This is a genomic window from Wolbachia endosymbiont (group A) of Andrena hattorfiana (assembly GCF_947179565.1).
Taxonomy (GTDB): domain Bacteria; phylum Pseudomonadota; class Alphaproteobacteria; order Rickettsiales; family Anaplasmataceae; genus Wolbachia.
In genome coordinates, this window is sequence record NZ_CAMXBT010000003.1 from 401,982 (window position 1) to 446,737 (window position 44,756).

At 35.7% G+C, this 44,756-nt stretch carries 35 protein-coding genes, 2 tRNA genes and 1 pseudogene (1 of these 38 only partly in view); 26 read left to right on the forward strand and 12 right to left on the reverse strand.

Annotated features, from left to right (window positions below; translation table 11 throughout):
- From gatB to OM966_RS07045, 4 genes are all read left to right on the forward strand, one after another.
- Positions 1-996, forward strand: the 3' portion of a protein-coding gene (gene gatB, locus OM966_RS07030) for an Asp-tRNA(Asn)/Glu-tRNA(Gln) amidotransferase subunit GatB (protein WP_264329357.1). The gene continues 429 nt to the left of window position 1, outside the view; 996 of the gene's 1,425 nt are visible here — the last part of the coding sequence; the start codon falls outside the window, past its left edge; it ends in the stop codon at positions 994-996.
- Between the two features lie 132 nt (positions 997-1,128).
- Positions 1,129-1,779 carry a hypothetical protein gene (locus tag OM966_RS07035; RefSeq protein ID WP_264329358.1) on the forward strand — a complete coding sequence of 217 codons (651 nt, stop codon included), beginning with the start codon at positions 1,129-1,131 and terminating at the stop codon, positions 1,777-1,779.
- 9 nt (positions 1,780-1,788) lie between these two features.
- Complete coding sequence (locus tag OM966_RS07040; protein WP_264329359.1) at positions 1,789-2,859, forward strand: NB-ARC domain-containing protein; 1,071 nt, start codon at positions 1,789-1,791, stop codon at positions 2,857-2,859.
- Complete coding sequence (locus OM966_RS07045; RefSeq protein WP_264329360.1) at positions 2,860-4,350, forward strand: ankyrin repeat domain-containing protein; 1,491 nt, start codon at positions 2,860-2,862, stop codon at positions 4,348-4,350.
- A gap of 84 nt (positions 4,351-4,434) precedes the next feature.
- On the opposite strand, the gene OM966_RS07050 is transcribed toward OM966_RS07045, so the two are convergent.
- The 6 genes from OM966_RS07050 to OM966_RS07075 all read right to left on the reverse strand — a co-directional run bounded on the left by OM966_RS07050 (position 4,435) and on the right by OM966_RS07075 (position 8,866).
- Positions 4,435-4,854 (reverse strand): DedA family protein, encoded by a 420-nt coding sequence (locus tag OM966_RS07050; protein ID WP_319605028.1) that lies wholly within the window; start codon positions 4,852-4,854, stop codon positions 4,435-4,437.
- A 6-nt stretch (positions 4,855-4,860) separates the two neighbouring features.
- On the reverse strand, positions 4,861-6,234 hold the full coding sequence (gene cysS / locus OM966_RS07055) for a cysteine--tRNA ligase (protein ID WP_264329362.1): 1,374 nt from the start codon (positions 6,232-6,234) through the stop codon (positions 4,861-4,863).
- Positions 6,227-6,883, reverse strand: a complete 657-nt coding sequence (locus OM966_RS07060) for an exopolysaccharide biosynthesis protein (protein ID WP_264329363.1) — start codon at positions 6,881-6,883, stop codon at positions 6,227-6,229. The genes cysS and OM966_RS07060 overlap by 8 nt, the downstream gene beginning before the upstream one ends.
- Before the next feature lie 90 nt (positions 6,884-6,973).
- A complete protein-coding gene (locus tag OM966_RS07065) occupies positions 6,974-7,630 on the reverse strand; it encodes an exopolysaccharide biosynthesis protein (protein WP_264329364.1) in 657 nt (218 codons plus the stop codon).
- Between the two features lie 166 nt (positions 7,631-7,796).
- Positions 7,797-7,964, reverse strand: a complete 168-nt coding sequence (tatA, locus tag OM966_RS07070; RefSeq protein ID WP_006013840.1) for a twin-arginine translocase TatA — start codon at positions 7,962-7,964, stop codon at positions 7,797-7,799.
- 173 nt (positions 7,965-8,137) lie between these two features.
- A complete protein-coding gene (locus OM966_RS07075; protein WP_264329365.1) occupies positions 8,138-8,866 on the reverse strand; it encodes an ABC transporter ATP-binding protein in 729 nt (242 codons plus the stop codon).
- A 148-nt stretch (positions 8,867-9,014) separates the two neighbouring features.
- Here OM966_RS07075 and OM966_RS07080 point away from each other — a divergent pair.
- The 13 genes from OM966_RS07080 (at position 9,015) to OM966_RS07140 (ending at position 25,665) form a co-directional block, all read left to right on the forward strand.
- Positions 9,015-9,091 (forward strand) — tRNA-Arg (locus OM966_RS07080).
- 672 nt (positions 9,092-9,763) lie between these two features.
- The gene (rpsL, locus tag OM966_RS07085; RefSeq protein ID WP_006279787.1) at positions 9,764-10,138 is read left to right on the forward strand and encodes a 30S ribosomal protein S12; all 375 of its coding nucleotides are present in this window, start codon (positions 9,764-9,766) and stop codon (positions 10,136-10,138) included.
- A gap of 5 nt (positions 10,139-10,143) precedes the next feature.
- On the forward strand, positions 10,144-10,623 hold the full coding sequence (gene rpsG, locus OM966_RS07090; protein WP_253307294.1) for a 30S ribosomal protein S7: 480 nt from the start codon (positions 10,144-10,146) through the stop codon (positions 10,621-10,623).
- 21 nt (positions 10,624-10,644) lie between these two features.
- Positions 10,645-12,717 (forward strand): elongation factor G, encoded by a 2,073-nt coding sequence (gene fusA / locus OM966_RS07095; protein WP_264329366.1) that lies wholly within the window; start codon positions 10,645-10,647, stop codon positions 12,715-12,717.
- An 11-nt stretch (positions 12,718-12,728) separates the two neighbouring features.
- Complete coding sequence (gene tuf / locus OM966_RS07100; protein ID WP_264329094.1) at positions 12,729-13,901, forward strand: elongation factor Tu; 1,173 nt, start codon at positions 12,729-12,731, stop codon at positions 13,899-13,901.
- Positions 13,902-13,914: 13 nt separating this feature from the next.
- Positions 13,915-13,987 (forward strand) — tRNA-Trp (locus tag OM966_RS07105).
- A gap of 19 nt (positions 13,988-14,006) precedes the next feature.
- The gene (gene secE / locus OM966_RS07110) at positions 14,007-14,207 is read left to right on the forward strand and encodes a preprotein translocase subunit SecE (protein WP_205517846.1); all 201 of its coding nucleotides are present in this window, start codon (positions 14,007-14,009) and stop codon (positions 14,205-14,207) included.
- Positions 14,197-15,033, forward strand: coding sequence for a transcription termination/antitermination protein NusG (nusG, locus tag OM966_RS07115; protein ID WP_264329367.1), 837 nt, complete (start codon positions 14,197-14,199; stop codon positions 15,031-15,033). Before secE ends, nusG begins: the two co-directional genes overlap by 11 nt.
- A 2-nt stretch (positions 15,034-15,035) precedes the next feature.
- On the forward strand, positions 15,036-15,476 hold the full coding sequence (locus OM966_RS07120; RefSeq protein WP_264329368.1) for a 50S ribosomal protein L11: 441 nt from the start codon (positions 15,036-15,038) through the stop codon (positions 15,474-15,476).
- 4 nt (positions 15,477-15,480) lie between these two features.
- Entirely contained in the window at positions 15,481-16,134 is a 654-nt protein-coding gene (gene rplA / locus OM966_RS07125) for a 50S ribosomal protein L1 (RefSeq protein ID WP_264329369.1), read from the forward strand.
- A 12-nt stretch (positions 16,135-16,146) separates the two neighbouring features.
- Positions 16,147-16,665: a 50S ribosomal protein L10 gene (gene rplJ / locus OM966_RS07130; RefSeq protein ID WP_264329370.1), complete on the forward strand. Its 519-nt coding sequence runs from the start codon at positions 16,147-16,149 to the stop codon at positions 16,663-16,665.
- 26 nt (positions 16,666-16,691) lie between these two features.
- On the forward strand, positions 16,692-17,093 hold the full coding sequence (gene rplL / locus OM966_RS07135; protein WP_253307301.1) for a 50S ribosomal protein L7/L12: 402 nt from the start codon (positions 16,692-16,694) through the stop codon (positions 17,091-17,093).
- A 58-nt stretch (positions 17,094-17,151) separates the two neighbouring features.
- Positions 17,152-25,665, forward strand: a complete 8,514-nt coding sequence (locus OM966_RS07140) for a DNA-directed RNA polymerase subunit beta/beta' (protein WP_264329371.1) — start codon at positions 17,152-17,154, stop codon at positions 25,663-25,665.
- Between the two features lie 6 nt (positions 25,666-25,671).
- Here the strand turns inward: OM966_RS07140 and dusB are convergent, their stop codons facing one another.
- Entirely contained in the window at positions 25,672-26,634 is a 963-nt protein-coding gene (dusB, locus tag OM966_RS07145; protein ID WP_264329372.1) for a tRNA dihydrouridine synthase DusB, read from the reverse strand.
- A gap of 4 nt (positions 26,635-26,638) precedes the next feature.
- Entirely contained in the window at positions 26,639-27,946 is a 1,308-nt protein-coding gene (locus OM966_RS07150; protein ID WP_264329373.1) for a hypothetical protein, read from the reverse strand.
- A 143-nt stretch (positions 27,947-28,089) separates the two neighbouring features.
- Between OM966_RS07150 and serS the strand changes: the two genes are divergently transcribed.
- From serS to OM966_RS07175, 5 genes are all read left to right on the forward strand, one after another.
- On the forward strand, positions 28,090-29,367 hold the full coding sequence (gene serS / locus OM966_RS07155; RefSeq protein ID WP_264329406.1) for a serine--tRNA ligase: 1,278 nt from the start codon (positions 28,090-28,092) through the stop codon (positions 29,365-29,367).
- 34 nt (positions 29,368-29,401) lie between these two features.
- Entirely contained in the window at positions 29,402-30,673 is a 1,272-nt protein-coding gene (purD, locus tag OM966_RS07160; protein WP_264329374.1) for a phosphoribosylamine--glycine ligase, read from the forward strand.
- Between the two features lie 736 nt (positions 30,674-31,409).
- Positions 31,410-32,009: a peroxiredoxin gene (locus tag OM966_RS07165; RefSeq protein WP_264329375.1), complete on the forward strand. Its 600-nt coding sequence runs from the start codon at positions 31,410-31,412 to the stop codon at positions 32,007-32,009.
- Positions 31,996-32,949 carry a thioredoxin-disulfide reductase gene (gene trxB, locus OM966_RS07170; protein WP_264329376.1) on the forward strand — a complete coding sequence of 318 codons (954 nt, stop codon included), beginning with the start codon at positions 31,996-31,998 and terminating at the stop codon, positions 32,947-32,949. Before OM966_RS07165 ends, trxB begins: the two co-directional genes overlap by 14 nt.
- Positions 32,950-33,043: 94 nt before the next feature.
- Positions 33,044-34,636 carry an ankyrin repeat domain-containing protein gene (locus OM966_RS07175; RefSeq protein WP_264329377.1) on the forward strand — a complete coding sequence of 531 codons (1,593 nt, stop codon included), beginning with the start codon at positions 33,044-33,046 and terminating at the stop codon, positions 34,634-34,636.
- Here OM966_RS07175 and OM966_RS07180 read toward each other — a convergent pair.
- From OM966_RS07180 to OM966_RS07625, 4 genes and pseudogenes are all read right to left on the reverse strand, one after another.
- Positions 34,581-35,513, reverse strand: coding sequence for a tyrosine recombinase XerC (locus OM966_RS07180; RefSeq protein WP_264329378.1), 933 nt, complete (start codon positions 35,511-35,513; stop codon positions 34,581-34,583). The two genes, OM966_RS07175 and OM966_RS07180, sit on opposite strands and share 56 nt — an antisense overlap.
- 2 nt (positions 35,514-35,515) lie before the next feature.
- Positions 35,516-36,904 (reverse strand): dihydrolipoyl dehydrogenase, encoded by a 1,389-nt coding sequence (gene lpdA, locus OM966_RS07185; RefSeq protein ID WP_264329407.1) that lies wholly within the window; start codon positions 36,902-36,904, stop codon positions 35,516-35,518.
- Entirely contained in the window at positions 36,897-38,006 is a 1,110-nt protein-coding gene (locus OM966_RS07190; protein WP_264329379.1) for an outer membrane protein assembly factor BamB family protein, read from the reverse strand. Before OM966_RS07190 ends, lpdA begins: the two co-directional genes overlap by 8 nt.
- 233 nt (positions 38,007-38,239) lie before the next feature.
- Positions 38,240-39,167 (reverse strand): annotated as a pseudogene (locus tag OM966_RS07625) (IS110 family RNA-guided transposase).
- 413 nt (positions 39,168-39,580) lie between these two features.
- Here OM966_RS07625 and OM966_RS07270 point away from each other — a divergent pair.
- The 4 genes from OM966_RS07270 (at position 39,581) to OM966_RS07210 (ending at position 44,487) form a co-directional block, all read left to right on the forward strand.
- The gene (locus OM966_RS07270; protein WP_319604294.1) at positions 39,581-39,781 is read left to right on the forward strand and encodes a hypothetical protein; all 201 of its coding nucleotides are present in this window, start codon (positions 39,581-39,583) and stop codon (positions 39,779-39,781) included.
- Positions 39,782-39,867: 86 nt separating this feature from the next.
- The gene (locus OM966_RS07205; RefSeq protein WP_319604183.1) at positions 39,868-41,025 is read left to right on the forward strand and encodes a cytoplasmic incompatibility factor CifA; all 1,158 of its coding nucleotides are present in this window, start codon (positions 39,868-39,870) and stop codon (positions 41,023-41,025) included.
- A 159-nt stretch (positions 41,026-41,184) separates the two neighbouring features.
- On the forward strand, positions 41,185-41,643 hold the full coding sequence (locus OM966_RS07275; protein ID WP_319604185.1) for a hypothetical protein: 459 nt from the start codon (positions 41,185-41,187) through the stop codon (positions 41,641-41,643).
- Positions 41,644-41,691: 48 nt separating this feature from the next.
- Positions 41,692-44,487, forward strand: a complete 2,796-nt coding sequence (locus OM966_RS07210; protein WP_319604187.1) for a cytoplasmic incompatibility factor CifB — start codon at positions 41,692-41,694, stop codon at positions 44,485-44,487.
- The last annotated feature ends 269 nt before the right edge of the window (positions 44,488-44,756 follow it).

The window sequence follows — 44,756 nt, forward strand, 5'->3', positions numbered from 1 at the left end:
CGTGCAGGGGTTGCTTTAATGGAAATTGTTTCAGAACCAGATCTCCGTTCATCTGCGGAAGCTGCAGAATGCATGAAAAAATTGAGGCAGATTTTGTGTTACATTGGTTCATGTGATGGTGATATGGAAAAGGGATCACTTCGTTGTGATGCAAATGTTTCTGTCCGCCTAAAAGGCAGTAGCACATTTGGCACTCGTTGTGAGATAAAAAATCTGAACTCGATACGTTATATTGTGCAAGCTATAGACTATGAAATACAAAGACAAATTGAAATTTTAGAAGGTGGGGAAGAAATAAGTCAAGATACCTTATTGTTTGACGTTGCTTCGGGAAAAACAAAAGTGATGCGAAACAAAGAAGATGCAAGCGACTATAGATACTTCCCTGAGCCTGATTTATTACCTGTTGAGGTAAGCCAGGAGAAAATTGATTTAATTCAATCATCTTTGCCTGAGTTGCCAGAGCAGAAAAAGCAGCGATACATTGAAAAATTAGGTATCAATGAATACGATGCAAACGTCATTACTTCCGATAAGGCGATTGCTGATTACTTTGAGGAACTGATAAAAAAACATGATTCAAAGCTCGCGGTCACCTGGTTAACTGTAGAGCTTTTCGGTCGTTTAAATAAAGCAAATATTGATATTGCTGACTCTCCAATCAAAGCAAATGCTTTGTCCGAACTCTTAGATTTTATTGTTGATGGAACAATCTCTGCTAAACTTGGCAAACAAGTATTCGATAGTATGTTTGAAACTGGCAAACCTGCATCTCTCATCATAGAAGAGCAGGACCTAAAGCAAATAACCGATAGAGGTCAAATATCGGAAATTATCGACACAATCATCAATAGCAACCAAGATAAAGTTCAAGAATACAAAAGCGGTAAAACAAGATTATATGGATTCTTTGTCGGTGAAGTCATGAAATCCACTAAGGGAAAAGCCAGCCCTGATGTTGTGAATTCAATTTTGAGTGAAAGATTAAGTAATTAGTCACATTTTTTTATTTACATAACAGCACATCTCGTAGATATTCCAAGGTCTTTGTTACGATATCTGTATATCATGACATATAACTTTTTTACCATTTATGGGTACTATTTATAAAATTATGTGAGGTTGAGGATGCCTGAAACTTATCCTGCTGGAGGGAGAAAACGCTCTTTTCATGGTGATATTTACCAATTGAAGTGGCTAATGCTGTTTCTCAAACGTGCAGTAGATAGAGAATATTCTTTCCGCTTAGCCACAGAAATGGAATCAGCTGCAGGTTTTGATGATATTGTTTTTCGATATAGGCAAAATGGAACAACAGTACATAGGTTTGTACAAATCAAACACAAGCAAGATAAATGCGAAAAAATCGGTGTAGGCAAATTGCTTTCAAAAGATAAAAGTGGTGAATTTAGCTTGGCAAAATATTTTGTTCCCTACCTAAAGATTAAAAATAATCAAGATTTTGCAGATGGTGACCTAGAGGACTTTATTATCTGTACTAATATCGGTTTCGATCTAGCTCAAAGTACAACACAAAACACAATAAAAAAGTTGAAAGTAAAAACTTCGGGACCAAACAAGGGAATAGAAATTGCAGTTAAAGTAATAAGCACTAGTGATATTTTTTTTAAATACGGCGGTACGAGATACAAGTTCTCTTGTACTCACGATAACATGATTTCAATAGTGCAACCGGCATTTAAGAGTGCTGTAAAAGAAGCAATAGAAGAATTGGAAAAGGAGATAAAAGAACTTCAAGGTAAATCAGATCAAAACTAAAAAAGAAAATTGGAAAGAAATCAGGTATGGCAACGTGAGTTTGAGCAAATGACAAATGAAGGCAGGTTAGAAGAGAATATAAGGGAATTTTTTGATAAATTAGTATTTGCAGTAAATCAACCTAACGAGATAAAACTAGCGGAAATCATTGAGAATGAGTTAGGCAAAGAATTTAATAATATCGATAAAAAGAACGTTTTTGGTCGCTTTCTGGTAGAAGTTCTGGATTGGATGAAAGCAAGAGAGGGAAAGTTTCTATCACATGAAGAAATAAATGAGTTTTTTGAAAAAATAAGAGAGGAAATTTTAGGAGCGATTTGGTTTGGCATAATAGAGCCAGTGGCATCTTTTACTGGTAGAAGTATTGAATTAAAAGCCTTACATGACGCACTACAAAGGAGCACGGGCAGGCAAGCGGTGATATCGCAGGTTGCTACTATTAGTGGTCTTGGAGGAGTGGGAAAAAGTGAGTTAGCTAGGAAATATGCTTACAAGTATGGAAAGTATTATGGTGGCAATGTTATATGGATAAGTGCTGAAAACTCTCAGACTATGGAAAGTTCTTTTCTGGACTTAGCTAAAGATGATAAACTAGGCATTTCTCCCCAGGATAAGTACGGAAATGACAAGATGATAGAAACTATTGTTAAAGAAACATATGCTTTTTTTGCAAGAAGGGGAAGGAGAAGCCTGTTCATTTTTGATAATGCTGAGGGATATAAAGGTATTAAAAGGTTTTTACCTTCATCTTTACATCCTAGGCATAAAAAACCTTATGTTTTAATTACTTCTCGTGACTGTAAGTGGAATGTGAGAGGAGAAGGTGATATAAAAGTAATACAATTAGATGAGTTTGGTGAAGTAGAAGCTTTAGAATTTGTTAGAAAAGCTTTGAACATAGAGAACAATTTACAGGATAGGGAAATAGAAGAGCTAACAAGAGAATTACAATATTTTCCATTAGCTTTAGGACAAGCAGTTGTATATATTCAAGATCGAAATGAGGAATCAAGATTAAGGGGTGATAAGAGATTTAAAATAAGTGATTACTTAAAAGAGTATCAACAAAATGCAGGTTAATTGCTTAAGAAAGGAGTTTATGAAAATGAAGATCGTTATACTAAAACAGTTTTAACAACTTGGAACATTACGATGACATATATATGCAAGGAATATGGCTTTGAAGCATTAAGCATTCTTGAAATAATGGCCTATCTTGCTCCTGACAATATCCGCATCAAAGAAATTTTTTCAAAATTAATAACAAATGATAAGGCAAAGCTTTGGAATGCTGTTGAGTTACTTAATCGATATTCAATGATTAAATTAAGGGAAGGAGTAGTAAATATCCACAGGCTAGTACAGGAAGTAACAAGATTAAAATTACAAGAGAACCGACAAGAAGAGAAAACCCTCAGAAAGGCTCTAGAATTGATAAACAGTGGTGATTTAGCGAAAGATAGTAAAATTCATGTTGCATCTATTTGGGGATATGCAAGTAAACACGGTAGGTTGATTGATGACTTTTACAAAGATACTAATTTACATTTGCTTGTTGAAAATGATGATTATAAAGCGATTAAAAACTTATTAGCATATATAAAGAAAAAACATCAAGATAAGCTTAGTGAGATTGTTAATGCTAAAGATGGGTGTGATATTGCTCCATTGCATTTAGCTGCTGGAAATGGGAAATTGGACATAGTAAAATACCTGATCAATAAAGGTGCTAGTATTGATTCTAGGGACTGTTTTTACCAAACGCCATTATACTGGGCTGCTAAGAGTGGAGAGTTAGACATGGTAAAATATCTTGTAAATAAAGGCGCTAGTGTTGATATTGAAGATAGTTATGGCCGGACTGCGTTATACTGGGCTGTTGAGAATGAAAATTTTTATATAGCAGAATACCTTATAAAAGAAAAAGGTATTGATGTTAGTGCTAGGTACAGCAATGGCAAAACTATGTTACATGAGGCTATTAGGTTTGCGAAACTGGATGCGGTGAGGTACCTAATTGGTAAAGGAATTGATATTGATATCAAAGACGGATATGGCGGTGCTCCATTGCATTGGGCTGCTATCAGAGGAAAGATTGATATGGTAAGATATTTTATAGAGCAAGGTGCTGACGTTAATGCTAAAGATAATGATGATCTAACGTCGTTACACTGGGCAGTTTTATACGCGAACTTGAAGGTAGTAAGATGTCTTGTTGAAGATGGTAGTGATGTTGATGCTAAAGACAAACGTGGCTGGACACCATTGCACTTGATTGCCAAGAATAACCGTCTATTATGGGGGGATGATTTGAATGAAATGTTGGGAACAACAGAATACTTCATTCAAAAAGGTGCTGATGTTAACGCTAAGGATAAAGACGGCAACACACCACTACACCTCGCTGCTATGAAGGGAAAGATTGATGTAGTTAAGATACTATTAGAGTACAATGCAGACGTTAACACTAAAAATAATGAAGGAAGAACAGCATTGTATTATGCAGCTAATAATAATCACCAAGAGCTTGTGGAATTGCTTTTAGCTCATGGTGCATCCCGTGACTATTGAAATTTTGCATTTAATTTATAGCTCAGCCTCTGTCAGGCCATAGGATGACAGAAGTGGGCTTTAATAGCTGTAGTACTATAGCTGTTATACTCCAAAAGTAAGTATTAGATATAACAAATAGAAGAAATTAGATAGAATGATTAAAGGGGCAAGGATATAAAGGTTTAACTTGAAATAACCTGATAAAATTTGAATCACACTTCCAAGTGCTGGCACCCATGAAAGTAATAAAGTTGCAAAAATTAGCAAATTTTTTGTAACTTTTGGCATTGTATATTCGTTTTCTAATTTGTGGTATGATTTTCGTATAGAGATTGTTATTCTACCTAAGTACCAATTAACTATTCCACCAAGGCTTGATCCTAGTACTCCAAAAAATAACATAAGTAGTGGAGTGTAATACGACCTGAAATAAAGCATGGTATTGAACACAAAACCTTGATGTATGGGTAAGACTAATGATGATACTAGACTATCTGTGAATAACAGGAAGTAGTTTTCCATATGAATTTACCAGGTTGTTGTACCATCTTCATTGTCAGAAATTGTAATCCCCTTTTGTTTCAACTGATCCCTTATTTTGTCTGCAGTATCGTAATTTTTATTTTTTTTTGCAATTTTTCTTAAGTCTATCAACCTTTCTATTTCTTGATGATTTACATCCACAGCAAACCACTCTTGATAACTTGACTCAAGAAGACCAATAAATCTGGCACTCTTAACAAAACTCTCAGTTAATTTAAGCTTTTCACTTTCATTACTCATTTTGTTGATTTTTGCAGCCATTTCATGCAGTATAGCTAGAGCTTCAGGAATGTTTAAGTCGTTTTTTAAAGCGTCTATAAAATCTTTAGAAATCTCTGCGTTACTTTCATCAATATTCGTTGTATCTAAGCCACGTAATAACCGATAAAATTTATTTAAGGTTTCCTGTGCATCAGAAATAACGTTTTCTGTCCAATCAAGTGGTTTTCTGTAGTGAGTTTTGAGCAGTGCATAGCGTATTACTTCACCCTTTATTCCACTATCTAGCAAATCTCTTACTTTGACTATATTAAATAAGGACTTGCTCATTTTTTCTTCATTTACTGTAAGAAAGCCGTTATGTATCCAGTATTTTGCAAACATTGATCCAGCAAATGCAGACTTACTCTGTGCAATTTCATTTTCATGGTGAGGAAATTGTAAATCTATGCCGCCACCATGAATATCAAAATCTTTGCCAAGATAAGCATATGACATTGCTGAGCATTCTATATGCCATCCAGGCCTGCCCTCTCCCCATGGGCTATCCCAATAACTTGAAAGTTTGTAGTCAATATCACTTGCAGGCTTCCACAGTACAAAATCTCCAGGGTGCTTTTTATTTTCATTAACTTCAACTCTGCTACCTGGAACCAATTCATCAGTTTTTTTTCCTGATAAAGCACCATATTCATGGTAAGATTCTATATTAAAATACACGTGTTTGTCAGATTCGTAAGCGTGGCCTGATTGCAGTAAATGTTCAATTAATTCTATAATATAATCTACGTTTTCCGTTGCTTTTGGCTCGTGTGTTGGCTCTTTACAATTTATGCTTTCCATATCATCATGAAAAGCTTTAATGTAATATGTGGTTATACTTTCTATGTTGCTATTTTTCTCGCTTGCTGCATTAATTATCTTATCATCAATGTCGGTTATGTTACGCACATAGGTAACTTTGCCATAACAAAACTTAAGTAGCTGAAATAACACATCATACACAACAACAGAACGTGCATTGCCTATATGTGCTGTGTCATATACTGTTGGTCCGCAAACATACATTTTCACATGATCTTTATCGATTGGTGTAAAAAGTTCCTTTTTTTTTGTTAAGGTGTTGTAAAGCCTAACCATATACGAAGCTTTTGAGAAAAGAAAATGCCCCAATGATAAGTTGTGGCCCTTTGACTACTACAACAAGAGTAAGCAATAGTCCGCACAATGATATTAAAACTCCCAATATGGATAGAAACCCATCTTTACTCATAATACCAAGTGAAATAAGAGTCGTACCAATTGCAGGAATAAAGTTGGTAAGAGGTAATGGAAGAGCTATTGATAATGCACAAAGCAACATTACAAAAGCTAAAATTTTTTCGCCAGGCCCATAGAAAATAAAAGACATTCTTGGTTTCATGAACTTTTCTATTTTTTTTAATGCTGGAGAAGTTTTTTCCACCACAAGAGCTAGTGTTGAACGCTGAAAAGACCTTCTTTCCAACCAATGCGGCATCCAAGGAGAATCAAATCCAAATAGAAGCTGCAGTGAGAATAAGATTAAAGGCATAGAAAGAATAGTTGTATAACCAGGTGGAACCGGTATAGGCACCGATAGTGGCAAGGAGAAGATGATTATTAAAATACCAAAACCGCGCTCATGCAAAGCTGTTTTAATATCGAACAAAGTTACTTTATCGCTATCATTGTTATTGGTATCTGCAACCTCTTTTAGAATATCAGAAGCTAGTTTATCACTTTTAGTCAACTTATCATTTTTTGACACGAAAAACCCTTGATAAAAATAATTCTTAACACAATTATTGTTTTATTTCAATATGCATTACTCATTTCGCGCTAGTACTTCATTCTTTTGTTAAAGTGTTGTAAAGCTTTTAAGAAGAGAAAGTGCTCCGGTTATAAGTTGTGGTCCTTTGACTATTACAACAAGAGTAAGCAACAACGCACACAATGACACTAAAACTCCCAATATGGATAGAAACCCGTCTTTACTCATAATACCAAGTGAAATAAGAGTTGTGCCAATTGCAGGAAGGAAGTGAGTAAAAGGTAATGGAAGAGCTATTATTATTGCACAAAGCAACATCATAAAATCCAGAATCTTCTCACCAGGCCCATAGAAAATGAAAGACAGTCTTGGCTTCATGAATTTTTCTATTTTTTCTAATACAGGGGAAGTTTTCTCTACCACAAGAGCTAGTGTTGAACGCTGAAAAGACCTTCTTTCCAACCAATGCGGCATCCAAGGAGAATCAAATCCAAATAGAAGCTGCAGTGAGAATAAGATTAAAGGTATAGAAAGAATAGTTGTATAACCAGGTGGAACCGGTATAGGCACCGATAGCGGCAAGGAGAAGATGATTATTAAAATACCAAAACCGCGCTCATGCAAAGCTGTTTTAATGTCAAACAAAGTTACTTTATCGCTATCATTGTTATTGGTATCTGCAACCTCTTTTAGAATATCAGAAGCTAGTTTTTTATCTTTAGTTAGTTTCTCACTTTTTTGCACAATTATCCTTTAATAAAATATTCCTCCTAAGCTAACATAGTTGTTGCTGTATTTCAATATTTGTTATTTATTTCATACCAACACTTTATCTCTTTCATTTTTTAACCTGACTAAGTTTTTAAACAGATGACATGCACTAAGGTGCATGTCACGAAGTATGAGGACGCTAACGATCTGGCTCATTAGACGATAATTTTTCTGAGTCCTTAAGCTCCTGTTTAAGGTTTTTGATGCCTTTTCCTAAATCACCCATAACTTGCGGTAATCTACCTGCACCAAACAGAACTAAAATTATTATCAAGACTAGAAACAATTGCCATGGTCCTAAACTCATTTTCACCTCCATTTAAAATATTGACCTTTAAATATTAAAACTTGACTGAAGTCAAGTAACACATAGATTATATCACCTTTATTTAATTATAAATCAAGGTTTTTTAATTATTTTATAACAATTCCAAACTAGATTGTTTTCTTGCAGCGAATAAGTGGAAACTTTTCGCTTAACTATAGAGGAGAGGAGAGCTCACTAAAAAACTTTGCTAGCGTACCATCTTTAGGCCTATGGTATATATCGCTAGAAACTCCTGATTGAATAATTTTACCATTTTTCATTACGTAGATAAAATCTGCAACTTTCAATGCTTCTTGCGGGTCATGAGTTACCATTAGCACAGGGATATTTTTACTTCTAAAAAGGGACAATATATGTTGTCTTATTCGGCACTTGAGCAGTATATCCAAATTAGAAAATGGTTCATCTAACAACACAACATCAGGGTTTTGTGCCATCACTCTTGCTATTGCAACTAATTGTTGCTGTCCTCCAGATAAGGCGTTAGGGTACATATTTTCATATTTTTCTATATTGAGTAACTTCAAGATTTCCAATGCAATTAGGTGCTTTTCTCTCTTGGAAGAGCTGCGGATAGCAAAGGTTATATTTTCTACTACTGTTTTGTGAGGAAATAATGCAGAATGCTGAAAAATCAATCCGATATTTCTATGCTCTATAGCGACTGATGCCTTATTGCTTGCAACTAACCTATCATTTATAAAAATAGTTCCAGATTTTGGATTTTCTATCCCTGCAATTAATTTCAAAATTGTTGACTTGCCACAGCCAGAATGCCCCAATAAACATGCAACACTTCCTTTTTTTACTTTAATGTTTATATTGCTTAAAGCAAAGTCGTCTTGATTGTTATAGAAATAACCAATGTTGTTAACTAGCATTAATCTTACTTAAACCATGTTATTAAATATAATAGCATTATACTCAAGAAGTACAGAAATGTTTCTTGTCGTCATAAATTGGTTATGCAAGAAATCTAGAAAAGAGAAGGATTTTTTGCTATAACTTTACATAAATGGTAGGAAACACGGGACTATAGCTCAGCAGGATAGAGCGTTGGACTCCTAATCCGAAGGTCGTGCGTTCGAATCGCACTAGTCCCACCACATTGCTTCACAAATTTCATGGAGATTTTTTTCACAAATACACACACCTATTCCAGTGTCAAGCACTGGAATGACAAGTTCTTGGCAACCCCTACGTCATACCGCCGCAGTATCTCTTAGCATAGATCCCGCTAACACGTAGCGGGATACTTGACCTTTACAGGGATGACGGTTGTCGTTTAGTTATAAATATTTAAGAAATTTACTAAACGAAAAAAAGGCAAAAGAAGCCCCATGGTGCGAGTTTTGACCCTATAATAATTTAAACTGGCGCTGTAATAATGTGCTAACGCTTAAAATAAGCGCGATTTGGCTGAATGTAGAAAAAATTTAAAAGACATGCAGCCGCTATAATTTTATGTAATCCGCCAAAAAATACCCTAAGTTTTTTACTGAATTTTGTCATTGAGCCTGCAGGTCAAAAACAAGTTTTGAGTCATAAATACCCTTATTGTCATAATAAGGGGGCTGGCGGAGTTTGTCAAGCAAGTTTTTCGTTTCTACTTAATGACAATTGTGGCTTGGGAGGTAGTGCAAGAAGTCTACTGATGGCTTTCAAAGCAGTTGAGCTTAATTATTAGAGTAGTAATGTTTATTTTTATATTGACTATTGAGGTTTATTATTTTATAACTAAAAACTTAGTTATTTTAATGAGCTTGAGTTTATAACATATGCCTACGATAAATCAATTAATACGTAAGGGTAGATTAGGATTGACCCATAAGAAAAAGGTACCAGCTTTGGGGGAAAGCAACCCTCAAAGGAGGGGTGTTTGCACTAAGGTGTATACTACAACTCCTAGGAAGCCTAACTCAGCACTCCGTAAAGTAGCCAGAGTAAAAATTAGTGGGTATGGTGAAGTGACAGCTTATATACCTGGTGAAGGTCATAATTTACAAGAGCATTCTGTTGTTTTGATACGTGGTGGGCGGGTTAAAGATTTGCCAGGTGTGCGTTATCACATAATAAGAGGTGCCCTTGATCTGCGTGGCGTGCAAAATCGAAAGAAAGCTCGTTCAAAATATGGTGTAAAGAAATCTGGTTAAAGTTTATGGCTCGTAGGAATAAAGCAAAAAAAAGAGAAATAAGTCCTGATTCGCGTTATGGCAGTGTTTTGCTGATGCGTTTCATTAATACAATCATGAAATGTGGTAAAAAATCTACTGCAGAAAAGATTATCTATGACGCTTTGTCTTTAGCTGAAAAGAAAATAGGCGAAGGTGGGTTATCAATTTTTGAAACAGCGGTAGGAAATGTTACTCCTTCTATAGAAGTGCGTTCTCGACGCATTGGTGGTGCAACTTATCAAGTGCCTGTTGAAGTTCGACAAGATAGGGCGATTTCTTTAGCGTTAAGGTGGATTGCTAAAGCAACTTCTGCTGCTCGAAAAAAGAGTGGAAAAACCACTGTTGATTGTTTGCAATCTGAAATACTGGATGCTTATAATAAACGCGGTGGTGCGTTTAAGATGTGCGAAGAAAAATATAAAATGGCTGAGGCTAATAAGGCATTTTCTCATCTTCGTTTTTAATGTTAGCTAATTAATTGTGATATGGAAATTGGGATATCTAAATACAGAAATATAGGAATAATGGCTCATATAGATGCTGGTAAGACTACCACAACAGAGCGTATTTTATTTTATACTGGTAAGCAAAATAGAATTGGTGAAGTGCACGATGGGGCAGCTTCTATGGATTGGATGGAGCAGGAAAAAGAGCGTGGTATTACAATTACATCTGCTGCAACAACATGTTTTTGGAATGATCATAGGGTCAATATAATAGACACTCCAGGTCACGTTGATTTCACTATTGAAGTTGAGAGATCTTTAAGGGTTTTGGATGGTGCAGTTGCTGTATTTGATGGAGTTGCTGGAGTTGAACCTCAATCTGAAACAGTTTGGCGTCAAGCTGATAAATATAGCGTTCCTCGTATCTGCTTTGTTAATAAGATGGATAGAATAGGGGCAAATTTTTATCGATGTGTTGATATGATAAAGACGAAGCTTGGTGCAGCACCTTTAGTCATTCAGTTGCCAATAGGAAGTGAGAAAGATTTCAAAGGTATAATTGACCTTATTTCTATGAAAGCCATTATATGGCAAGAAGAAACGTTGGGTGCTAAATTTTCTTATGAAGATATTCCTTCTGATTTGCTTGACAAGGTTCAAGAATATCGAAATCTTTTATTAGATGCTGCAGCTGAGATGGATGATGAAGCGATGAATACTTACTTTGAGTCTAATGATCTGCCAGTAGATTTACTGAAAAAATGCGTGAGAAATGGAACCATCAAAGGAAAATTTGTTCCTGTATTATGTGGATCAGCTTTTAAAAATAAAGGCGTACAACCACTTTTAGATGGTGTGGTTGACTTTTTACCTTCTCCTATTGATGTTGATGTAATTGTTGGAACTGATCCTAAAGATTCAGAAAAGAAAATTGAGATCAAACCTTCAGAAAAAGAGAAATTCGTTGCTCTTGCGTTTAAAGTGATGACGGATAAGTTTGTAGGCAGCTTGACGTTTATTCGTATTTATTCCGGTAAGTTAAAATCCAAATCCGCTGTGTTAAATGCGGGAAAAAATGAGACTGAAGGAATTGGCAGAATGCTGCTTATGCATGCAAATAACAGAGAAGATATAAACGAAGCTAAAGTTGGCGATATAGTTGCCTTAGTTGGATTAAAGAGAACAATTACTGGTGACACTTTATGTTCACCTGATTTTTCTATATTATTAGAGCGTATGGAATTTCCTGAGCCTGTTATTGAAATTGCTGTGGAACCTAAAACTACTTCAGATCAGGAGAAATTAGGTGTTGCTTTAAATAGATTGGTTGCAGAAGATCCTTCTTTAAGAATGTCAGTAAATGCGGAGAGTGGACAGACTATATTGAAAGGCATGGGTGAGCTGCATCTTGAGATTATTGTTGATAGAATGAAGCGCGAGTTTAACGTTGAAGCTAACGTTGGTGCGCCTCAAGTTGCATATCGTGAAACTATCACTAAATCTGTTGAAATTGATTATACTCATAAAAAACAGTCCGGCGGTGCTGGCCAATTTGCAAAAATAAAGATTATATTTGAACCTCTTGAGCCTGGTTCTGGTTTTCAATTTGAAAGTAAAATTGTAGGTGGTGCAATTCCAAAAGAATATATTCCTGGTGTACAAAATGGTTTAGAGTTGATAAAAGAAGGAGGCATGATCTCTGGTTTTCCGGTTATTGATTTTAAGGCTACCCTTATTGATGGTGCTTTCCATGAAGTTGATTCTAGTCCTTTAGCTTTTGAACTTGCTGCTAAAGGTGCTTTTAAAGAGATGGCAAATAAAGCTGGTCCAAAAATGTTAGAACCTATAATGAAAGTTGAAATCATTACGCCTGAAGAGTATATGGGCGATATCATGGGCAATGTAAATAGCAGAAGGGGGCAAGTTTCAAGTATGGAAACGCATAATAGTAGCACTATAATTCTTGCTTTCGTACCTCTTGCGAATATGTTTGGTTATATAAATGTTTTGCGTTCTATATCTCAGGGAAGAGCTCAGTATAGTATGCATTTTTCTTATTATGAACAAGTACCACAATATGTGGTTGATGAGTTAAAGTTAAAGTATAATTAAGGGTAATAATTATGACAGCAGTAGTGGAAGCATTTGGAAAGCCGCATGTAAATGTGGGAACAATAGGACATGTGGATCATGGGAAGACAACGTTAACAGCGGCGATAACAAAGCATTATGGAAATTTTGTAGCGTACGATCAGATAGATAAGGCGCCAGAAGAAAGGAAAAGGGGGATAACGATAGCAACAGCGCATGTTGAGTATCAGACGGAAAAAAGGCATTATGCACACGTTGATTGTCCTGGACATGCTGACTATGTAAAGAACATGATAGTAGGTGCAGCACAGATGGATGCGGCGATATTGGTAGTGTCGGGGGTTGATGGGCCAATGCCACAAACGAGAGAGCATATATTGCTAGCGAAGCAGGTAGGTGTTGGATATATCGTGGTGTATATAAATAAAGCTGATGTTGCTGATGCTGATATGATAGATTTGGTAGAAATGGAAGTGAGGGAATTGCTGAATAAATATGGATTTCCAGGGGATGAAGTGCCTGTGGTAGTGGGGTCTGCATTGAAAGCGCTGGAGGATGACAGTAGCGAATATGGAAAGAAATCAATAGATAAATTGATGGAAAAGTTAGATGAGTATGTGGCGGTTCCACCAAGGCCTGTGGATTTACCATTTTTATTGCCAATCGAGGATGTATTTTCGATATCGGGGCGAGGAACGGTGGTAACAGGAAGGATAGAGAAGGGAGAGATAAAGACGGGAGAAGAGATAGAGATAATAGGTCTGAAAGCGACGCAAAAGACGATATGCACAGGTGTAGAAATGTTTAAGAAGTTGCTGGATAAGGGGAGTGCAGGACTCAATGTAGGAATATTGTTAAGAGGAACAAAAAGAGAAGAAGTGGAGAGAGGGCAAGTATTAGCAAAACCGGGGACGATAACGCCGCATAGAAAGTTTAGGGCGGAGGTTTATATATTAAAGAAAGAGGAAGGAGGAAGGCATACACCATTTTTTGCGAATTACCAGCCACAGTTTTATTTAAGGACAACGGATGTAACTGGGAGCATAAAATTGCTAGATGGGAAGGAGATGGTAATGCCAGGAGATAATGTGAGTGTAGAAGTAGAATTGCAAGTACCGATAGCAATGGATAAGGGATTGCGTTTTGCGATAAGAGAAGGCGGTAGAACTGTTGGTTCTGGTGTTGTTTCTGAAATTTTGGAGTGAGAGTTTGAGTTATAGGAGTGTAGCTCAATTGGTAGAGCGCTGGTCTCCAAAACCAGAGGTTGTAGGTTCAATTCCTATCGCTCCTGCATTAATGTTGTGGTGAAAATGTTAAAAAGTTTGTGTGTTTTTTTCTATGATATAAAGCAAGAAATACGAAGAATTGCTTGGGTAAAGAAACAGGAGGTGTTGTCATCTCTATTTGTTGTGATGATTGTGATATTATGCTTTTCGATTTTCTTCTGTTTTGTGGATTTTATGTCTCTTTACGTAATTAAGGCTTTATTTGGAATTATTTATGGAATGTGAATATAAATGGTATATCATTAGAGTTGATTATGGATATGAGCAAAATATACGCGAATTGGTAAGTAATGCTGTTTATTTTAAGGAAGTGTTTATTCCTTATCAAACGGTATGTAATTCAAAGTCTGATATAAAAGAGTTATGTGAAGTGTATGTATATATGCATCTATGTGATGAAAGCAAAAATATTTTGAATCAAACGCCTGGATTCTGCAGTGGCGAATCTGGTGATTTTGAGATGATTTCAGATGATGAGATAAGTTTAAAGTGTAAAGAATTTAATAGATATAAATGGTATATCTTGAGAGTTGCTTCCAATTGTGAAGAGAAAGTGCGCCAACATATATTGGAAAATTCTATAAGATTGAGTGTTAATGGTTACTTTAAGGAAGTTTTTATTCCATATGAAGAGCTAAGTGGAGTAGAGTTGAAATCTAAGAAAATTGCTACACGAAGGAAATGCTTTCCTGGTTATGTCTTTTTATACGTGAATTTATGCGATGAAGTATTGAATTTTATCAATAATATACCAAAATCTCTTAAGGTTTATGGGTTTTTGAAAAATGGTAATATTCCAAAGGTGATTTTGGACGATGAGATTCACTCAATGTGTAATGCACTTTATAATGCTCAAGAGACAAAGAAGTTAGGTTATGGTTATGAAAAAGGTGAAAAAGTGAAAATTAATGATGGTCTTTTTCAAAATTTTACTGGTAAGGTAAATATGGTAAACGATGAGAAAAAAATTATTAATGTGGAAGTATCAATTTTAGGTAAGCCGACAATAATAGAGCTTGATCTGGCTCAAGTAGAGAAAATAGAGGATTAATTATGAGTGTTATAGTTGCTAAGATTAACTTACTTATGGAAGCTGGGAAAGCAATTCCAGGACCGAAAATTGCTTCAGTACTTGGTCCACGTGGTATACCTGTTCCTAAGTTTTGTGAAGCTTTTAATAAAGTTACTAGCGCTGCTAACGCTAATTATAAAGTAGGCGGTTTAGTAACAGTGCGAATTTCCATAAAGGATGATCGCTCTCATGATTTTACTGTCAGCGGTCCACCTGTGGCTTATTTACTTAAGCAGGAGGCTAAATTAAGTAAAAGTTCTGGTAATCCTGGTAAAGAATTAGTGGCTAAGTTACCTATGTCTGCTATAATTAAAGTGGCAAAGTGCAAGATGGTTGATATGAAAGTGGATAATGAAGATTCAGCAGTGAAAATGGTTGTAGGCACTGCAAAATCTATGGGTATAGAAGTTGTGGAAGGTTAGGTAAATGAATACATATAATGATAATCCTAAGCAGTGTTTGAAGAAGATTATTGAGTCTGCTTCAGCAAAATTTAATGAATCAGTTGATATTGCAGTCAATTTAGGCGTAGGTTCACGTAAATCTGAAGAGCAGGTGCGTGGTACAGTAGTTTTGCCTAAAGGTATCGGGAAGAATATTAAAGTAGCTGTTTTCGCTCAAGATAAACATTTATTAGAAGCTGAAAAAGCTGGTTCTGATATTGCAGGAGGAGAGGATTTAGTTGAAGAAATAAAAAAGGGTAGAAAATTAGATGTTGATTGGTGCATTACTACTCCTGATTTTATGGCAAAAATCACTCCTATTGCAAAAGTATTGGGTGCTAAAGGGCTGATGCCTAACCCTAAATTTGGTACTGTGACTTCTAACATTGCAGAAGCTATTAAAACCATTAAGTCTGGTCAGATAAAATTTAGAACAGATAAAAATGGTGTTATTCATGGTAAATTAGGAAATATTAAATTTGATATTGATGACTTGCTAGAAAATTTAAAAGCCTTTCTTAAAGTAATTAAAGATAATAAACCTATTTCTGCGAAAGGAATTTACTTTAAGGGTGTTTTTTTAAATTCAACTATGGGTGAAGCTTATAAGATAAGCAAAGTGGAAGATATAATTTAAGGGAGTGATACCGTGAAGCATAAAAATAAGGATGAATTTATACAGAGCATAATAAATGTATTTGTAAATAATGATTTCTTGATATTAGTAAATTTTAAATCTATAAATGCTAATGATTCATTAACTCTGAGGAATAGCCTGAAGTCTATAGCAGGTGGGGTATTAGTAGTTAAAAACACTCTAGCGCGCTTGGCTTTGGAAAGGACTGGTAAATTTTCTTATTTATCAGGTAAATTTTCTGGTTCTGTTGCTATTATATACTCTAGTGGCATAGTAGAAGCTGCAAAGTTAATAGTTGATTTTATTAATGCTAACAAAGAAAAAATGTCTGTGATTTGCGCGGCTCATATAAATGAATTGTTAACAGTGGAAGATGTTAATAAACTGGCTAAGTTGTCTTCTTTGGATGAGTTGCGTGTTAAAATTATGCGTTTAATATCTTATGATATTCCTGCTCGATTGGCGTTGTCTATTAATTCATCTTCTATGAGGCTTATGAGAGTTTTGGATTATTATAGTTCTAAAAAATAAATTTGTTGTTAAGTAAGGTGGTAATTATGAGTAATGTAACAAGTGATTTGGTTGATAAAATATTATCTTTAAACCTATTAGAGGCTTCTGAACTTGTAAAAGTTCTAGAAGAGAAAATAGGGTTGCCTGCTGGTTCTTTTCTTGGTGGGGCTGTTGGTGCTGGGGCGCCTATTAGTGATAATGCTGCTGCTCCTGCTGCTCAAGAAAAAGCTGAGTATAAAGTTGTGATTAAAGAAATTGATGCGAGTAAAAAAATAGGAGTTATTAAAGCTGTGAGAGAAGTTAATTCTACATTGGGTTTAAAAGAAGCAAAAGAGTTGGTTGAATCTTTACCTAAAGATTTAACTGCTAATGTTCCTAAAGACGAAGCAGAAAAAATCAAGCAAAAACTTATTGAAGCAGGAGCAACTAAAGTGGAGCTTGAATAATATTTAATGTATTAATTTTATATTGATATAGCTCTTTTAATTAGTTTGGGGTATTTTAATGGTTGATTTTTCTTATATGTACGCTTCTGGTGCTTTTGTTCCTAGAGTTTCTTATTCTAGGTCGATTGATTTAAAAAATTCTTTATTGGATTTGGTTAAGGTTCAAAAAGAATCGTATGATTCATTTGCTCCTAAGAATAAGGGTAATGAAAGACTTGAAGTTATCTTTCATACAATCTTTCCAATAAATGATCCTTTGCGTAGGGCTACTATTGAGTTTATAAGTTGTAGGGTAGATGATCCTAAGTATAATGAATCTGAGTGCATAAAGCGTGGTGTAACTTTTTCTGCTCAGGTTATTGCTTCTATACGTCTTGTTGTTATGCAGGATGGTATTTCTCTTGATGAATATAAATCGATTAAAGAGAGTGGAGATCATTCTAAACTTGCAACCGTTGTAAAATCTATAGAAGAGCAGGAAGTCCACTTTTGTGGGTTGCCTATGATGACTGATAAGGGCACTTTCATCATTAATGGTGTAGAAAAAGTTATTGTCTCACAAATGCATAGGTCTCCTGGTGTATTTTTTGATAGCGATAAGGGAAAAACTTACAATTCTGGTAAATTGATCTATTCTGCTAGAATTATTCCTTATAGGGGTTCTTGGCTTGATATTGAATTTGATGTTAAAGACCATTTGTATTTTCGTGTTGATAGAAAAAGAAAATTGCCAATCTCAGTTTTGTTAAAGGCGTTAGGTCTATCAAATAATGATATACTCGATAGATTTTATGAGAAAATAAAGTATGTAAAACATAAAGATGGTTGGAAAGTGCCTTTTGTTCCTGATAAATTTAAAGGAGTGAGGTTGCCTTTCGACTTAATGGATATTGAAGGTAATGTGCTGCTTAAAGCTAACGTTCGTATCACCTCAAGACTAGCTAAAAAGCTATATGATAATGAATTGAAAGAATATCTGGTTCCTTTTAATTCTATATGTGGTTTATTCCTCGCAGAAGATTTAATGGATAGTGCTAGCTCTACGAAAATTTTATCTGCTGGTGAATCTATAAAGCTGGAAGACATAAAGAAGCTTGAGTTATTGTCTGTGGATGAAATATCAGTATTGAACATAGATAATGTATCTGTTGGACCTTATATATTAAATACGCTTTTCTTAGACGAAAATATGTCTTATCAGGATGCGCTATATGAAATATATAGAGTTTTGCGTCCTGGTGAAGTTCCTGTTTTAGAGATAGTAGAGGAGTTTTTCCGTAATCTTTTCTTCAGTCCGGAATATTATGATTTGTCTAACATTGGTAGGTTGAAGCTTAACTCTTACCTTGGATTAAATTATGATGAGGATTTAACTGTTTTAACGTATGAAGATATTATTGAAATTGTAAAAAAAATAGTATTGTTACGTGACGGTCAAGGATCTGTGGATGATATTGATCATTTAGGAAACAGAAGAGTAAGATCAGTTGGAGAGTTTATAGAAAATCAATTTAGAACTGGGTTGTTGAAATTGGAACGCGCAATAGTTGATTCTATGTCCACTTCTAGTTTAGATAAAGTTTCTCCATCTGATTTTATTAATCCAAAAGTGTTAACTAATGTCTTAAGAGATTTCTTCAATTCTTCTCAATTATCTCAATTTATGGATCAGACTAATCCGTTATCTGAAATAACACATAAAAGAAGGTTGTCCGCGTTAGGTCCTGGCGGTTTAACAAGAGAACGGGCAGGATTTGAAGTGCGTGATGTTCATCCAACTCATTATGGAAGAATTTGCCCTATTGAGACTCCTGAAGGGCAAAATATAGGGTTAATCAACAGTTTAGCTATATACGCGCGTATTAATAAATATGGTTTCATTGAAAGTCCTTATAGAAAAGTAGTTAATAGGGTTGTTACTGATCAAATTGAGTATCTGTCTGCCATAGATGAAGGTTTATATTATATAGCTGATACCAGCGCAAAGCTCGATGAAAATAATTGCTTTGTTGATGATATGCTATACTGTAGATATTCTAGTAGTTTCATTATGGTAAGTAGTGATCAGGTGAGTTACATTGACGTATCTCCTAAGCAGGTAATATCAGTTGCGGCTTCCTTGATTCCATTTTTAGAAAATGATGATGCTAATAGAGCATTAATGGGCTCAAATATGCAACGTCAGGCCGTACCTTTATTGAAGCCTACCGCTCCTCTGGTTGCTACTGGTATGGAGTTTTTTGTAGCTTCTGGCTCTGGTGCTGTAGTTTTAGCAAAACGCGATGGCATAGTTGATAGTTCTGATAGTAACTCTATAGTTATACGTGCTTTTGATAAAGAAAGGGTTAACTACTTGGACGTAGATATTTATCATCTAAGGAAATTTCAGCGTTCTAACCATAATACTTGTATTAATCAAAAACCGCTAGTGTGCGTAGGTGATTATGTTAAAAAGGGTGATGTAATAGCTGATGGTCCTGCAATTAACAGTGGTGAGTTGGCGCTTGGTAAAAATTTGCTAGTCGCTTTTATGTCTTGGCAAGGTTATAATTTTGAAGACTCTATTATTATTTCTAGTGAAGTTGTTAAAAAAGATCTCTTTACTTCTATTCATATAGAAGAATTTGACTGTGTTGTACATGATACCCCTTTAGGATCAGAAAAAATAACTCGTGCTATACCTGGTGTTAATGAAGAAAATCTATATCACTTAGATGATAGTGGTATAGTGAAAATTGGTACAAGAGTTGGTCCAGGCTATATTCTGGTAGGTAAAGTTACACCTAAACCTTCTCTTTCATTGCCTCCTGAAACGAAGTTATTAATGACAATTTTTGGTGAAAAGTCATTCGATTGTGCGGATTCCTCTTTATATACATCTCCAGATGTTGAAGGGACAGTAATTGATGTACAAGTCTTTACACGCAGAGGGGTTGAAGAAAATGAAAGGGCATTACTCATCAAACAAAAAGAGGTAAATGACTTTGAGGAAGAGCGAGATTATATAATCAATGTTACTAGTGAATATTTCTATGATGAACTGAAGAAACTTCTTATTAATTCTGGTTCTCAAGATCGAGAAAAATTTGACTCTATTGAACGTGAGCAATGGTGGGGTATAGGATTAAAAAACCAATCCATTTCTGAGCAAGTTAAGAGCTTAAAAAAAGATTTTGATGAAAAAGTATCACATGCAATAGCACAGTTTAAGCGAAAAGTAGAAAAATTACATGAAGGTTATGACCTGCCTCAAGGTGTGTCGATGTCAGTAAAAGTTTTCATTGCTGTGAAACATAGTCTGCAACCAGGGGATAAAATGGCTGGTAGACATGGGAATAAAGGTGTGATCTCTCGAGTTGTGCCAGTGGAAGATATGCCTTATTTGGAAGATGGTACTCCTGTTGATATTATTCTTAACCCTCTTGGTGTTCCTTCACGAATGAATGTAGGGCAAATACTGGAAACGCATGTAGGTTGGACTTGTAGAAAATTAGGGGAAAGGGTAAGTAATATTCTCGATGAGATCAATAAAATCAAAAGTGCTTTTTGCAAGGGAATTAGGTCCCTTAACGATGATAATTTTACACAATTTGCAGTAGCATACCTTGACAATAAAAAAATTGAAAATATTGATGATGATGAAATAATGGCTTCTGTTTTAAATACACCTAATAAAAATGCACTAAATGACGAGTTGAATGCGTTAGTAGAGAACTATTTGAACTCTTGTAAAAGTTCATACAGCAATTTACGTAATTTCCTGATTGAGGTTTATAGCTATGGTAGTAACGTGTCTATCTGTAATGATATTCGTAATATTAGTGATAATAATCTCATTGAATTTGCACGTAAATTACGTGATGGTGTTCCTGTTGCTGCACCTGTATTTGAGGGTCCAAAAGATGAACAAATAGCAAAATTATTTGAACTTGCTGGTTTGGATAACTCTGGACAAGCTGTATTATATGACGGTTGCAGTGGTGAAAAATTCGACCGCAAGGTTACAGTTGGTTACATGTACATGCTTAAGTTGCACCACTTGGTTGATGGTAAAATTCATGCGCGTTCAGTAGGGCCTTATAGTTTGGTTACTCAACAACCTCTAGGAGGAAAATCTCATTTTGGTGGTCAGCGTTTTGGTGAAATGGAATGTTGGGCATTACAAGCCTATGGTGCTGCTTATACTTTGCAGGAAATGTTAACTGTGAAGTCTGATGATATTAATGGTAGAGTTAAGATTTACGAATCGATAATAAAAGGTGACAGTAATTTTGAATGTGGAATTCCTGAATCCTTTAATGTGATGATAAAAGAACTACGTTCTTTATGTTTAAATGTAGATTTAAAGCAAAATGATGTAGTGATTGAAGATATATCTCACACTAACATTGCACAACCTTTTAATGAGGTTAGCATATCGATTGCTAGTCCTGAAAGTATTAAGCGTATATCTTGTGGTGAGATAGAAGATGTTTCAACTGCAAATTATCGTACGTTCAAAGTTGAGAAAGGTGGATTATTTTGCCCTAAGGTTTTTGGCCCTGTCAATGACGATGAATGTTTATGTGGAAAATACAAAAAAAGAAGACACAGAGGTCGCATATGTGAAAAATGCGGAGTAGAAGTTACATCTTCTAAAGTAAGAAGAGAAAGGATGGGTCATATAGAGCTTGCATCTCCTGTTGCTCATATATGGTTTTTGAAATCGCTTCCTTCAAGAATTGGAGCATTATTGGATATGTCTCTCAGAGATATTGAGAATATTTTATATAGCGATAATTATATCGTGATAGATCCTCTTGTTTCGCCTTTTAAAAAAGGTGAGATTATTAGTGAAAAAGCTTATAATGAAGCTAAAGATAGCTATGGGATCGGTAGTTTTGTAGCTATGCAAGGTGTTGAAGCTATAAGAGAGTTGCTAACGCGCCTTGATTTACATGAAATTAGGAAGGATTTAAGACTAGAATTAGAGTCTGTTGCTTCTGAGATAAGAAGAAAGAAAATTATAAAGAGATTGCGTATTATTGAAAACTTCATTAAATCTGGAAATAGGCCTGAGTGGATGATACTTACAACTATACCTATTTTACCACCTGACTTGCGTCCTTTGGTATCGCTTGAAAGTGGTCGTCCTGCAGTTTCTGATCTGAATCATCATTATAGGACTATTATTAATAGAAATAACAGGTTGAGGAAATTGTTGAGCTTAAATCCTCCTGAGATTATGATTCGTAATGAAAAAAGGATGTTACAAGAAGCAGTTGATTCTCTTTTTGATAATAATCGTCGTAATACTTTGGTAAACAAAGCTGGTGCTGTTGGATATAAAAAGTCCATTAGTGATATGTTAAAAGGAAAACAGGGTCGTTTTCGCCAGAACCTCTTAGGAAAAAGGGTAGACTACTCTGGACGTTCTGTAATAGTTGTTGGTCCAACTTTGAAACTAAATCAGTGTGGATTACCAAAAAGAATGGCTCTTGAACTATTCAAACCTTTTGTTTACTCAAAGCTTAAGATGTATGGTATGGCTCCAACTATTAAGTTTGCTAGTAAGTTGATAAGAGCAGAAAAACCAGAAGTTTGGGATATGCTTGAAGAGGTAATAAAAGAGCATCCTGTTTTGTTGAATAGAGCGCCTACGCTACATAGACTTGGTATTCAGGCTTTTGAGCCAATCCTTATTGAAGGCAAAGCAATACAGCTTCATCCGCTTGTCTGTACGGCGTTTAATGCTGATTTTGATGGTGACCAAATGGCAGTGCATGTGCCAATTTCATTGGAAGCTCAGCTTGAAGCTAGGGTGTTGATGATGTCCACTAATAACGTTTTAAGTCCTTCTAATGGCAGACCGATTATAGTTCCTAGTAAAGATATAGTGCTTGGTATATATTATCTGACTTTACAAGAACCTAAGGAAGATAATTTACCATCTTTTGGTGCTTTTTGTGAAGTTGAGCATTCTTTGAGTGATGGTACTTTACATATTCATTCTAGTATAAAGTATAGGATGGAGTATATTAATAGCAGCGGTGAAACTCACTATAAAACTGTTTGTACAACTCCTGGCCGTTTAATATTATGGCAAATTTTTCCTAAGCATGAGAATCTAGGCTTCGATCTAATAAATCAGATATTAACAGTCAAGGAAATAACTGGTATAGTTGATTTAGTATATCGTAACTGTGGTCAAAGTGCTACAGTGGCATTTTCTGATAAATTAATGGTACTTGGCTTTGAGTATGCCACATTTTCTGGTGTTTCTTTTGGTCGTTGTGATCTGGTTATACCTGAAACTAAAGCTACACATGTTGATCACGCGAGGGGTGAAATTAAGAAATTCTCTATGCAATATCAAGATGGGCTAATAACTAGAAGTGAGAGGTATAACAAGGTTATAGATGAATGGTCTAAGTGTACGGATATGATAGCTAATGATATGTTAAAAGCAATATCTATATATGATGGAAATAGTAAGTACAACTCAGTGTATATGATGGTTAACTCTGGTGCAAGGGGTTCTACTTCACAGATGAAACAGCTAGCAGGAATGCGAGGGCTCATGACCAAACCTTCTGGTGAGATTATAGAAACACCTATAATTTCTAATTTCCGTGAAGGATTGAACGTATTTGAATACTTTAATTCTACTCACGGTGCACGTAAAGGTTTAGCTGACACTGCGCTTAAAACTGCAAACTCTGGATACTTAACTCGTCGTTTAGTTGATGTGTCTCAAAATTGCATAGTTACAAAGCATGACTGTAAAACAAAAAATGGTCTTGTTGTGAGAGCTATAGTTGAAGGAAGTACTATAGTTGCATCTCTAGAGAGTGTTGTGCTGGGTAGAACATCTGCAAATGGTATATATAACCCAGTGACAAAAGAATTATTAGTAAAAGCAGGGGAATTAATTGATGAGGATAAAGTAAAGCAAATCAGCATTGCAGGTCTTGATGCTGTAAAAATTAGATCTCCTTTAACTTGTGAAATAAGTCCTGGTGTGTGTTCTTTGTGTTATGGAAGAGACCTTGCAACTGGTAAAATTGTTTCAATAGGTGAAGCAGTTGGTGTTATAGCTGCTCAATCTGTTGGAGAGCCAGGTACTCAGTTAACGATGCGTACTTTCCATATAGGTGGGGTAATGACTAGAGGCGTTGAATCCTCAAATATTATAGCTTCTATTAGTGCTAAAATAAAGTTAAACAATAGTAATATAATTATAGATAGAAACGGAAATAAAATTGTGATAAGCCGTTCCTGTGAAGTCGTGTTGGTTGATAGCCTTGGTAGTGAGAAGTTGAAGCATAGTGTACCTTACGGTGCTAAACTTTATGTGGATGAGAGTGGATCAGTAAAAATTGGCGATAAAGTTGCGGAATGGGATCCTTATACATTGCCTATTATCACGGAGAAGACTGGTACAGTGTCTTATCAGGACTTAAAAGATGGAATTTCGATCACTGAAGTGATGGATGAATCTACAGGAATATCAAGCAAAGTAGTAAAAGACTGGAAATTGCATTCTGGTGGAGCTAGTTTACGTCCTCGTATTGTGCTGCTTGACGATAATGGTGAAGTAATGACACTCGCAAGTGGCGTTGAAGCATGTTATTTTATACCAATTGGTGCAGTGCTCAATGTACAAAATGGCCAGAAGGTTCATGCAGGTGATGTTATTACAAGAACACCAAGAGAGTCAGTTAAAACTCGTGATATTACTGGTGGTTTACCGAGGGTTATAGAGTTATTTGAAGCACGTCGTCCTAAAGAGCATGCTATTGTTAGTGAGATAGATGGCTATGTAGCGTTTTCTGAAAAAGACCGTAGAGGAAAACGCAGTATATTAATTAAACCTGTAGATGAACAAATTTCTCCAGTTGAATATTTGGTATCAAGAAGTAAGCATGTAATAGTCAATGAAGGTGATTTTGTACGTAAAGGTAATCTATTGATGGATGGTGACCCTGATCTCCATGATATTTTACGTGTGCTTGGGTTAGAAGCTTTAGCGCACTATATGATTTCTGAAATACAGCAAGTTTATAGATTGCAGGGTGTTCGTATAGACAACAAGCATTTAGAGGTGATCTTAAAACAAATGCTACAAAAAGTGGAAATTACTGATCCTGGTGATACTATGTACTTGGTTGGCGAAAGCATTGACAAGCTGGAAGTTGATAGGGAAAATGATGCTATGAGTAACTCTGGCAAACGGCCTGCTCATTATCTTCCTATTCTGCAGGGGATTACTAGGGCAAGTCTTGAAACTAGCTCCTTTATTTCTGCTGCTTCTTTCCAAGAGACAACAAAAGTACTTACAGAAGCAGCATTTTGCGGAAAGAGTGATCCTTTAAGTGGATTAAAAGAAAATGTTATAGTAGGAAGATTAATTCCTGCTGGTACAGGTTTGATTATGAATAAGATCAGAGCACTTTCACTTTGTGATAATATAGATAAATATGAAAAATATTTTGATATTGAAACTTATGACGAGAAATGGTTTATGGATAATAATTGTCATTTACACTCTGGTGAGGAAGAGAGCGTAGTGGCATATGATCAGTCGAATTGAGTACAGCTAGTGTGTCTCTTGACCAAAAAAGCCAATAATATTTTCTTTCACTTCTGTGCTATCTGTCATGTTATTTACTCTCATGCGAAATTCAGATGAGCTTTGAAGCCCGCTACTGTACCAACCTATGTGTTTGCGGGCCATCTTTATTCCTGTGTCATTTCCATAGTACTCAAGAATATTGTCGTAATGCTCGAGTATGATGCTTAATCTCTCTGAAGCTGTTAGCTCAGAAGTTTCACTTCCACTGAGAAAGTTCATTGCTTGATTAATCAGCCAAGGTTTACCGTAGGCACCACGACCTATCATCACTCCGTCTGCTCCAGATTCTTTGAGAGCATTCTGAATATCATTTAAATTTTTAATATCGCCATTTACTATAACTGGAATTTTCACTTGCTCTTTAACATTTCTAACGAATTTCCAATCTGCTTGGCCGTTATAGAGCTGTGCCCTCGTTCTTCCATGCACAGTGATCATTTTTGCTCCTAAGTCTTCGGCAATTTTCGCAAGCCTCGGTGCATTGCGATTTTCATCGTTCCATCCAGTGCGCATTTTCACCGTAACTGGCACATCCACTGCTTTGACCACGGCCTCAATTATCTCAGCGGCTTTTTTCTCATCGCGCATTAGTGCTGATCCTGCATAACTGTTTACAACTTTTTTAACAGGACAACCGAAATTTATATCTATTATTTTTGCACCCATATCCTTGTTGAGCTTTGCAGCCTCTGCCATTACATCCGGCTCGCATCCAGCAAGCTGCACAGCAGTTAATTCATCGACTTTTGCTTTTTGCAGACTCTGGCGAGTTTGCATAATCATGGCTCTGCTTGCAATCATTTCTGAAACTAACAAACTTGCACCTAGCTTCTTTACAATACTTCTAAACGGATAATCAGTTACCCCTGACATTGGAGCTAAAATAACTGAAGAATCAATCGTCAAACTTCCTATTTGGAGGGGCATAAGGTTAATGGTAATCCTTCATTGTAAAGTATATAGCAACCTGAGCTGTATTCTGCACCCTTGAGGTAAGAGAGGTGTCCGTTCCTGGTGGAAGATCGCATAAAAGCCCTTTTTCTAGATCTTCCTTCCATTTTTCATCTTCCATAAGCGCTTTTGTAAACTCTCTTCTTTTCTTTTGCAATTGTTCTGGATTAGGCTTGTATTCCAATAACTCTGCGTCAATTGCATCAAATGATTTACCTTCGTTGAGCATTTGCGTAATCCTATGAGCGTTTTCCAATGCAAATATTCCACAATTATGTCCATCGCTTTGTTGTTTGGCTCCGGAGCTTCTTATATTACAGTTCTCTATTTCCAAAACTGCTTCCAGTGCGCTCACTATATTATCAGTATTTATTGGGACATTAATTAATTCATTTTTCTTGTTCCGACACGTTTGTGCTGTCTCTTTGACATCTTTACTCATTTCTTTTTTTCCTTGCGCATTCAACTCACTAGCTTGATCAGTAAGAGGTGTAACCAATTCTTTAATTGCATTTGCAAGTTCTATTTTCTTACGTTGACTACCAGAACTTGGTAAATCAGCACTAAAAGAATCACAATAATAAGCTCTAAATTGTTTATTATCTAAGCTGTATGCAACAACTAGCGTTACCCAATGATTACCACCCAAATTAATAACTGAAGTAAATATCCTTTTCGAACTCTCTCGTTCTGCTTTATTTTTATATTCTCTCAACCTTTCACTCAAGGTTTCAAGATTACCAGGAATACAGAAGAATACACCATCCGTAAAACCTTCTGAATACTTATATTTAATTCTTGCAATATGAGCAATATCATGTTGCTGCAACCAGTAAGCGTAATTCGCTCTATTTGTCTGATGCACAAGAGTGTCCAAATTTTCATGAAACTCTTTACCACCCAAACCACTATCCAAAGAGCTTCTACGACTACTGTTCCTTGAATCGGGTTCACTGCCTGGTACAATACCACTATCTCCATCTTGAGTTTTTTGCTCACCTTGACCTGCTCCTTTTCCATTAATATAGTTCTTTGCTAAGTAAAATAAAGGTTCAACAACCATTTTGTATGCTACTGTAAGAATTATTCCCATTAAAACCCAAACTACGGGGTTAGAGATGAGCATAGCAAGTGGAAAGGTCAATAGAGGGAATCCTATTATCAACCCCAAATAGCCAACAGCAAATGTGGCTGCTAGGCATACACAAGTAGCGTAGATAACGAATTTTCCACCAGCAAAGTAAGTGCTCTCTTTAAATTGATTATATTTTTTTATGATGCCCGACATACTATATCCTATGAACGCTAAGTTAATTAAATTTTAACAAATTCTAACAAAAAAATCAACCATAATAATTTTAGTAGTATGAGAAAATATTGAATATTAAGAGCTTTTGAAGTACAGTAATAATGTTAGTAATAGCACAATATATGCACGATATAGAATATATACGCAAAAACCCTGAAGGATTTGAAAAGGCAATGAAAAGCAGGGGGATAAGAGAGTTTACTGCAAAAGAGGTATTAGAAATTGATCACGAGAAAAGGTCATTAACCACTAAATTGCAAGATTTAAATAGGCAGCGCAATGAAATCACAGAGGAAATAAAGAAGCTTAAAATGAGCAAGAGCCCTTGTGAAGGGCAAATAGAGTTGTCAAAAGACATCACGAATGAGATAGAGGCAATTAGCTTAAAGGAACAAGCAGAAAAGGATAAGTTAGTGAATGTTTTATCTAACTTGCCGAATATTCCTGCGCAAGATGTGCCAATAGGCGCAGATGAGAACTCTAATTTAGAGGTGAGAAGATATGGAGGAAAAAGACAGTTTGATTTTGTACCAGAATCTCATTATGAACTCGGAGAAAAATTAGGTTTAATGGACTTCGAACAAGCGGCGAAAATTTCCGGATCAAGATTTGCGATATTAAAAGGACAGTTAGCTAAGCTTGGACGAGCGCTAATAAATTTTATGCTTGAAATGCATGTTAATGAATTTGGCTATACTGAGGTGTACCACCCAGCTTTAGTGAAAAACGAAGCTATGTATAATGTTGGTCAGCTACCGAAATTTTCTGACGATTCGTATTTAACTACCGACGAATTGAGGTTGATTCCCACAAGTGAAGTGTTTTTAACAAATTTGTTTGCTGATAAAATAGTGGAGGAAAAAGAACTGCCTATTCGTTTTACTGCGTATTCAGAGTGTTTTCGTAAAGAAGCAGGCAGCGCAGGACGAGATACGAGAGGCATGATAAGGCAACACCAATTTGGTAAAGTGGAATTGGTGAGTATTACAACTGAAGACCAATCAAATGATGAACTTGAGCGCATGACGAGTGTTGTTGAAGAGATATTAAAAAAACTAGAATTACCGTATAGAGTAATGCTACTGTGTAGTGGTGATATGGGCTTTGCTGCGCAAAAGACTTATGACATAGAGGTGTGGTTACATGAGCAAAAGAAATATAGAGAAATATCAAGCTGCTCAAATTGTGGTGCATTTCAAGCAAGAAGGATGAACGCTAAATACTCTTCAGAAACTGATAAAAAGATAAAAAAATATGTTCACACTTTAAACGGCTCAGCTTTAGCTATAGGAAGAACGATTATTGCCATAATGGAGAATTATCAAAATTCTGACGGGTCGATTGCAATACCAAACGTGTTGCAAAAATACATGAGTAATGATACTGTTATAAGCAAATAATAATTTTGACATATAGAAAAGCGAGGAAATAAAGATGAAGGTTCTGGTTATAGGTTCTGGTGGACGTGAGCACGCTCTACTTTGGGCTCTAAAAAAATCTCCTATCTTGACTGAGTTATATGTAACTCCTGGTCGCCAAGCTATGAAAGATCTTGGGACTCTTGTGGATGTAAATATTCAAAATTCAGTGGATGTTACACAATTTTGCAAGAGAGAAAATATAGAGTTGGTTGTTATTGGTCCAGAACAACCAATAATTGATGGGCTTGCTGATGATTTAGTTGCAGAGGGAATAAATGTTTTTGCTCCGAGTCAAGCAACTGCAAAACTTGAGGGATCAAAGTCTTTCACCAAAGGACTATGCAAGCGATATGGCATACCAACTGCCAAGTACGAGTGTTTTGTTGATGAAGGATTAGCTAAAGATTTTGTACGTAGCAATAAAATAAAGTTTCCACTTGTAGTGAAAGCAAATGGAATTGCGGCAGGGAAAGGCGTGATGATATGTTGCGCAGAAAACGAAGCTTTTTCAGCAATAGATTCAATGCTAGTGGAGAAAGAATTTGGTGAATCAGGTGAAGAAATAATCATAGAAGAATTTTTAATTGGAGAAGAAGTAAGCTTTTTTGCTCTTGTTGATGGGTTGAAAGTAGTAACTCTTGGGTGCGCAAAAGATTATAAGAGAGTGAATGAAAATAATGAAGGCCAAAATACTGGGGGTATGGGATCGTACTCATCACCTTCAATTATAAGTAAGGACATGGAGCAAAAAATCATCCAAAAAATAATATACCCTACAGCTCAAGCATTGGTTAACATGGATACGCCTTATAAGGGAGTACTCTTTGCTGGTTTAATGATTTGCAGAGATGGCCCAAAACTTCTCGAGTATAACGTTAGATTCGGTGATCCAGAAACGCAATCTATATTACCTAGATTTGATTCAAATTGCGATTTGTTAAAATTGATGTTGTCAGCTGCAGAAGGAAAGTTAAATGTCAAAATGGTGGAACTTAACAACAAATCTACAGTTTGTGTAGTTGTTGCAAGTAAAGGCTATCCGGGTGATTATCAAAAGGGAGAAGTAATTAAGGGATTAGATAAAATTGAAAGCATTCCTGGTATATTGGTATTTCACGCTGGTACTAAATTAGATGAGAGTGGTAATTGGGTTTCAGATGGCGGAAGAGTGCTAAATATAGTAGCAGAAGGGAGCACTATAGAGGAAGCCAAAAGTAAGGTGTACTCAGCATTAAATTTTTTAGAATGGTCAGGGGGCTTCTTCAGATACGATATTGGTAGTTAATGTTAGCTGTCGGTTAGCAGGTAGCTCACAGAAATGCAAAACTTACTTGACAAACTCCGCTAGTCCCCTTATTGTAGTACTAAGGGTATTTATGACTCATTGTTTTTGACCTGCAGGCTCAATGACAAAATTCAGGGTATTTATTGGCGGGTTACATAAAATTATAGCGGCTGCATGTCTTTTTTATTTTTTCTACATTCAGCCAAATCGCGCTTATTTTAAGCGTTAGCACATTATTACAGCGCCAGTTTAAATTATTATAGGGTCAAAACTCGTACCACGGGGCTTCTTTTGCCTTTTTTTTTATTTGGTAAATTTCTTAAATATTTATAACTAAACGACAACCGTCATCCCTGTAAAGGTCAAATATCCCGCTACGTGTTAGCGGGATCTATGCTAAGAGATACCGAGAATGAATCGCGGTATGACGGTTAAGTAGGGTGTCATTCCCGTCTGGAATCCAGTTTTCCATATAATCCATCGGAAATGTTGTAACCACTTTCTATGCTAGTTTGCTTGTGAGCAAGCAAACTTTCCTGGATCCCAGTGTCTGGGCACTGGAATGACATCATAGGGGCGCTGGGATGACACCGTCATAAAGTGAAACTAGATTGTATCTTATCGGTAAAAAAGAAGAGCTATTTTAGGAAGTTTTTATAGGGCTAAAACTAAAGAAAACTTGCATACAAGTTCATCAAGTGTAAAATTAGAGTTGTTTTAAAAGAATAGGTCAATTATGAATCTTGTAACAAAATCTGCTATCGATTTTACTGCTTCAGCTGTTCTCTCTGACGGAGAAATTGTTGATGATTTCTGTCTGAGTAAGCACATAAAAAATAAGTATGCTGTCCTTTTTTTCTATCCACTTGATTTTACTTTTGTTTGCCCAACTGAATTGATATCGCTCAATAATAGAATAAATGAGTTTGCAAAGCGTGGTATTGAAGTGATAGGAATAAGTGTAGATTCAAAATTTTCACATTATAAATGGCGAAACACTCCAGTTAATAATGGTGGTATTGGAGAGGTTAGCTACACTTTAGTGTCTGATATCAAAAAGTCTATATCAAGAGACTATGGGGTCTTATATGATGACTCAATTGCGCTGAGAGCAACTTTCGTTATTGATGATAAATTTATTGTACGTCATCAATCGATAAATGATTTGCCTTTAGGGCGTAATATTGATGAGTTTATTAGAATTGTTGATGCAATTAAACATAATGAGGAGCATGGTGAAGTATGTCCAGCAGGGTGGAAGAAAGGTAAGCCAGCAATGCAGGCAAGCGATGAAGGAGTAGCTGATTATCTAAACTCATACAGTGAAGAATTATAGATTTAGTACAAAAGTTCTTATTATTGGATCTGGGGCAGCAGGGCATGCTGCTGCTGTATATGCAGCACGTGCAAACTTAGAGCCAATTGTAGTAACGGGAATGCAGCCTGGTGGTCAGCTTACAATTACTACAGATGTTGAAAACTATCCTGGTTTTGTTTCAATACAGGGTCCAGAACTAATGGAGCAAATGAGGTTGCATGCAGAACAGGTTGGAGCAAAAATAATAGATGATGAGATAAAAAGCGTTGAACAACTTGAGAATTCTAATAAGTATAGATTTAGATCTTCTGGTAATATCAATGACTACTACTCGGATGCAATTATAATTGCATCCGGTGCGCAAGCAAAATGGCTTGGTTTGGAGAGTGAAAAGGAATTTCAAGGTTACGGAGTTTCAGCTTGTGCAACTTGTGATGGTGCGTTTTTTAGAAATAAAGTTGTAGTTGTAATTGGTGGTGGAAATACCGCAGTTGAGGAGGCAATATTTTTAACTCGATTTGCCAAAGAAGTGATATTAATACACAGGCGTGATAAATTGAGAGCGGAAAAAGTAATGCAAGATAGGCTCTTTAAAAATGATAAAATAAAAGTAATGTGGAACCATACCGTAGAGCAGATTCTTGGAGAAGAAAATCCGAAGAAAGTTACTGGTATTATAATTAAATCAACGGAAGCTCAAGAATTAAAAGTCGATGGAGTGTTTATTGCAATTGGGCATGCACCAAATACAGGTATTTTTAAAGGCTTTGTTGAAATGGATGAACAGGGTTACATAATTACAAAACCTGGAACAACTTTAACTAGTAAAGCAGGAGTATTTGCTGCAGGTGATGTTCAAGATAAGGTGTATCGCCAGGCAGTAGTTGCAGCAGGAACAGGGTGCATGGCTGCACTTGATGCAGAGAAGTTTCTAGAGTTGTCTGAGGTTTTTAAATAAATTGCTTGCAATTTTCCTTTTTTTTATATAATTATATTAGTAAATCATTAATAAAGAGGGTTTAGTATGCTTTATAGAAACGGTGTAACATATTATGGAGCTTATGGAGGTGGTGATAACACAGCATCGCAAGCTCGAAATCCGACAACTTCAAGAACAGCTAAGTGAATCAACAAAACAGTTATTTAAAGCTATTGATAATGAAAACCTAGAAGCTTTTAAACAAGCTATAGCAGAAGGTGCGAATGTTAATGCGTTTGATGCGGGATATACACCACTAATGACTATTATCATGAATGGTGATGACAGCCCTATATGTTTGAAAATGATGATGTTGCTTTTACAACATCAAAATTTAAATATTAATGCTCAAGAAACTAAAGAACGCAATACAGCTCTACATCTAGCTTTTCATATGGGAAATAGGAATTTTGTACAGATGTTACTTAGACATCCTAAATTAAATATAGATGTTAAAAATAGTTATTTAGTTATTAAACCTGAATACCAACAATTCCCTGAAGAATATCTTCATGATTCTCATAAAGAGCGTTGCTTTCATACTCCTGAAGAATATATTAGAAAAATTGGAGAAGCACAGGATAAAGACTTTTCACACCTTACGGTAGAAATACAAAAAGCCCAAAGAGGAGAACAATTATTAAACGCTCTTTCCGATGGAAATATTAACCAGGCGAAGGCGCTGCTTGAGAAAAAGTTTACTAGGCAAGACCTCATTCACATGGGTATTTCACGAGAGTTTGTTGAACAAATGCTTAACCCTAATATCCAAAGTGAAGAAATAGAAACACCACTTAGCTTAATTATCAAATCATGTTTACAAGAAATAACACAAGATAACGAAGAAGTATTGATTAAACTTTTAAAACATAAAGACCTAGATTTTAGTCAAATAAAGCCAATACAAGCTATAGAGCAAAATCCATGGGTGAAGCAAATAATTGAACAAGCTATTACAGCGCGATTAGCTGATGCTATTAATAGAAAAGATTTAGATGATGTAGAAAAGTTAGTAGAGGATAATTGTTTCATAAATCGTGCAATTGTTACTGCTGCATTTGGAAGTATTGAACGTATCAGAAATTATCTAAATGAAAAATTCCCTACAAGTGCAGAGCAACCTGTAGCAAATACACATAATGTTCAACCAGAAATAAACGACGAATTCATTGCTAAAGAGTTGCAGCAGCTCGAAAACCTTAGAGATGAACTTGAAAGAACAAAAGCTCAACTTGTAGAGAAAGAGCAAGAGCTAGCAAATAAAACTAGCAAAATTTCACAATTAGAAAGAGATTTGAAACAAGTAAGGGAGGAAAGAGATAGGCTTTCATCAGAAAATAGACTGCTCCGTACTAAAAGTCTGAGTAATAAAAACGAAAAATCCTCACAAGCAATTTCTCCTGGTAAAAAACAAAGCAACTATGCTTATGCATTTTTTATATTATCTGGAGCATTGACTGGTTGTGTAGGTTTAGCAATTTTATACGATTATCTAGTAATAGGTGCTTGTCTTACAGCAGTTGCACTGGTTCTTTTTTTAGTAGGATATTATTTATGTAAAGCGGATGAACGAGATATAGGACCTGGTGGTACCACCGACAATCCTCAAGTTACAAGGGTTTTGATTTCTTCTCCAAGCCCTGCTGAAAATCTTTGTACATGTTAAAAACATCTTGATAATTGAGGTGAGTGTAAACCTGGGTGGTTTCCAGGCTTGAGTGGCCAAGCAGTTGTTGTATTGATCTTATGTCAATATCTTCCTGAAGCAAATGAGTAGCAAAACTATGACGAAATGCATGTGGAGATAAGATTTCTGGCAGATTTAATATTCTCCTTATTTTCTGCAAACGATTAGCTACATAAGTTCTTCCCAATTTTTTTCCTCTTACTCCCAAAAAAAGATATTGTGTTTCATTATTAATGCCAAAATAAGGACAGGCTTTTACATATTCCTGTATACACTTTTTTACTACCGGAAGAATGAATACCTGCCTTTGTTTATCTCCCTTACCTGTTACTATTAAACTTTCATTGTTAATATCACTAACCCCAAGGTTCAACGCTTCACTGATTCTTAAGCCTGTACCATATAGCAGGACGATAATTGCAATTTCTCTTTTTACCACCCAAGGTTCGCTCAAGTCAGATAACTTCATTTCTTTCACCAAAGTTTTTATATCAGGTATTGATAATGCTTTGGGCAGAGTTCTTCTCTGAATTGGCCTTGATAAGGAAAATACAGCTTCATTGTCTATATTGTAGTTGTTTTTTATGTACTTGAAGAAATTTCTGATTACTGACAATGCACGAGCGTTAGATCTTGCATTCACACCTCTTGCATACCGAGAGGTAAGCCAACTTCTTAACTCAGGTACGCTCAATTTTTCCAAAGTGCCGACATTTACTTCTCCACCAATGTGAGTATTTAGGAAACTTATAAGATCCTTCAAGTCCCTCATGTATGACTCTAAAGTGTTTGGTGAATAAGATCTTTTGCATCTCAGCCACTCATACCATTTTTCAATGATTGAACCGAGGTCCACAATTATTTTTTAAAGAAAGCATCGATGCACGCATCTCGAAAGGCTTCATTTATATCAGGATGAGAGTGACAAATTCTGTATATATCCTCTGCTGCTGCACCATATGCCATTGCAACCGCTGCTTCGTTGATTAGCGTATCAGCGTATGCTCCTATGATATGCACACCTAGTATTGTATCTGCTCTGCTACAAGTCAGCACTTTCACGAATCCTTCAGCATCATCAGTGATTTTTGCTCTGCCGTTTGCAGCAAATTGACATTTACCAACTTTGTACTTATAGCCAGCATTTTTGAGTTCCTCTTCGGCTTTACCGATCGAAGAAACAGCAGGGTGAGTGTAAATGACAGATGGTATAATTTCATAATCAACGTGAGGTGACTGTCCTGCTATTATCTCTGCAACTGCCACTCCTTCTTCCTCTGCTTTATGAGCAAGCATTGCTCCACCAATCACATCACCAATAGCAAATATTCCTTTCACATTAGTTTTATATCTGTTGTTAACTTGAACGAAACCGCGATTATCTTTTTCTATTTTTTCATCAATACCAAGACCATCAGTACATGGTTTGCGTCCTGCTGCAACCAATACCTTATCCGCCTCTATAGTGTTTGTTTGATTATCTTTTACAGAGCAAACCTTCACACTCAAAGAGTTACTACTTTGTTTTATTCCCTCAACTTTAGTGCTAAGTAAAAATTTTATTCCTTGTTTTTGTAGACTAGAAAGTAGAGACTTACTTAATTCTCCATCCATTGCTGCAGCGATTCTGTCAAAAAATTCTACTACAGTGACTTCAGACCCTAGCCTCCTCCATACAGAAGACATTTCAAGCCCTATTGCCCCGGCTCCGATTACGACAAGTTTTTTTGGTACTTCAGTTAAAGACAATGCACCAGTTGATGAAATAATACTTTTCTCATTGATATTAATTCCTGGCAAAGAAATAACGTCAGAACCGGTTGCAATTACTATATTTTTTGTCTTCAGCACCTTATCTTCAACTGAAACTTCAAGATTACCTTGGTCAAAAGAAGTAATTTTCCCAAGTCCATTGATTTTAGTGATTTTGTGAAGGTTAAACAGATACTCTATACCTTTTCCAAGTTCCTGAACTCTGGCGTCCTTATAGCCTAGCATTTCTTTTAAATCGAAACTTGCATCCTTAATTTTTATGCCAAGCTTCGACAGATCATTTTTCGTGTGAGCATACTGATAGGAAGAATGAAGTAGTGCTTTGGAAGGTATGCACCCAACTCGCAAGCATGTACCACCAAAAATGCTATTTTTATCTATGCAGGCAACTTTCAATCCAAGTTTTGCAGCAGCGATAGCACACTTATAACCGCCTGGACCACCACCTATAACAATCAGGTCATAATCAATCATAAAGAACAAACCTATTTTCTAAAGAATAAACACCATTTCCCTCAGTTGTTACATATATTTTATCGTGAGTAAACACTGGAGTGTGAAACACATTACCAGGTACTTTGACTACCTTTCCTGCACTTTCAGATCCAGGAAAAGCAAGCATTGAACCTTTATTGCTTGTCACCCACAGTGTATGGGCATGCACAATTGGAGCAAACAATTGCGTATTTTCTATTAAATCAGATGCCCAGACTGTTTCTCCATTTTTTATATCCAGGCCGATTATTTTATTATCTTCAGTTACTATAAAAATTCTTCCGCCTTCTTTTTGTTTCTCTGCAGGAATAAGAGGACTATAATATGACTCAATGTCTGATACACTTTTTACTTGCAGTGACTTTGACCACAAAATATTTCCTGATTTCACGTCAATACCATAAATATAAGAATTGTTTGTAGCTATTAAAGTATCGCCAAGCACTCCCGGTGTAGTAGTTACATCTGTGAGCTGTGTATCCAAAAGGTTTGTAGCCAATTTTTGGCTCCACAATTTTTTACCGTCTTCATTAAAAGCTATTAACTCACCATTTGAAAATGGTGCTATTATTTTATCGTTAGAAATTGTTGGCGATATGGAATACAAACCTCGAACCTCATTGATACCGTTTTGATAAGCCCAAACGGAGCTGCCATCTTTTATATCAAACACGTACAGATAATTATCAATAGTCAATACTACCAATTTATTATTTATTACTGCTGCTTTCCCTCTTACTGGAGCTCTCAATTCTTTTTCCCACTCAATCTTGCCAGTTTTTGCATCTATTGCGTGTAAAGTGTTATCCACTATAAAGAAAACATTTTTTTTATAATGCGATAGGCTCATGTTACCAATTTTTTTCCTATGTGAGAGGTGTAATTTCCAATTCATAGCCTTTGAGTTATCAATATCAAAGGAATATAAAGCGCCGTGCTTGTCTGATAAAATAACGCTATCTTCTGTAAGCACTGGAGCTACATATCCTTGAGATAGTTTTTTATCCACTAGACTTATTCGCTCGCTTGCCATTGTGTAACTGCTACACAATAACATTATTATAACAATTATTACTTTCATTACTTAGTTGAGAACAAGATTTATTAATATACATACTAGAAATCTTAATCACAATGAAAATGTTCTTGTTGTACGTTGAAACATTGATTTATGGACAGAATATTATATTATTATGTAAAAACCATACTCTTAGAGGTAATACACCTCATCCACTATGCGGCAACGTGCATAGCTGTATGAACATTGAGATATAAAAATAATTTATACCAAGAAGAAAGATGTCATCTACCGTCTTAAACATCAAGATAAAAATTATTGTTTTTTATCATAGCATTTAAACAAATGATGATTTTTCTCATTACAGCAACTAAAGCGACTTTGCCAGAGTCAACTAAACGCTGGTAAAATACTTTCATTTTTTTATTATGACGCATTGCAACCACAGCAGACATGTATAATGCTTTTCGAGCATAAAATCTGCCACCTATGACTTGGGCCTTGCTCACTTTCCTTCCGCTTTCACTAGTTTTTGGTGCAACTCCAACTAGACAAGCTATTTCCTTATTATCTAACCTACCAAGTTCAGGTACCTCTATGAGTAGGATACTTGCGGTTTTCCGTCCAACACCTTTATAGCTAGTTAGCAGTTTGCTTTTTTCCTTCAAATCAGGATCAGAGTTTATTATATCTTCTATGTCTTGCCTAATTTGCTCTAATTGTTTTTTTGCAAATTCTATCTGTTTTTCTATATATTCCCTGGCTTTTCCTGTAACCTTATGCAAACGACACTTATTTGCATGAACTTCATCGTTTAGATTGCGCTCAACTGCTCTTAGCTCTTTTAGTTCTTCTTGCTTTTGTGAAACTATGTATTCTATTACTTCGTCATTTTTTGTGATAAATTCAGCATATTTTTCTAGTAATTTTGCATCTAATTTATCTGTTTTTGCAAAGTGGTTGCAGGCTTTTGCAAATGCATACCCGATTTGGGTGAGCTCTGTGAACAGCTATGTTATGTTCTTGTAACAATTTTATTACAAGTTTCTCATAACCTCCTGTGGATTCTACTACACATAACTTAACAAATACGTTAGCCATTTTCGACTTTATAAACTCAGATATAGCTCTCTCTGCATTTTCTATACGCTGATGTTTATTGTTGATTGAGATATCAAGTGTTTCTTTTGAAACATCAATACCCACAAAAACTGTTCTAGCCATTTTTGTACCTATAAATATAATCAAATAATAATGTAAATGCTGTACAGGATTGTGATTCGATCTTTTAGATCCTCCTACCGTTCGTACTCCATTTTTTAAAGCTAGGAGTGTACTGAGATGCCTACGATTTCTATCAATCAATCCAATTGACAGTATCACTCCTTGCTCATTATAGTCTTGCGACTTTGATTTAATATACAATCCTAATCGGCGAAAAAAAGGTGAACAGATGTTATCGCTGAAGATACTGGCCTCTCTGTTGATTATATTGAGAAAATTCAAGAAAAGAAGTTTTAGCCATAACGTTTTTTTATTAAACCCTCTATTCTAGTAATTTTAATATTGCAATCCATTCTAATGTCTGTATAATGCCCCTTTTACATAATACTATTAATATTTAATGGGAGGGTAAAATGCCAAGGAAGACAGATCGTCATGCTGCAGTACTTAAAAAGCTACAAGATGTTATAAAACATACAGATTCTGAAATTGCTTCTGGAAGGAAGTTAGCTATTAAAAGGTGGGCGGAAACCTATATAGAGAATATTAAATTTTTTAAGGATGATAAGCTGCAGTTTTTGCACAATGTATTCCAAGATGAAGGTTGTTGGTGAGGTACAAGGTTAAATAATGATGTTTTAGGTACAAGATTGACTGAAGAGAAAATAGGAGAAATCGATAATCCACTTCGCAGAATGAGATGGCTTCTAGTTACTGTGTGGTAGAAAAAATTCTTCCGTTCTTTCAAAAAAGATTCGAATTTCTCAAGAGCAAATTTCCTCCTGGTAAATTTGATGGCAAAACTGAAACTGAAATTGACAAATACGTACGAAACTCCCTGCTAGATACGATAAAGAGGAATGGTCGTATTTTTGATTTCTGGATCAATAGAGAGTCTGGGGAATTAAAGGAGTATGATGCAGTAGAAGGTTTTGACAGTGCTGTAAAACTTAAATGGAGTGAAGGAGTAGAGTATTTTTATAATCATCTAAAAGAAGAAGATAAAGAAAAGAAGCTTACAGAAGCTGTTATTGCTCTTTCTCGTCCTCAATCTGTTGAGAAAGACGCTCCTATTTTAGATTTTTGTGTAAGGAATATAGCTGACAAAGATACTCTTTTACAGAAATTATTGCAGAAAGATAAGGGAGTATATTCCCTTCTTGCTGAATTAATAGAGTCATGTTTTTTTGATACGGTTCATGATTTGGTACAGTGCTGGTGTTATAAAGGCGTTCCAGCAGGAGGAGACTGTTCGGACAAAATATTCTCACAGCGAGACTATGAGCTTCTTCTTTCCTCACTTTCAGATGTGATGTTGAAAAATCCTGAGTCAAGTGCTCAAGCTAGGTCTGTTATTATGAAAATTTGGGAGTGTGACAGCTTGGATGAATACAAAAAGACTGCTATTATTGATACTTCGAATGGTAGAATTCCTATAAAGGGTGTACTTGCAGAATTGATAGTTAACTGGAAACGAGAAGACATTTATAAGTCTGATGAGGAAAAAGAAATAGAGAAAAAAGAAATACTAGATATGATGTTATTTGCTAAAAATAGCTTTCCTGAGAGATTTGAGTTCTTTAAGGAAAAGATAATAAAAAACCTTAGATTGTGTGGTAGAGAAGGTAAAAGAGTAAATGTAGATTACGGTCTGTTTGCAGAAGAATTATTCTCTGAGTTAGAGAAAACAATTTTACCACCTGGTCCTGTAGGTGATGGCCCTAGGTATGATTTACGGACGCAATCTCAAGCTCATGGTAGTAAGAAAACATCTTTGCCACTTGATGGTTCTGGTGATGGTCCGCAGTCCAAGTTTGAAGCTCCTAGTATGAGTGGTGTCTCTAGCCGTAGAAAATAGAAGGGTATCTTATATGAATAATGGTGATGGACTTATTAGGAGTTTAGTGGATGGAGATCTTGAAGGCTTCAGACAAAGGTTTGAATCTTTTTTAGATCAATGTCCATCTTTCTTGTATCATGTAAGTGCAGGTTGTTTCCTTCCTGTATTCTTTTTAGTATGTTTGCTACTGCGCATGATGAAGGTATTTTAGATCCAAGTGAAAAAGTCTATTTTCGTTTTGATAACCATGGTGTTAATCCACGTAATGGTGAAAATCGAGATACGGGAAACCTAAAAGTTGCTGTTTATCGTGACGGACAGCAAGTTGTCAGATGCTACAGTATTTCTGATCGTCCTAATAGTGATGGGTTAAGGTTCAGTACAAGGGAAAGAAATGCTCTAGTGCGAGAGATTAGAGGGCAAAATCCAAATTTAAGGGAAGAAGACCTAAATTTTGAGCAATACAAAGTATGCATGCATGGAAAGGGCAAGAGTCAGGGAGAAGCAATTGCAACAGTATTCGAGGTGATTCGTGAAAAAGATCTTAGAGGTAGAGATAAATTTGGCAAATATTCAGCATCTGAAATTAATCTTATTAGACAGCTCTTAGAAGATCACAGATTAACAATTAAGTAAATAGAAAGGAGACAACTCAATCGAAATCAGTGTGAACAGCTTGATAGGTTGATCAATTTTGCACGAGTCGAACCTAGTCAACAAAGAATTGGCGATTTTATAGAAATGCTAGCAAGCAACCAAAGACAAGATGTAAGAGATTCTCTCCGAGAAGATATTTTAGAATATATAACTGATACCTATAATAATTATAGAGCGCAGATAGAAAATAATATTGAAAATCGCAGTCAAAAGTTTGAGAGTCACGGGTTTTTATTAGGTTTCTTAGCAAATTTTAGTCATCACTACGCAATAGGCATTGACCTTGACTTATCTCCTAGAAACTCACATGTTGCATTTCTTGTACGTCATCAAGCAGAAAGAGAAAATATTCCTATTGTTATTAATCTTGCTATATTTGATACACCGTCAGATGTTGCATTAAACTGTGCCATAGGCTACGCTGGAAGGTTACACACTTCTTCATTTATACCTATTCATACTGAATCAAGAAATACTGTCTGTGTTGGATTAAATTTTAATTTAAATCTAGATCCCTTTAGTGTTGATATAGTAGAACTTCAACAGGATAGATTTCCTTTAGTACAAAGATTATTTGAGTGTTTGGAGAATGAAGGAATTAGAGAAAATATTAGAGATTTCTTGCTTCAACACCTTCCTAATGAAATACCAAGGAATGCAGAGAATTATAACAGAATATTTGATTGTATAACTGGTTTTGCTTTTGGGAGTAGTGCTTTTGATATACATCATTTACAACTAGAAGGTGAAGAAGAAGTAGAGGTACCTATAGCAAAGTATATACTTAGATATGATGATGGGGATCATGCTTTAACCATGGTCTTTCATGCTCAAGGTTCTGATATAGTTATATTTAATATCAGAATTAATGATGATGTACAACAAGAAGCTATCAATTTACAAACTCTCAATATTGATGGGAATGATGTTCATGTATGGAAAGTTTCATTCACACTTAATGACCAATTTGAGCTAGATATTGATCAACCAAATGACCTTGGTTTGTATCACGATTACCAAAATAATAATGCAAATAATTTTCTTGCTGGTGATCTTGTACAAGTGCCTAATGCTGAAAATGTACATAACACTTTGAATCAAGTTATGAATGATGGCTGGCAAAATGTAGGTCAGCATAGAGAACTATTTCAAGAGATCTCTGGAGCATTGATGCCACTTATGGATGCAATAAATGTTAATAGTGAGGATAAATTTCGTTCTATACTACATGGTACATTTTATGCTAGTGATAATCCTTATAAAGTGATTACTATGTATAAAATTGGTCAAACATATAGTTTGAAAAGGGGTCAGGAAGAAGAAGGAGAAAGGGTAATACTCACAAGAATTACAGAACAGAGATTAGACCTTTTATTATTAAGACAACCTACAGAGAATGATCTAGATACTCATCCAATTGGATATATATTAAGATTTGCTGGTAATGCAGAAGAAGTAGCACAAAAGGAGAATAACGCAAAAGATCGAATAAAAGAACTTATGAACAAGCAAAGAGGATATTTGCTTATTACTTCTGGAAATGAGGTGGTTTTGTCTTATGCTCTATTTAATAGAGATGCACGAAGAGAGGAAGAACTTATAACTATTCCACAAGAACTGTATGTACATATAATTGATCGTCATAGTCGTGTTTTAGGGGCAGAACAGACTGGAAGACCTGAAATAGTGGAGGGAATAGGGAATCTAGATGAAAGATTTAGAAATTTTCAGGAAAATGTTAATGAAGGTGAAAGACAGCCATCAACTTTCTTATATAGTCGAGGTAATGATGAATGGGTTGAGGTACATGTTATACGTCACTTCAAGGGTACAAGAGAAGAGGTTTTAAGGAGAATAGGGTCAGGTACAGATAATATTGCACATAATGGATCACAAGGAACTACAACTACTCATTTATCACAAGAACAAATATTACGACAAATAAACAATCTTCTTGGAGATGGTAATCAAATACAAAATGTCAACGATCTGCTTACACTAGAATTTGCGACGAGAAATGGACATTATGATTACTGGCTTCAACAAATTGATATAGCTCACGCTGGAAGATTGCGATATCAGCTTCGTACTGAAGGTAATCACACTTTTGAAGTAGCTAATTTGGCAAGGAATGACGGTAACGAGCACATTGTTAGAGTATTAAATCAATTTAGGGAAAATGAAGAACAACAGCGTTTAACTTTAATAATTACTTTAAATAATACTCATTGGGTTACACTAGTGATTGAACGTCAAAATGGGAACTATGTTGGGTACTATGCTGATTCAACTGCTACTGCTGTTCCAGGTGGTATTACCGATATCATTCAAAATAACTTAGGAAATAATATCAGGATTAATAATGTTTCTGTTCGTCAGCAAACAGATGGTTGGAATTGTGGTTTATGGACATTAGAAAATGCTAGTGATATTAATCGAGTTCTAAACGAAAATCATATTGGGCAAGTGCAGAATATCATAAATATAATACGCGATTTTCTTGGAAGAGGCCTCCCAAACAGAGATAGAAATTACTTTCAGAACATAAGAGTGGGCATTTCACAATTATTCAGGAATGATCCGGGATTTCAAGATGTGCAATTGCAAGCATACATTCAAAATAGAGAACAAATTGATCCATTACTGCGTACTTATCTAGAATTAGGATATCACAGAGTAGGAGGAGGGTATGGATTAGTAGAAGCACCTATATCGCTTGGTGTTAGTGATTCCAGTAATTTTGGTGACCTGCCACAGTCGAGCTTAGAAAGTCCTGAAGCTAGTCGTGTTTCTGACCTTAGCAAAGGTAAAGGCGGTAGGTAGAGGTAATCGGTAGATGAAAGGAGTGTAACAAAAACCTTATGCATCAAGTAGAGATTGTGAGCAAATTTAAAGAAGTTAAGGTGGGTAACCTGTTTTTTTCTACTTGCAGCAATGTTTCAAAAAGTATATGTGTCGAGTTGGGTAAAGTTGAAGGAGGTTCTTAAATGAGCAACTATTAATTTGGTAGTATATAACATTAATAAATTTAAACGATGCAACCATTTCCAGCAACAAAAACCAGCTAGCGTGAGAAGATTTTTTCTTGGAAT

What these genes read in the sequence shown, in the direction of transcription:
- OM966_RS07035 (WP_264329358.1), top strand. Translation starts at nt 1,129, where the DNA reads ATGCCTGAAACTTATCCTGCTGGAGGGAGAAAACGCTCTTTTCATGGT.
- OM966_RS07050 (WP_319605028.1), bottom strand. Translation starts at nt 4,854, where the DNA reads ATGGAAAACTACTTCCTGTTATTCACAGATAGTCTAGTATCATCATTA.
- cysS (WP_264329362.1), bottom strand. Translation starts at nt 6,234, where the DNA reads ATGGTTAGGCTTTACAACACCTTAACAAAAAAAAAGGAACTTTTTACA.
- tatA (WP_006013840.1), bottom strand. Translation starts at nt 7,964, where the DNA reads ATGAGTTTAGGACCATGGCAATTGTTTCTAGTCTTGATAATAATTTTA.
- OM966_RS07075 (WP_264329365.1), bottom strand. Translation starts at nt 8,866, where the DNA reads ATGCTAGTTAACAACATTGGTTATTTCTATAACAATCAAGACGACTTT.
- rpsL (WP_006279787.1), top strand. Translation starts at nt 9,764, where the DNA reads ATGCCTACGATAAATCAATTAATACGTAAGGGTAGATTAGGATTGACC.
- rpsG (WP_253307294.1), top strand. Translation starts at nt 10,144, where the DNA reads ATGGCTCGTAGGAATAAAGCAAAAAAAAGAGAAATAAGTCCTGATTCG.
- fusA (WP_264329366.1), top strand. Translation starts at nt 10,645, where the DNA reads ATGGAAATTGGGATATCTAAATACAGAAATATAGGAATAATGGCTCAT.
- tuf (WP_264329094.1), top strand. Translation starts at nt 12,729, where the DNA reads ATGACAGCAGTAGTGGAAGCATTTGGAAAGCCGCATGTAAATGTGGGA.
- secE (WP_205517846.1), top strand. Translation starts at nt 14,007, where the DNA reads ATGTTAAAAAGTTTGTGTGTTTTTTTCTATGATATAAAGCAAGAAATA.
- nusG (WP_264329367.1), top strand. Translation starts at nt 14,197, where the DNA reads ATGGAATGTGAATATAAATGGTATATCATTAGAGTTGATTATGGATAT.
- OM966_RS07120 (WP_264329368.1), top strand. Translation starts at nt 15,036, where the DNA reads ATGAGTGTTATAGTTGCTAAGATTAACTTACTTATGGAAGCTGGGAAA.
- rplA (WP_264329369.1), top strand. Translation starts at nt 15,481, where the DNA reads ATGAATACATATAATGATAATCCTAAGCAGTGTTTGAAGAAGATTATT.
- rplL (WP_253307301.1), top strand. Translation starts at nt 16,692, where the DNA reads ATGAGTAATGTAACAAGTGATTTGGTTGATAAAATATTATCTTTAAAC.
- OM966_RS07140 (WP_264329371.1), top strand. Translation starts at nt 17,152, where the DNA reads ATGGTTGATTTTTCTTATATGTACGCTTCTGGTGCTTTTGTTCCTAGA.
- dusB (WP_264329372.1), bottom strand. Translation starts at nt 26,634, where the DNA reads ATGCCCCTCCAAATAGGAAGTTTGACGATTGATTCTTCAGTTATTTTA.
- OM966_RS07150 (WP_264329373.1), bottom strand. Translation starts at nt 27,946, where the DNA reads ATGTCGGGCATCATAAAAAAATATAATCAATTTAAAGAGAGCACTTAC.
- serS (WP_264329406.1), top strand. Translation starts at nt 28,090, where the DNA reads ATGCACGATATAGAATATATACGCAAAAACCCTGAAGGATTTGAAAAG.
- purD (WP_264329374.1), top strand. Translation starts at nt 29,402, where the DNA reads ATGAAGGTTCTGGTTATAGGTTCTGGTGGACGTGAGCACGCTCTACTT.
- OM966_RS07165 (WP_264329375.1), top strand. Translation starts at nt 31,410, where the DNA reads ATGAATCTTGTAACAAAATCTGCTATCGATTTTACTGCTTCAGCTGTT.
- OM966_RS07175 (WP_264329377.1), top strand. Translation starts at nt 33,044, where the DNA reads ATGGAGCTTATGGAGGTGGTGATAACACAGCATCGCAAGCTCGAAATC.
- lpdA (WP_264329407.1), bottom strand. Translation starts at nt 36,904, where the DNA reads ATGATTGATTATGACCTGATTGTTATAGGTGGTGGTCCAGGCGGTTAT.
- OM966_RS07190 (WP_264329379.1), bottom strand. Translation starts at nt 38,006, where the DNA reads ATGAAAGTAATAATTGTTATAATAATGTTATTGTGTAGCAGTTACACA.
- OM966_RS07270 (WP_319604294.1), top strand. Translation starts at nt 39,581, where the DNA reads ATGCCAAGGAAGACAGATCGTCATGCTGCAGTACTTAAAAAGCTACAA.
- OM966_RS07205 (WP_319604183.1), top strand. Translation starts at nt 39,868, where the DNA reads ATGGCTTCTAGTTACTGTGTGGTAGAAAAAATTCTTCCGTTCTTTCAA.
- OM966_RS07275 (WP_319604185.1), top strand. Translation starts at nt 41,185, where the DNA reads ATGTTTGCTACTGCGCATGATGAAGGTATTTTAGATCCAAGTGAAAAA.